Raw genomic sequence first — 57,475 nt, 5'->3', positions numbered from 1 at the left:
CCGGGAGAACTTCTACCCGCTGCGCGCCGAGTACAACGACTACTGCCGCTGGGCCGCCGACCGGGTCACCTCGATCCGCTTCTCCACCACCGTCTCCTCCGTCTCCTACGACGAGGCCGGCGAGGTGTACGTCGTCGCCACCGAGGCCGGAGAAACGTTCCTGGCCCGCCGGATCGTCCTCGGCACCGGCACCCCGCCGTACCTCCCCGACTCCTGCCGCGAGCTCGGCGGCGACCTGATCCACAACTCGCGCTACGTGCCGAACAAGGAGGCGCTCCAGCGCAAGAAGTCGATCACGATCGTCGGCAGCGGCCAGTCCGCCGCCGAGATCTACCACGACCTCCTGTCGGAGATCGACGTCCACGGCTACAAGCTCAACTGGGTCACCCGCTCCCCGCGCTTCTTCCCGCTGGAGTACACCAAGCTCACCCTGGAGATGACCTCCCCCGAGTACGTGGACTACTTCCACGCGCTCCCCGAGGAGACCCGCTACCGCCTGGAGACCCAGCAGAAGGGCCTCTTCAAGGGCATCAACGGCGACCTCATCGACGCCATCTTCGACCTGCTCTACCAGAAGAACTTCGCCGGCCCGGTCCCCACCCGCCTGCTCACCAACTCCGCGCTGCACACCGCCGCGTACGACGAGGCCTCGGGCACGTACACCCTCGGCTTCCGCCAGGAGGAGCAGGAGAAGGAGTACGAGATCGAGACCGAGGGCCTGATCCTCGCGACCGGCTACAAGTACGCCGTCCCCGCCTTCCTGGAGCCGCTGAAGGACCGGCTGCGCTTCGACGGCCAGGGCCGCTTCGACGTCGCCCGCAACTACGCGGTCGACACCACCGGGCGCGAGGTCTTCCTCCAGAACGCCGGCGTCCACACCCACTCGATCACCTCGCCCGACCTGGGCATGGGGGCGTACCGCAACGCGTACATCATCGGCGAGATGCTGGGGTCCGAGTACTACCCCGTCGAGAAGTCCATCGCTTTCCAGGAGTTCGCCGTATGACCGTCCGCTTCCGCCCGCTCGACCCCGTCCAGGACGCGGAGCTGATCCACGCCTGGGTCACCCACCCCAAGGCCGCGTTCTGGATGATGCAGGACGCCACCGTCGAGGACGTCGAGCGCGAGTACGCCGCCTTCGCCGCCGACCCGCACCACCAGGCCTTCATCGGGCTCGTGGACGGCACCCCGGCGATCCTCATGGAGCGGTACGACCCGTCGCGGCTGGAGCTCGTCGGCCTGTACGACCCGCTCCCCGGCGACGTCGGCATGCACTTCCTCGTCGCCCCCACCGACACCCCGGTGCACGGCTTCACCCGCATGGTGATCACCGAGGTCATGCGCGAGCTGTTCGCCGACCCGGCGACCGCCCGCGTGGTCGTCGAGCCCGACGTCGCCAACAAGGCCGTCCACGCCCTCAACGAGGCCGTCGGCTTCGTCCCCGAGCGCGAGATCCAGAAGCCCGAGAAGAAGGCGCTCCTGAGCTTCTGCACCCGGGCCCAGTTCGAGTCCGCCACCGCCGTCGGAGCGCGCATTTGACTCCTCCCCCTCGTAAACGAGGGGGATTCCTAGCTCACGTTGCCTGCCCCCCGGCGGGGCGCAGGTCTTACACGATCAGCACTAGCCGGGTTGAAGACCAGCCCGGACCAGCATCACGTGGGCGCTGTTCTTGTCCCTCGGGGACACGGCGCCGCACGCGGTGCAGGCATACGTCCGTTCGGATAGGGGAAGTACGTGCTTGGTTCTCGCTCCGCACTGCGCGCAGTCCATGGTGGTGTGCGCGGGGTGAACCAGGTGCACGATGCGCCCGTGCTTGCGGGCCATCTCCACCAGGGCTTTCTTCGTGGCGCTGATCGCAGCGTCTGCCGCCTTGCGGGCCATGGTGGTCTTCGCGAGGAACTCGGGGCGGAAGTCCTCCACGGCGATGGCGTCGTGATCGCGGACCACGGACTTGGCCCACTTACGGCCGGTGTCCTGGCGCTGGGCGGCGACCTTGCGGTGCAGCTTCGCAGCCTGCCGCTTCGCCTCGCGATAGCCCTTCGATCCGGCCTGTCCCTTCGCCGGGCGGCGACGGGCCGTCATCCGCTGGTAGCGGGCGAGTTTCTGCGCAGCCGTCTTCCCGTGCTGGGCATGGGGAAGGTCGTGTGCGTCGGACGTGGTGGTGGCGGTCTCCTTGACGCCCCAGTCGATCCCGATCACATGCCCGGTCCCGGGCAGGGCCTCGGTCACGGCGGGGACGACGAACGACGCCCACCAGTGCCCGACCGCATCCCGGTACACGCGCACCGAGGACGGCGGCTCGGGCAGCCGGCGCGACCACACTGGCCGCACGACGATCCCACCCGCCAGATGCAGCCGGCCCTCTTTGAGGCGGAACCCGCGGCGGGTGTATTCGAGGGTGGGCAGCGCCTCGCGCTTCTTCTTGTACTTCGGCATCCCGGCCCGCTGCCGCATCGGCAGTCTGGCCTTGATGTCCTTCAGGGCCTTGGCCCGGGACTTGCCGAAGTCGCGTATCGATTGCTGCTGCGGGACGCACGCGCCCTCGGCCAGCCAGGGCGTACGGGCACGGGCCTCGGTCAGCATCGCCGCGAGCTGCACCGGACCGCAGGTCTCCTTCTCGCCGGTCGCCCGGTTGCGCGCGTGCACGGCCTTGGACTTGGCGACGCACTCGTTCCACACCCAACGCGCCCGGTCCCACTCCGCCGCAAGTGCGGTCCGGGCCGACGACGACAGGCGCAGACGGTAGGTGTACCGACAATGGCCAGTCGCCCCCGTGATCGCTTCTGTCGTCATGCATCCAAACCTAGCCGGGATGACTGACAGCTGAGCCCCACCATCCTGTTTGGCGCCCCTCACCAGTGGTTTTGGTGCACGCCGATCCGCCCTGGCGGCGAATCGGCTTCCCTGCCCGCTCACGCGGGAGCACGTTTCCTCCCCCGGCTGAAGCCGGGGGTATCCGCGAAGGAAGACTCGATGAACCCCGTCTCCCACCTCACCCCCGAGCGCTGGGCCGCCGCCAACCGCGCGCTCGTCCGCAAGGGCCTCGCCGAGTTCGCCCACGAGCGGCTGCTGAACCCGCAGGAGCTGGGCGAGTCCCGCTACCGGGTGCTCAGCGACGACGGCGCCACCGAGTACCGCTTCACCGCGGACCGTTTCGCCCTCGACCACTGGCAGGTCTACCCCGAGTCGATCAGCTGTCACCGGGGCGACGAACAGCTCCCCCTCGACGCGCTCCGGTTCGTCACCGAGCTGCGCGGCTCGCTCGGCCTCAGCGACGAGATCCTCCCGGTCTACCTGGAGGAGATCTCCTCCACCCTCGCCGGCACCGCCTACAAGGCGACCAAGCCGCAGGTGCCCGCCGCCGAGCTGGCCCGCGCGGACTTCCAGGCCATCGAGACCGGCATGACCGAGGGCCACCCCTGCTTCGTCGCCAACAACGGCCGCCTCGGCTTCGGCGTCGACGAGTACCGCGCCTACGCCCCCGAGGCCGCCAGCCCGATCCACCTGGTGTGGCTGGCCGCCCGCCGCGACCGGGCCGCCTTCACCGCCGGCGCCGGCATCGAGTACGACGCCTTCATCCGCGCCGAGCTCGGCGACGCCGCCGTCGACCGCTTCGCCGGCATCCTCGCCGGCCTCGGCCTGGACCTCGCCGACTACCTCCTCATGCCGGCCCACCCCTGGCAGTGGTGGAACAAGCTGTCGGTGACCTTCGCCGCCGAGGTGGCGCAGCAGCGCCTGGTGTACCTCGGCGAGGGCGAGGACGCCTACCTGGCGCAGCAGTCGATCCGCACCTTCTTCAACACCTCCGACCCGGCCAAGCACTACGTGAAGACCGCCCTGTCGGTCCTCAACATGGGCTTCATGCGCGGGCTCTCGGCCGCCTACATGGAGGCGACGCCGGCCATCAACGACTGGCTGGCGCAGCTGATCGAGTCGGACTCCGTCCTCAAGGCGGCCCGCTTCTCGATCATCCGCGAGCGGGCGGCGGTCGGCTACCGGCACCTGGAGTACGAGGCCGCCACGGACCGCTACTCGCCCTACCGCAAGATGCTCGCCGCCCTCTGGCGCGAGTCGCCGGTGGAGCGGCTCGCGGAGGGCGAGCGGCTGGCGACGATGGCGTCGCTGCTGCACGTCGACCACGCGGGCGCGTCCTTCGCGGGCGCCCTGATCAAGGAGTCCGGCCTGGCGCCGGAGGCCTGGCTGCGCGGCTACCTCGACGCGTACCTCATGCCGGTCCTGCACTGCTTCTACGCCTACGACCTGGTCTACATGCCGCACGGCGAGAACGTGATCCTGGTCCTGGACGAGCGCGGCGCGGTCGACCGGGCGATCTTCAAGGACATCGCCGAGGAGATCTGCGTGATGGACCCGCAGGCGGTCCTCCCGCCGGCGGTGGAGCGGATCCGCGCCGACGTCCCCGAGTCCATGAAGCTCCTGTCCGTCTTCACGGACGTCTTCGACTGCTTCTTCCGCTTCCTGGGGGCGACCCTGGCGGCCGAGGGCACGGTCGCCGAGGACGTCTTCTGGCGCGCGGTCGCCGACTGCGTGAGGCGCTACCAGGACTCCAAGCCGGAGCTGGCGGACCGCTTCGCGCAGTACGACATGTTCGCGGAGACCTTCGCCCTGTCCGCCCTGAACCGCCTCCAGCTGCGCAACAACAAGCAGATGGTCGACCTGGCGGACCCGTCCGGCGCGCTCCAGCTCGTCGGCGACCTGGTGAACCCGATCGCCCGCTTCGCGTAGGCGGTACGGCCCCGAGGCCGGCGCGGGCCCCGGCGGAGTACGGTCCTCCGCCGGGGCCCGCGTCGTCCTTCCCGGCCGGGGCCGCCCCCACTGCTCCTGTCGGGGTGCCGGGGGCCCGTCGTGCGGCGCGCCGCCGCGCCCGGGGTGCCGGGCGCGCCGAGGGTGGACGGGATGACGACCCCCGAAGCACGTGCCCGTCCGCGGTCCCCGCGCGATCCGCAGCCCACGGGAGGCCGCCGGCCGCCGGGCCGGGCGTGGCCCCTGGTCGCCGTCGCCGTGGCCTTCGTCCTCGCCCAACTGGCGCTGGCCGTGCCGGGAACCGGGCTCGGCTGGGACGAGGCGGTGTACGTCAGCCAGGTCGGCGGCAACGCCCCGCCCGCCTACTTCAGCGCGCCGCGCGCCCGGGGCATCAGCTATCTCGTCGCCCCCGTGGCGGCGTTCACCGCCTCCACCGGAGTCATCCGGCTCTACCTCGCGCTGCTCTCCGGCGCCGCGCTGCTCGGAGTGCTGTGGCTGTGGCGGCCGGTGCTGCCGGTGCGGGTGCTCGCCGTCGCGGGCGCGCTCTTCGCCGGGCTGTGGGTCACGCTCTTCTACGGGCCGCGCGTGATGCCCAACCTGTGGTGCGCCTTCGGGGCGCTCGCCGCCGTCGGCTGCCTCCTGCGCGCCGTCGCCCCGCCGGGGCGGGACCGCCGGTCGGTGGCCGGGCTCGGCGCCGCCGTCGCCGGCGTCACGCTGCTGCGGCCGGCCGACGGGCTCTGGCTCGCGCTGCCGCTGACCGCCGTCGCGCTCCTGGTCCCGGCCTGGCGCCGCCCCGTGCTGCCGGCCGTGACGGTCGCCGGACTGGTGCTCGGCGCCGTGCCGTGGGTGGTGGAGGCGTACACCTCGTACGGCGGTCTCGCCGCCCGGCTGCACCGCGCCGGGGAGATCCAGGGAACCCTGGGCCGGCACTTCGCCGTCGACGACCACGTGCGGGCGCTCGCCGGCCGCACCCTGTGCCGGCCGTGCGACGTGCCGTGGGACCACCCGTGGACGGCGGTGTGGTGGTTCCCGCTGCCGCTCCTGGTCGCCGGCGGTCTCGTCGCCGCCGTCCGGGCCGGCCGGGGGACCGCCGTCGTCCTCGCGACCGTCACCGCCGCCTCGCTGGCGTTCCCGTACCTCTTCACGATCGGGTACGCGGCCCCCCGCTTCCTGCTGCCCGCCTACGCCCTGCTGGCCCTCCCCGTCGCGGAGTGCCTCCTGGGGGCGGTCGGCGCGGTGCGCCCGGCCCGCCGGCCGTTCGTCGCGGGGCTGCTCGCCGCCGGCTTCCTCGCCCACCTCGCCGTGCAGTACGCCGTCCTGGACCGGGCCGTCGGCTACAGCCGATCGGTGCGCGCCCAGTTCACCGGCGTCGCCGCCGCCCTGGGAGCCCTCGGCGTCCGCCCGCCGTGCACGGTGACCGGCCGCGAGTACGTGCCGATCGGCTACTACACCGGCTGCTCCTCCCGCCAGCCGCGCGGCCACGACGGCAGCATCACCGAGGCGGGCCTGGCCGAGCTGGCCCGGCACCGGCCGCTCGTCGTCGTCGTCCACGCCGGCAGGACCCCGCCCGCCTACGCCGCGGACTGGCCCGTCACCCGCCTCCCCTCGGCCCCCGGCTGGCGCGCGTTCGACGCCTACGTCTCGCCGAGCGCCCGCCCGGGCACCGGCTGACCCCCCAGGGGCCCGGAACGGGGCGCGCCCGCCGCACACGGTCCGGTGCGGCGGGCGCGGGGCGCCGGGGGCTCAGCCGGCGAAGCCCAGTTCGCGGGCGATCAGCATGCGCTGGACCTCGCTGGTGCCCTCGCCGATCTCCAGGATCTTGGAGTCGCGCCACATGCGGGCCACCGGGTACTCGTTCATGAAGCCGTAGCCGCCGTGGATCTGGGTCGCCTCGCGGGCGTTGTCGACGGCGACGGTGGAGGAGTACAGCTTGGCGATCGCCGCCTCCTTCTTGAAGGGCTCCCCCATGACCAGGCGGGAGGCGGCGTCGCGCCAGCCGATGCGGGCCATGTGGGCGCGCGTCTCCATGTCGGCGAGCTTGAACTGGATGGCCTGGTTGTCGCCGATCGGACGGCCGAAGGCGTGACGTTCCTTCGCGTACTTCACGGACTCGTCGACGCAGCCCTGCGCGAGGCCGGTGGCGAGGGCGGCGATGGCGACCCGGCCCTCGTCGAGGATGCGGAGGAACTGGGCGTAGCCGCGGCCCTCCTCGCCGAGGAGGTTCTCCACCGGGACGCGGACGTCGTCGAAGGAGAGCTCGCGGGTGTCCGAGGCGTTCCAGCCGACCTTCGAGTAGGGGGCGGCGACGGTGAAGCCGGGGGTGCCGGACGGGACGATGATCGAGGAGATCAGCGGGCGGCCGTCGGGCTTGCGGCCGGTGACGGCCGTGACCGTCACCAGACCGGTGATGTCCGTGCCGGAGTTGGTGATGAAGCACTTCGAGCCGTTGATGACCCAGTGGTCGCCGTCCCGGACGGCGGTGGTGCGGGTGCCGCCCGCGTCCGAGCCCGCGCCGGGCTCGGTCAGGCCGAAGGCGCCGAGCACCTCGCCGGCGCACAGCTTCGGCAGCCACTGCCGCTTCTGCTCCTCGGTGCCGAAGAGGTGCAGCGGCATCGCGCCGAGCGAGACGCCCGCCTCCAGGGTGATGGCGACGGAGGAGTCGACGCGGGCCAGCTCCTCCAGGGCGATGCCGAGGGCGAGGTAGTCGCCGCCCATGCCGCCGTACTCCTCCGGGAACGGCAGGCCGAAGAGGCCCATGCGGCCCATCTCGGCGACGATCTCGTACGGGAACTCGTGGCGCTCGTAGTAGTCGCCGATCTTCGGCGCCACGACGTCGTGGGCGAAGGCCTCGACGGTGCGGCGGAGTTCCTCGTGCTCTGCGGAGAGCCGGTGGTCGAGGGACATGCTCAGGACTCCTTGTGGGAGAGGGCGCGGACGGTACGGGACGGGCTCGGGCGGCCCAGCTGTTCGGCCATCCACACGCTCGTGGCGGTGAGGGCGGCCAGGTCGACCCCGGTCTCGATGCCGAGGCCGTCGAGCATCCACACCAGGTCCTCGGTGGCGAGGTTGCCGGTGGCGGACTTGGCGTACGGGCAGCCGCCGAGGCCGCCCGCGGAGGCGTCCACCGTCGTGACGCCGTGCCGCAGCGCGGCCAGCGTGTTCGACAGCGCCTGCCCGTAGGTGTCGTGGAAGTGCACGGCGAGGCGGGAGGTGGGGACCCCGGCCTCGTTCAGCTCCCGCAGGAGCCGCTGGACGTGGCCGGGGGTGGCGACGCCGATGGTGTCGCCGAGGCTCAGCTCGTCGCAGCCCATGTCGGCGAGCGCCTTGGAGACGCGGACGGTCTGCTCGACGGGGACGGCGCCCTCCCAGGGGTCGCCGAAGCACATCGACAGATAGCCGCGGACCTTCAGGCCGGCCTCTATGGCCCGGATGACGACCGGCTCGAACATGGCGAGCGCCTCGTCGACGGTCCGGTTGAGGTTGGCCTTGGCGAAGGACTCGGTGGCGGAGGCGAAGACGGCGACCTCGCGGGCGCCGAGCGCGAGCGCCCGGTCGAGGCCGCGCTCGTTCGGCACGAGGACCGGCAGGCGGACGGGCAGTCCGTGGACGAGCGGGAACAGGGCCTCCGCGTCGGCCAGCTGGGGCACCCACTTCGGGTGCACGAAGCTGGTCGCCTCGACGGTGGGGAGACCGGCGGCGGCGAGCCGCCGGATGAACTCCGCCTTCACCCCGGTCGGGACGGCCGTCTTCTCGTTCTGCAGCCCGTCCCGGGGGCCGACCTCGTGGATCCTGACCCGGGCGGGCAGCGCCGGGTCGGGGACGGTCATGGGCAGGGCGGTCATTCCGCGGCCTCCTCGCGGGGGGTGACGACGGCCAGGACCTGGTCCATGGCGACGGTCGTCCCGGGCGTGACGTCCAGTTCGGTGACGGTGCCGGCGTGCGGGGCGGAGATGACGTGCTCCATCTTCATCGCCTCGACGACGAGCAGGCTCTGCCCGGCCTCCACCTCGTCCCCGACCGCCACCTTGACCACGGTGACGGTGCCGGGCATCGGCGCGGCCAGCGTGTCCGCCCCGCCGTGCCGCGCCCCGGAGAGCGCCGCGGCCACCGGGTCGTGGTCCATGACGTGCCAGGAGTCGCCGTCCCGGCCGAGCCAGGCGCCGGCCCGGCGGAAGGTGTGGGTGACGCCGTCGAGGACGACGGTGACACCGGTGCCGGTGACGCGGGCGCCCGCCGGCGCCTCCACCACGACGGGTTCGAGTCCCGGTACGCGCAGCGGGAAGGCGAGCGGCTTCGGCGTGCCGCCGAGGCGCCAGCCGTCCGGCGCGTCGAACGGGTCCGTCCAGCCCTCGCGCGGCCGCGGCGCGAGCCCGGTCCGGCGTACGGCGGCGGCCGCCGCGTACACCTCGTCCGGCACGCCCGCCGGGACCAGCGACTCCGCGTCCCGCTCCACCAGACCGGTGTCCATCGCGCCCGAGACCACGTCCGGGTGGGCCAGGAGACGGCGGAGGAAGCCCGCGTTCGTGGGGACGCCGAGGGTGGTGAGGTCGGCCAGGGCCGCGCGGAGCTTGCGGAGGGCCGTGGGGCGGTCCTTCGCGTGGACGATGACCTTCGACAGCATCGGGTCGTAGAGGGACGAGACCTCGGTGCCCTCCAGGAGGCCGGAGTCCGTCCGGACGCCGTCGCCCGACGGCTCGTGGAGGGCGAGGACCGTGCCGCCCGACGGGAGGAAGCCGCGGGACGGGTCCTCGGCGCAGATGCGGGCCTCGACCGCCCAGCCGTCGAGGCGGACGTCGTCCTGGGAGAAGCCGAGCGGTTCGCCCGCCGCGACGCGGAGCTGCCACTCCACCAGGTCCAGGCCGGTGACCAGCTCGGTCACCGGGTGCTCGACCTGGAGGCGGGTGTTCATCTCCATGAAGTAGTACTGGGACGGGTCGCCGCCCGGGACGATGAACTCGACCGTGCCCGCGCCGACGTAGCCGCAGGACCGGGCCGCCTCCACCGCCGCCGCGCCCATCGCCGCGCGGGTCGCCTCGTCCAGGAGGACGCTCGGAGCCTCCTCGATGATCTTCTGATGGCGGCGCTGGAGCGAGCACTCGCGCTCGCCGAGGTGCACCACGTTCCCGTGCGCGTCCGCGAGGACCTGGATCTCGATGTGCCGGGGGCGGTCGATCCACCGCTCCACGAGGAGCGTGTCGTCACCGAAGGAGGCGCGGGCCTCGCGGCGGGCCGCCGCGATCTCCTCGTCCAGGACCGTCAGGTCCCGCACCAGGCGCATGCCCTTGCCGCCGCCGCCCGCGCTGGGCTTCAGCAGGACGGGCGGGCCCATCTCCCGCGCGGCCTCGGCCACCCGGGGGTCGGCGTCGCCCGGGACGACGGGCACGCCCGCCGCCTTCACGGTCTCCTTGGCCCGGATCTTGTCGCCCATGAGGGCGATCGCCTCGGCGGACGGGCCGATGAAGACGAGGCCCGCGTCCGCGCAGGCGCGCGCGAAGGCCGCGTTCTCGGCGAGGAAGCCGTAGCCGGGGTGGACGGCCTGCGCCCCGGTGCGGCGGGCCGCGTCCAGGAGGGCGGGGACGGAGAGGTACGACTCCGAGGCCGCGGCGGGCCCGATGCGTACCGCCGTGTCGGCCTCCCGCACGTGCCGGGCGTCGGCGTCGGCGTCGCTGTACACCGCGACCGAGCGGACGCCGAGCGCCCGCAGGGTGCGGATGACGCGGACCGCGATCTCGCCCCGGTTGGCGACGAGGACGGTGTCGAACATGTGCTGCATCGTCAGGGTCCTCACATCCGGAAGACGCCGAACTGGGGGTCACCCAGGGGCGCGTTGGCACAGGCGGTCAGCGCGAGACCGAGCACCTGCCGGGTCTCCAGCGGGTCGATCACGCCGTCGTCCCAGAGGCGGGCGGTCGCGTAGTAGGCGCTGCCCTGCGTCTCGTACTGCTCGCGGATCGGCGCCTTGAACGCCTCCTCCTCGTCGGCGCTCCACGCGTCCCCGAGCTGGTCGCGCTTGACCGTGGCGAGGACCGAGGCGGCCTGCTCGCCGCCCATGACGGAGATCTTGGCGTTGGGCCACATCCACAGGAAGCGGGGGGAGTAGGCCCGGCCGCACATCGAGTAGTTGCCCGCGCCGAAGGAGCCGCCGACGACGACCGTCAGCTTCGGGACGCGCGTGGTGGCGACCGCGGTGACCATCTTGGCGCCGTGCTTGGCGATGCCGCCGTGCTCGTACGCCTTGCCGACCATGAAGCCGGTGATGTTCTGGAGGAAGACCAGCGGGATGCCGCGCTGGTCGCACAGCTCGATGAAGTGCGCGCCCTTCTGGGCGGACTCGGCGAAGAGGATGCCGTTGTTGGCGACGATCCCGACCGGGTGGCCGTGGATGCGGGCGAAGCCGGTGACGAGGGTCTGGCCGTACTCGGACTTGAACTCCTGGAAGCGGGAGCCGTCCACCACGCGGGCGATGACCTCGCGCACGTCGTACGGGGTGCGGGAGTCGACCGGGACGGCGCCGTACAGCCCGTACGGGTCGACCTTCGGCTCCTCGACCGGCTCGACGGACCACGGCAGCGGGCCCCGCTCGGGGAGGGTCGCCACGATGTTCCGGACGATCCGCAGCGCGTGCGCGTCGTCCTCCGCGAGGTGGTCGGTGACGCCGGAGATCCGCGAGTGGACCTCGCCGCCGCCCAGCTCCTCCGCCGTGACGACCTCGCCGGTGGCGGCCTTCACCAGCGGCGGGCCGCCGAGGAAGATCGTGCCCTGGTTCCGGACGATCACGGCCTCGTCGCTCATCGCGGGGACGTACGCGCCGCCGGCCGTGCAGGAGCCCATGACGGCGGCGATCTGCGGGATGCCGGCGCCGGACATGCGGGCCTGGTTGTAGAAGATCCGGCCGAAGTGCTCGCGGTCCGGGAAGACCTCGTCCTGCATCGGCAGGAAGGCGCCGCCGGAGTCGACGAGGTAGAGGCAGGGGAGGCGGTTGTCGAGTGCCACCTCCTGCGCCCGCAGGTGCTTCTTCACCGTCATCGGGTAGTAGGTGCCGCCCTTGACCGTGGCGTCGTTGGCGACGATCACGCACTCGCGGCCGGAGACCCGGCCGATGCCGGCGATGACGCCGGCGGCCGGGGCCTGGTCGCCGTACATGCCGTTCGCCGCGAGCGGGGCCAGCTCCAGGAAGGGCGAACCCGGGTCCAGGAGGGTGTCCACCCGGTCGCGCGGCAGCAGCTTCCCTCGCGCGGTGTGCCGGGCCCGGGACTTCTCACCGCCTCCGAGCGCGGCCTCGGCCAGCTTGGCCCGCAGCGTCTCCGAGAGCTCCTGGTGCGCCGCCTCGTTGGCCCGCCAGGCCGCCGAGGCGGGATCTGCCGCGCTCGACAGCACAGGTGCCTGCCGCATCGACCGATCTCCCTTGTTCGGTTAATGAGCGTTAACGTACGCGGCCCAGGTTAACGACCGCTAACCAGGTTGTCTAGGATGGAGGGCATGAGTACGAGCCCGACCCCGACGCACGCCCGGATGGACGCGCCGACCCGCCGCGAGCAGATCCTCAAGGAGGCCGCCCGTCTCTTCGCCGCGCGCGGGTTCCACGGGGTGGGGGTCGACGAGATAGGGGCCGCGGTCGGCATCAGCGGCCCCGGGCTCTACCGGCACTTCCCCGGCAAGGACGCGATGCTCGCCGAGCTGCTCGTCGGCATCAGCGAGCGGCTCCTCGCCGGCGGCCGGCTGCGGGTCGCGGAGTCGCCCGGCGACCCGGCGGCCCTGCTGGCCGCGCTCATCGACGGGCACATCGACTTCGCCCTCGACGACCGGCCGCTCATCACCCTGCACGACCGCGAGCTCGACCGGCTCAAGGACGAGGACCGCAAGCGCGTCCGGCAGCTCCAGCGCCAGTACGTCGAACTGTGGGTCGACGTGGTGCGCGCCCTGTACCCGGCGGCGTCCGAGCCGGAGGTGCGGGCGGCGGTGCACGCGGTCTTCGGCCTCCTCAACTCCACCCCGCACCTCGGCGCCCCCCTGGAGCGCGCCGAGATGGAACGCCTCCTGCGCAACCTCACCCACGGCGCGCTGGGCGCCCTGGCGGTCTGAACCCCGCCGGCGCCCGCGCCGCCGTTCCGTGACTACGCCGCCGCCGGCCGCTTCCCGCGGGTGAGCCGGCGCAGGACGAGCGCGATGACGAGGGCGACGGCGGAGCAGACCGCGAGGGCCAGGAAGCCGTTGGCGACGCCGGAGGCGGTGGCGTCCCGGGCGGAGGCGCCCTCGCCGAGGCGGCCGTCGACGGTGGTGGCCAGGAGGGTGCCGATCACGGCGATGCCCAGGGCGGCGCCGCTCTCGTTGAAGGTGTTCAGCAGGCCGGAGCCGACGCCCGACTCCGCCACCTCGACGTGTGAGGTGCCGATGCCGAAGAGGGGGACGAAGCAGGCCGGGAGGCCCGCACCGACGACGGCGAGCGCCACGATCGTCAGCCGGACCGAGTCGGGGCCGGTGGCGAGGACACCCGCGCCGACGAGGTGGAGCGCGGCGCCGAGCGCGTACGTCCCGCCCGGCCCGAGCGCGCCGACGAGGGCGGGCGCGACCGTGGCGACGACGAGCGCGGCCAGGCCCATGGGCAGCAGGGAGAGGCCGGTGACGAAGGCGCTCATCCCGTGGACCTGCTGGAAGTACTGGCTGGCCAGGAAGGAGCTGCCGATCATCACGCAGGCGACCAGGAGCAGGCCGATGCTGGACAGCCAGTAGGTCGGCTTGCGCAGCAGGTGCAGCGGGAGCAGCGGGTCGTCCTTGCCCAGCTCCATGAAGGTCACCAGGGCGAGGAGGACCACCGCGGCGGCGAGGCTCATCCAGGCGGTGCGGTCGCCGAAGCCCTCGTGGAGGCGGATCAGGCCGAAGGAGAGGGCGGCGAGTGCGGCCGTGGACACGACGGCCGAGGGGAGCCGGAGCCTGCGGTCGGAGGCGGTGTGCGGCGACGGCAGGGAGCGCAGGGCGCCGACGAGGGCCGCGACGCTGACGGGGAGGTTGATGAGGAAGGCCCAGCGCCAGTCGACGGCGGTGACGATCAGTCCGCCGAGGACGACGCCGATGGTGGCGCCGATCACGCCGAGGCCGCTCCAGACGGTCAGCGCGGTCCTGCGCTGCTCCTCGTCCTGGTAGACCTCCAGGACGATCGAGAGGGCGGCCGCGGAGAGCAGCGCGGCGCCGACGCCCTGCGCGGCGCGTCCGCCGACCAGCAGTTCCTGGTCGGCGGCGACGCCGCAGAGCGCGGAGGCCGCGGCGAACAGGGCGAGCCCGGTGAGGAAGGTGCGGCGCCGGCCGAAGACGTCGGAGACCCGGCCGCCGAAGAGGAGGAGGCTGCCGAACAGCAGGACGTAGGCGCTGACCGTCCACTGGAGGGCCGTCCGGTCCGCGGGCAGGTCCGCTCCGATGGAGGGGAGGGCCACGTTCACGACGGTCGAGTCGAGCATCACCATCAGCTGGGCGACGCCGACCACGACCAGCGCGGTCCAGGGGGCCCTGGCGGGAGCGGCGGGGGCAGTGGGGGCGGCGGGGGAGGGGGCCGGGGCCGGGGGTGCCGGCGTCCGCTGGTTCATGGGGGTCCCTTCTCGCACGGAATCAGATCCATGCGCATGCATTGAATTCGGCCGAACGCTACATCCATGCACATGCATAGACAAGGGGCGGGGGCACGCCTAGGATCGGGGCGTGACCGAAGCACCCCTGACCGACCGCTGGATGGCCACGGTCCGCGCCGGCGCGCAGATCGTCCAGGCCGCGGAGCGCCTGCTCTCCGACACGTACGGCCTGTGCGTCAGCGCCTTCGAGATCATGGACGTCATGGACCGGGAGGACGACTGGCTCCGCGCCGGCGAGCTGAGCGCCCGCGTCTCCCGGAGTCAGCCCCAGGTCTCCCGGCTGCTCGCGCAGATGGTGGACGCCGGATACGCCGAGCGCCGGCCCTGCGCCACCGACCGGCGGGGCTTCGACGTGCGGCTCACCCCGGCCGGCCGGGGGATCTTCGCGGAATCCACCGCCACCGTGGAGGAGTTGCTGGGCGAGCTGTCCGGCACCGCGCCGGAGGTGCGCGGACTGCTCGCCGCCCCGGCCGCCCTGGACGCTCCGGCCGCTCTGGACGCTCTGGACGCTCCGGCCGCCCCGGGGGCCGGGGGCCGGAGTCCGGACGATCCGCACGGTGAAGGCCCCGGCGCGGCAAAATGAGCGGCATGCCGATACTCAGCCGTGACGCCCTCGTCGAGCACCTCGTCCGCAGCCGCATCGCGGGCGACGTCGCCACCCCCCGCGAGAACAACCTCGACCACTACCGCAAGCTCGCCAACGGCGACCGGCACTACTGGCTCGGCCTGGAGCTCGGGGACCGGTGGACGGACGAGCAGGACGTGCTCGCCGTGATGGCCGAGCGCTGCGGCGTCGTCGACGACCCGGCCCACCGCGCCGGGCAGGACACCATCGACCCCGAGCTGACCGTCGACGCCCTCGACCGGATGGCCGCCCGGCTGAAGGAGGCCGCCGCCGCCCGGCAGCGCGTGCTCTTCGCGACCGGCCACCCCGGCGCGCTGATCGACGCGCACGGCAGGGTCGCCGCCGCGCTCCGCGCGCAGGGCTGCGACATCGTGCGGATCCCCGGCGGGCTCGTCGCCGACGAGGGGTACGTCGTGCAGTTCGCGGACGTCGCCGTCTTCGAGCGCGGCGCCAGCCTCTGGCACACCCACTCGCCGGAGCCGATGAACGCGATCCTCGACGGCCTCGCCCTGCTCGGCGAGGCCGCGCCGGACCTCGTCGTCGCCGACCACGGCTGGGCCGGCCGCGCCGCGCAGCGCGGCATCGACTCCGTCGGCTACGCGGACTGCAACGACCCGGCGCTCTTCCTCGCCGAGGCCGAGGGCACCATGAAGGTGACCGTCCCGCTCGACGACCACGTCGTGGACCCGCGCTTCTACGAGCCGCTGACGGCGTACCTGCTGAACGCGGCGGGCCTACTGGTCTGACGGCCCCGGCGTCGGGTCCAGGTAGACCCGCCGCACCGAGGGGAAGCGGGCCCGGAGGCGCGCCTCCGCCTGTTCGCAGGCCCGCTCCACCTCCGCCGCCGTCACCACGTCCCGGAAGTCGACCTTCGCGGCGACCATCACCTCGCCGGGGCCCTGGATCAGGGTGATCAGGTCGAGGACGTCCACCACGTGCGCGACGCCGAGCAGCTCCTCCCGCACCTCCGCCCGCATGGGGCGGGGCAGCGGGCGGCCGATGAGGAGCCGGGCGTTGGCGCGGCCCAGGACCCAGGCCACGTACACGAGCAGGCAGCCGATGAGGATCGAGGCGACGCCGTCCCAGACGCCGGAACCGGTGATCTGGCCGCCGAGGAGGCCGCCGGCCGCGAGCATCAGGCCGGCGAGGGCCGCCGAGTCCTCCAGGACCACCGCCTTCACGGTGGTGTCGGGGGTGAGCCGCAGGTAGTCGGCGAACGGCGCCCGCATCCGTTCCGCCTCCGCCTTGACCTGCTTGACGCCGGTCCGCAGGGAGAAGGCCTCCAGGACGAAGGCGACGCCGAGGACGACGTAGGAGACGAGCGGGTCGCCGAGCTCCTCGCCGTGGGTGAGGGTGTGGATGCCGTCGTAGAGGGAGAAGACGGCGCCGCCGACGAAGGTGGCGACGGCGGCGAGCATCGCCCACACGTACCGCTCGCCCGCGTGCCCGACGGGGTGGTCCTCGTCGGCGGGCTTCTCGCTCCGCTTGAGCGCGGTGAGCAGCATGACCTCGGTGACGGTGTCGGCGACCGAGTGGGCGGCCTCCGAAAGCATCGCGCTCGAACCGCTGATGACGCCCGCCACGGCCTTGGCGACCGCGATCCCGAGGTTCGCGCCCGCCGCCACGATCACCGTGAAGGTGCTCTCGCCGTTGTCCGTCCGTGCCTCTGTCATGACATCGGACGGTATGTCCGGTCGTCAGCGCGGGACGCGAACGACACCCTCCTGGATGACGGAGATCGCGAGCCGCCCGTCCCGCGTCCAGATCCTGGCCTGGCCGAGGCCGCGTCCGCCGGAGGAGGACGGCGACTCCTGGTCGTAGAGGAGCCACTCGTCGGCCCGGAACGGCCGGTGGAACCACATCGCGTGGTCGAGGGAGGCGCCGACCACGTCCCCGACGGCCCAGCCGCCGCGCCCGTGGGCGAGCAGCACCGAGTCGAGCAGGGTCATGTCGGAGACGTAGGTGGCGAGCACCACGTGCAGCAAGGGGTCGTCGGAGAGCTTGCCGGCGGTGCGGAACCAGACCTGCGAGCGCGGTGCGCGCGGCTCGCCGACGGAGCCCCACGGCGGAGTGTCGGCGTACCGCAGGTCGACGGCGCCGCGGGCCTCGACGAGGCGCCGGGCGATGTCCTCCGGCAGGTGCCGGGGGAGCGTCTCCTCGGCGGTCGGCAGCGCGTCCGGGTCGGGCGCGGCCGGCATCTCCGCCTGGTGGTCGAGCCCCTCCTCGTGCGTCTGGAAGGACGCGGAGAGGTGGAAGATCGGCTGCCCGTGCTGGACGGCCACCACCCGCCGGGTGGTGAAGGACCGCCCGTCCCGGATCCGGTCGACCTCGTAGACGATCGGCGCGCCCGGGTCGCCCGGCACGAGGAAGTACGCGTGCAGGGAGTGCGCGAGACGGTCCGCGGGGACGGTCCGGCCCGCGGCCACCAGCGCCTGGGCGGCCACCTGGCCGCCGAAGACGCGGGGGACGATCGCGGACCGGGACTGTCCCCGGAAGATGTCCTGCTCGATCCGCTCCAGGTCGAGGAGGGCGAGCAGGTCATCCAGTGCGGAGGGCGCTTCGGGCACTTACAGGCCCATGCTCTTCGCGATGATCGACTTCATGATCTCGCTGGTGCCGCCGTAGATGCGGTTGACGCGGTTGTCGGCGTACAGGCGGGCGATCGGGTACTCGTTCATGTAGCCGTAGCCGCCGTGCAGCTGGAGGCAGCGGTCGATGACGCGGTGCGCGACCTCGGTGCAGAAGAGCTTGGCGGAGGCGGCCTCGGCCGGGGTCAGCTCGCCCGCGTCCAGGGCCTCCAGGGCGCGGTCGGCGACGGCCTCGGCGGCGTCCACCTCGGCCTGGCAGGCGGCCAGCTCGAACTTGGTGTTCTGGAAGTGGGCGACCGGCTTGCCGAAGACGGTGCGCTCCTGCACGTACTGCTGGGCGAAGCGGACGGCGGCCTTGGCCTGGGCGTAGGCGCCGAAGGCGATGCCCCAGCGCTCGGAGGCCAGGTTGTGGCCGAGGTAATAGAAGCCCTTGCCCTCCTCGCCGAGCAGGTCCTCGACGGGGACCTTGACGTCGACGAAGGCGAGCTCGGCGGTGTCGGAGGTCTTCAGGCCGAGCTTGTCGAGCTTGCGGCCGATCGAGTAGCCCTCGGACTTGGTGTCGACGGCGAAGAGCGAGATGCCGAAGCGGCGGTCGTCCTCGGACGGGGCCGAGGTGCGGGCGCAGACGATGACGCGGTCGGCGTGGACGCCGCCGGTGATGAAGGTCTTGGCGCCGTTGAGGACGTAGTGGGTGCCGTCCTCGGAGAGCTTGGCGGTGGTCTTCATGCCCGCGACGTCGGAACCGGTGCCCGGCTCGGTCATCGCGAGGGCCCACATCTCCTCGCCGGAGACGAACTTCGGCAGGTAGCGCTTCTTCTGGTCCTCGGTGGCGAGCATCTTGATGTACGGCAGGGCGAGCAGCACGTGCACGCCGGAGCCGCCGAACTGCACGCCGGCGCGGGAGGTCTCCTCGTAGAGGACGGCCTCGAACTTGTGGGTGTCGAGGCCGGCGCCGCCGAACTCCTCCGGCACGTTGATGCCGAAGATGCCCAGCTCGCCGAGCTTGTAGTAGAAGTCGCGCGGCGCCTGGCCGGCCGCGAACCACTCGTCGTAGACGGGGACGACCTCGGCCTCGATGAAGGCCCGGATGGTCTCCCGGAACGCCTCGTGGTCCTCGTTGAATACGGTACGGCGCACGGTGCGACTCCTCCGGTGTGCGGGCCCAGTTGTCTAAGCGCTTGCTCAGTCTGTCAGGTCCGAAGTTACCCAGCGGTCACCCGCCCTGTCCAGACTCCCGGCCTGTGATCCAGGCCCGTCCCCCGGAGTCGTACCCGTACACCGGCCTTCCCCCCACCCCGCTCGTCCGGAAGGGTTCCCCCTCCTCGTCCCCGATCCGCACCGTGCCGCTCCGCCCCTCGGCGCTCCACTCCAGCTCCAGGTACCAGCGGCAGTCGCACCCCGCCGTCCGCGCCGTGACGAGCAGCTCCTCGGGGCCGGTGGCGGTGACCGCGTACGGGAAGGTGACGGCGGGCAGGGTCCGGCCCTCCGCCCCGGAGGCGTCGTACCCGTCCAGCGCCCGCGCCACCGGCCGCGGCCGGTCCAGGTCCACCTCGAAACGGCGCGGCGTCACCGCACCGCCGCACCCGTCGTCCATCCGGTACGCCGCCCACGGCAGCGGCGCCGCCCGCTCCACCACCCGCACGTGCAGCGCCTGGAGCACCACGGCCGACGCGCCCTTCCCCTGCACCGACACCCGCACCAGCGTCTCCCCGCCGTGCACCGCCCCCGCCGCCTCCGCCCACCGCCGCGCGTCGGCCGGCACGGGCGGGGGGCCGGGCGTGCGCCCCGCGAGATAGGTGTGCCCGCATCCGTTCGCCCAGACGTGCGAGGCGACCGTCCAGGTCAACGGCGGGGGCGCCGGGACCTCCGCCCTCTCCGGCAGGAGTACGACTCCGAGCGTCACCGCCGCGAGCACCGCCACCGCCCCGCCGACCAGGCCCGCCCACGCCCACCGGCGGCGCCGCCGCCCGGACGGGAGGCCCGGCACGCGCGCGTGCGCGGGCTCCGGCACAGGCGTCGGCTCGGGGCCGGGCTCCGGCGCGGACGCCGGAGTCGCCTCCGGCGCGGGCGCGGGCATGGGCTCCCGCTCCGTGCCGGGGTCCGGCGCCGACGGGCGGCGGGCGGCGTCCGCGCGGGTCCAGGCCCCCTCCAGGGTCCGCCGTTCCTCCTCGCCCGCCCCGCACAGCAGGGCGAGGCGGTCGACCACGGCGAAGTCCTCCGGGACGGTCGCGCCGGAGCAGTACCGGTGGAGGGTGGACGCGCTGACGCTCAGACGCCGGCCCAGCGCCTCGTAACTCCTCCCGTCGCGCGCCTTCAGCGCGCGCACGAGCCGCGCGAACTCCTCGACCGCGGCGTCCTTCGGCATTCCATCCCCCTCGCCCCTGCGTCCCACCCTTCACGTCCTTGCACGTCAGCGGGGGTGGAATGGTTCCGGGACGGGCGACGGGCGCGTCACCGTTGCCGGACGGCGGGCGGTGGCCCGAGTCTGGTGGAGCACCGACCGAACCACCCGACGGGGGAACCACCACCATGACCAAGCTCCGCACCGCGCTCGCCGCCACCGCCGCCGCCCTGGGCCTCGCCGCCCTCGCGGCCGCCCCGGCGCAGGCCGCCGCCCAGCCCGCCTTCCTCGCCGCCTCCCAGATGCCGAAGTCGTCGACGCCGTGGACCGCCACCCAGATCTTCAACGGCGTCCCGGAGAACGGCGGCGCCCTCTGCGCCGAGTACAAGATCCCGGCGCAGAACACCCGCTACCGCGAGTTCACCACCGAGCTCGACACCAACGGCGTCCAGATCACCACCGTCGCCCGCACCGAGGCCGACGCGGTGAAGCTGGTCGACACCCTCCGCACGTCGATCGCCGGCTGCGGCACCCGCCTGGAGCAGCAGAACCCGGGCCTGGAGGCCGTCAGCGCCTCCCACGGCAAGCTCGCCGTCGAGGAGGGCGCCTGGGTCTACAGCCTGGACACCGCCGAGCCGCAGATCGGCACCACCGACATCCACCTCTTCTCCGTCGGCCGCGACGGCCGCACCGTCACCTTCGTCCGCTGGGGCCAGATGGGCGACCTCGCCGACGCCCCGCTGACCGGCTTCCGCACCACGACGAAGACGGCCGTGAACAAGCTCTACTGATCACTCCGTCCCAGGGCGAACCACAGCTCCATCCGCACGTCCGGATCGTCCAGGTCCCGGTCGAGGAGGACCGCGCAGCGGGCGATCCGCTGGCGGACCGTGTTGCGGTGGACGCCCAGCGCGGCGGCCGTCCGGTCCCAGCTGCCGTGCAGGGAGAGCCAGACGCGCAGGGTCTCGGCCCGCGCCTCGCCGAGGGGAGCGAGGAGCACGCGCGCGTGGGCGGCGGCCTCCGCCGGGTCGACCAGACCGGCGAGGCCGTCCGCCCGGTGGCGGACCAGGGCCGACCGGGTCGCCTCCGCCCGCCGCAGCGCCCGGGCCGCCTGGGCGTCGGCGGCCGGGAGCCCGTCGGGGGCGGTGGGGGCGGAGACGCCGAGGGTCCAGCCGGGCCGGGCCGCCACGGGCGCGTCCGGCGGCAGCAGGAGCCGTACCGTCGGACCCGGGTCGACCAGCTCCGTGCCGAGCGCCGCCGCCAGGGCGGCCGCCGCGAACGGGGTGCCGTCGCCGCCCCGGGCGTGCACCACCGTCCACGGGCCGGGGGAGAGGGCGCCGGTCGCCTCCGCCACCGGTGCGCCCAGCAGCAGCCGGGTCAGCACCCCGTCCCGCAGCGCCCCGTCGGTCGCCCCGTGCGGGGCGGTCAGCAGCGACAGCAGCACCACCGCGACCCCGGCGACCGTGTGGTCGCCGGGGTCGCGGCGCTCCGTCGCCACGCCGAGCGCGAGCGCGTCACCGCCGCCGAGGGCGTACGCGGCGAGCCGCAGCCCCGCTTCCTCGCCGCTCGCCGACGCGGGACCGGGCCCGGGCGCCACCAGGCCCGCGAGCTCGGCGAGCGCCCCGGTGGCCGCCGCTGGAATCTCCCGGCCCGCCGCGGCCGACTCCGTGCCGTCCCTGTCGAAGAGCACCGCCCGGCCGCCCAGCCGGGACGCCAGCGCGTGGAGGACGGCGGGGACCGGCGCGGGGCGCGCGGCGGCCGTCGCCAGAGACTGCTGGGCCTCCGTCACCCGGCGCAGCTCGCGCAGCCTGGCCTCCGCCATCAGCCGCCACAGCGCCCGCGCCACCGCCGCGAACGGCGTCCTCGGCGGCACCTCGACCAGCGGAAGCCCGTGCCGGACGCACGCCTCGACCAGCTCCGCCGGCACGGTGTCGTACACCGGCGTCACCCCGAAACCGAGCGCCGCCGCCCCCGCCTCCACCAACCGCTCCACGAACCGCGCCGGGTCCGCCAGCTGCACGCCCGCCGTCAGCAGCAGCTCGCCGCCGAGCAGGTACGGGTACGGGTCCGCCATCTCCGAGGTGTGCACCCAGTGCAGCGCCGCGTCCTCGGACCCGGCGAGCAGCCGGAGCCCCAGCTCCCGGCGGGCGAGCAGCGCGGCGAGCGGCACCGGCGGGGCCGGAGGAGTGGAGAGCGGCTCCGAGAACGTCACGACTGTGGCCCCTTCGTACATCTCCTGCCCTGCGAGTGGAGGAAACGTACACTTCAATGTGGCTTTCGGGCGACTTACGGTCGAGCCGCACCCCGACGACAGCCCAGGAGGCACCGACCATGAGCAGCGACCAGAGCACCCCGCGCGGCCCGATCGACTCGTCCCGCGTCCCGCGGTACGCCGGTCCCGCCACGTTCGCCCGGCTGCCGCGGCTCGACGAGGTCGGCACCGCCGACATCGCCGTGGTCGGCGTCCCCTTCGACAGCGGCGTCTCCTACCGCCCCGGCGCCCGCTTCGGCGGCAACGCCATCCGCGAGGCCTCCCGCCTCCTGCGCCCCTACAACCCGGCGCAGGACGCCTCCCCGTTCGCCCTCGCGCAGGTCGCCGACGGCGGCGACATCGCCGTCAACCCGTTCAACATCAACGAGGCCGTCGAGACCGTCGAGGCCGCCGCCGACGAACTCCTCGGCACCGGCGCCCGCATGATGACCCTCGGCGGCGACCACACCATCGCCCTCCCGCTGCTCCGCTCGGTCGCCAAGAAGCACGGCCCCGTCGCCCTGCTCCACTTCGACGCCCACCTGGACACCTGGGACACCTACTTCGGCGCCGAGTACACCCACGGCACGCCGTTCCGCCGCGCCGTCGAGGAGGGCATCCTCGACACCGAGGCCCTCTCCCACGTCGGCACCCGCGGCCCGCTGTACGGCAAGCAGGACCTGACGGACGACGAGAAGATGGGCTTCGGCATCGTCACCTCCGCGGACATCTACCGCCGCGGCGCCGACGAGGTCGCCGACCAGCTCCGCCAGCGCATCGGCGACCGCCCGCTGTACATCTCCATCGACATCGACTGCCTCGACCCGGCCCACGCCCCCGGCACCGGCACCCCCGAGGCGGGCGGCATGACCTCCCGCGAGCTCCTGGAGATCCTCCGCGGCCTCTCCTCCTGCAACCTGGTCTCCGCGGACGTGGTGGAGGTCGCCCCCGCCTACGACCACGCCGAGATCACGGCCGTCGCCGCCTCCCACACGGCGTACGAACTGACCACGATCATGAGCCGCCAGATCGCGGCGAGCCGTACGGCACAGTAGAGGCCGACGGCGGTCCGGGGTGTGGGCAGGCGTTTCGCCGGGGGTCCCCCGGACGAAGTCCTCGGGCGAGGGACGCGTGGGCACATCCCGGACCACCGGCCCGCACCCGACCACGACGTCCAGGGACCTCCGACATGACCCACGACCACGACCTGGTCCTGCGCCCCACCGCCGCACAGACGGAAGCCGCCCTGAACCCACCCGCGGGGCGGCGTGGCGGCGACCTCGTCATCGAGACCCTCACCGGCCTCGGCGCCACGACGGTCTTCGGTCTCCCCGGCCGGCACGCCCTCGGCGTGTTCGACGCCCTGCGCCGCTCGGACCTCCGCTACATCGGCCTGCGCGCCGAGAACAACGCGGGCTTCGCCGCCGACGCGTACGGCCGCATCACCGGCGAGGCCGCGCCGCTCCTCCTCTCCACCGGCCCCGGCGCCCTCCTGTCGCTCGCCGCGCTCCAGGAGGCCGCCGCCGCCTCCGCGCCGGTCATCGCCATCGCCGGCCAGGTCCCCGCGGCCGGGCTCGGCGGCGGCCGGCACGGCTACCTCCACGAGCTCCGCGACCAGCGGGCCGCCTTCCGGGACGTCGTGAAGTCCGTCCACACCGCCCGTACGCACTCCCAGATCCCGTCCGCGATCGCCGCCGCCTGGGAGTCGGCGCTCACCGCCCCGCACGGCCCGGTCTGGGTGGAGATCCCGCAGGACGTCCTCACGGCGGAGACGATCCTCCCCGTCGTCACGGCCATGGACGCCACGCCCGAGGAGCTCGCGCCGCGCCCGGAACTGACCGCGCTGGCGGCGCACCTCCTCTCGACGGCCGAGCGGCCCGCGATCATCGCCGGCGGCGGGGTGATCCGCTCCGACGCCTCCGGCAAGCTCCGCGCACTCGCCGAGCGGCTCGACGCGCCGGTCGTCACCACCTTCGGCGGCAAGGGCGCCTTCCCCTGGAAGCACCCGCTGTCCCTCCAGTCCTGGCTGGAGGACCGGCACACCACTGACTTCCTCGAGGACGCCGACGTCCTCCTCGTGGTCGGCTCCGGGCTCGGCGAGCTGTCCTCGAACCACCACACCTTCGCCCCGCGCGGCCGGGTGATCCAGATCGAGGCGGACGCGGGCAAGCTGGAGTCCAACCACCCGGGCCTCGGCATCCACGCCGACGCCCGCCTCGCCCTCCAGGCCCTCCTGGAGACGACGGAGCCCCGCACCGACGCCACCGCCCCCGAGCGGGTCCGCGCGGTCCTCGACAAGGTCGCGGCCCGCCTCGACGCCCAGTACCTGACCCTGGAGCGCCGCCTCGTGGCCTCCGTCCGGGAGGCGCTGCCGCCCCGCGCGCCGAGCTTCTGGGACATGACGATCCTCGGCCACTGGGCGTGGTCCGCCTTCGACCCCCGGCACCCCAACACCATGCACTCCGCGCAGGGCGCCGGCGGCCTCGGCTACGCCCTCCCGTCCGCCCTCGGCGCGGCGGCCGCCGACCCGACGGTCCCGGTCCTCGCGGTCTCCGGCGACGGCGGGGCGATGTATTCGCTCGCGGAACTGGCCACGGCGAAGCAGTACGGCTTCGACGTCACCTGGCTGATCGTCGACGACGGCGGCTACGGCATCCTCCGCGCGCACATGACCGACGCCTACGGCGAGGCCACCGGCACGGAGCTCACCCGCCCCGACTTCGTCGCCCTCGCCGGGTCCTTCGGCGTCCCCGCCGTCCTCACCACCCCCGACACCCTCGCCGCGGACCTGTCGAAGTCCCTGGCCACCCCCGGCCCCTCGGTCGTCGTCCTCCCGGCCCTCCTGAAGATCTTCGAACCGACCCACCTCTGACCATCCACGCGCGCGGGGTGACCGCCGCCGTCACCCCGCCAGGGACTCCCACGCCTTGCGGTACGCGGCGAAGCGGGCCTCGTAGCCCTGGACGAAGGCCTTCGCCTCCTCCGGGGCCAGGCCGTCCCGGGAGGCGCGGCCCGCGGGCGTCAGGCGCGCTATGTCGTCCATGATCACGAGGGCCGCGTCGGCGGCGCTCCCGCCGCGCTCCCGGGCGAGGAAGAACGGTTCCCCGATCTCCCGCAGCAGCCGCCGGCACTCGTTGTAGGGGTTCGACGTGGCGGCGGCCACCTCCCGTGCCGCCGCCTCCTCGATCCGGCCGCCCTTCGCGAGCGCCCGCATGGCCCCCAGCGCGGCGAACAGACCTCCCCAGCGGTACGGCTTCCCGTCCTCGACCGATCCCACGGACCCTTCCTTCCTGTCGGCACGACCCTTCTCCGTCTTCCTTCCTACCCACGGGAGGCCGTCACCCCTCCGTACGAAGCCCTTGTTGCGGCGGGATGAAAACGCACGTCGGGGGCGTTGTGGCCTTCCGGTAGACCGGGACGGACGGGAGGCGCCACGTGGTGGTGGAGCGGCAAGAGGGGTGGGCGCGGCGGCTGTGGGGCTACGCCTGGAGGTACAAGGCGGACGTCGTGCTCGCGCTCGGGTCGTCGCTGGCCGGCATGGCGCTGCTCGCGCTCGTGCCGCTCATCACCAAGGTGATCATCGATGACGTGATCGGGGCGGGGACGCGCTCCCTGGCCGTGTGGACCGGGCTGCTGCTCGGCGCCGCCGTGCTCGTCTACGGGCTGACGTACATCAGGCGCTACTACGGCGGGCGGCTCGCGCTCGACGTGCAGCGGGACCTCCGGGACGACATGTACGGGACGATCCTGCGGCTCGACGGGCGGCGGCAGGACGAGCTGTCGACCGGGCAGGTCGTGGGGCGGGCGACCAGCGACCTCCAGCTCATCCAGGGCCTGCTGTTCATGCTCCCGATGACCATCGGGAACGTCCTGCTGTTCGTGATCTCGCTGGCCGTCATGGCCTGGCTGTCGATCCCGCTGACCCTCGTCGCGCTCGCCGTCGCCCCCGCCCTCTGGTGGATCGCCAAGCGGAGCCGCACCCGTCTCCACCCGGCCACCTGGGCCGCCCAGCAGGAGGCCGCCGGCGTCGCCGGGGTCGTCGACGGGGCCGTCACCGGCGTCCGCGTCGTGAAGGGCTTCGGGCAGGAGGAGCAGGAGACCGGGAAGCTCCGGGAGGCGGGCCGGAAGCTGTTCGCGGCGCGACTGCGGACGATCCGGCTGAACTCGCTCTACACGCCCGCCCTGCAGGCCGTCCCCGCCCTCGGGCAGGTCGCCGTCCTCGCGCTCGGCGGCTGGCTCGCCTACAAGGGGGAGATCACCCTCGGCACCTTCGTCGCCTTCTCCTCCTACCTCGCCTCCCTCGTCGGCCCGGTCCGGATGCTCGCCATGGTCCTCACCGTCGGCCAGCAGGCACGCGCGGGCGTCGAGCGGGTCGTCGAGCTCATCGACACCGAACCGGCCATCGCCGACGGCACCAAGGAGCTGCCGGCCGACGCGCCCGCGACCGTCGAGTTCGACGGCGTGAGCTTCGGCTACGGCGACGCGGAGGGCGGGGGCAAGCCCGTCCTCGACGGGTTCTCGCTGGAGCTGCGGGAGGGCGAGACCGTCGCCCTCGTCGGCTCCTCCGGCTCCGGCAAGTCGACCGTCTCCCTCCTCCTGCCCCGCTTCTACGACGTCGACCGCGGCGCCGTCCTCGTCGGCGGCCACGACGCCCGCGAGCTGACCCTGGAGTCGCTGCGGGCCGCGATCGGCCTCGTCCCCGAGGACTCCTTCCTCTTCTCCGACACCGTCCGCGCCAACATCGCGTACGGCGTCCCCGACGCCACCGACGAGCAGGTCGAGGCCGCCGCCCGGGCCGCCCGCGCGGACCGCTTCATCGCCGAGCTGCCCGACGGCTACGCCACCAAGGTCGGCGAGCACGGCCTCACCCTCTCCGGCGGCCAGCGCCAGCGCGTCGCCCTGGCCCGCGCGATCCTCACCGACCCCCGCCTCCTCGTCCTCGACGACGCCACCTCCGCGGTCGACGCCAAGGTCGAGCACGAGATCCACGAGGCCCTGAAGTCCGTCATGGCGGGGCGCACGACCCTGCTCATCGCGCACCGCCGCTCCACCCTCGGCCTCGCCGACCGGATCGCCGTCCTCGACGGCGGCCGGCTCGCCGACCTCGGCACCCACGAGGAGCTCCAGGAGCGCTCCGCCCTCTACCGCCGCCTCCTCACCGACCCCGACGAGCTGGGCGGCGTCTCGCCCGGCCACGTCCTGAGGGCCACCGAGGAGCCGGCGGAGGACACCGGACTGCGGGCCGAGCTGGACGCCGAGTTCGACGCCGAGCGCGGCATCACCCCCGCCCTCTGGGAGCGGGACGAGGCGCCCGACCGGCCGGCGAAGGCCGCCGGGGCCACCCCCGAGCTGCTCGCCGCCGTCGCCGCCCTGCCGCCCGCCGTCGACGTCCCGGACGTGGACGAGGCCAGGGCCGTCGAGCCGGAGACCGAGTACGGGCTCCGCCGGCTGCTGCGCGGCTTCGGCGCGCCCCTCCTCATCAGCCTCGGCCTGGTCGCTCTCGACGCCGGCGCCGGCCTGCTGCTGCCGGTCCTCATCCGGCACGGCATCGACGAGGGCGTGAACCAGCTCGCCGTCGGCGCCGTCTGGGCCGCCTCCGTGCTCGCGCTCGTCACCGTCCTCGTGCAGTGGGTGGCGCAGACCGCCGAGATCCGCATGACCGGCCGCACCGGCGAGCGGGTCCTCTACGCGCTCCGCCTGAAGATCTTCGCCCAGCTCCAGCGGCTCGGCCTCGACTACTACGAGCGCGAGCTGACCGGCCGGATCATGACCCGGATGACGACGGACGTCGACGCCATGTCGACCTTCCTCCAGACGGGTCTGGTCACCGCCTTCGTCTCGGTCGTCACCTTCTTCGGGATCATGGTGGCGCTGCTGGTCCTCGACCTCCAGCTGGCCCTGGTCGTCTTCGCCTCGCTGCCGCTCCTCGCCGTCGCCACGTACTACTTCCGCCGCTCCAGCGTGAAGGCGTACGAGCTGGCCCGCGAGCGGATCAGCGTGGTCAACGCCGACCTCCAGGAGTCCGTGGCCGGACTGCGGATCGTGCAGGCCTTCGGCCGGGAGAAGGCGGGCGCCGCCCGGTTCGCCGAGCGCGGCGCCGCCTACCGGGACGCGCGCGTGCGCGGCCAGTGGCTGATCTCGGTCTACTTCCCGTTCGTCACCCTGCTCTCCTCGGCCGCCGCCGCGGCCGTGATGATCGTCGGCGCGAACCGGATCGAGGCCGGCACCCTCACCACCGGCGCCCTCGTCGCCTACCTCCTCTACATCGACCTGTTCTTCGCCCCCGTCCAGCAGCTCTCCCAGGTCTTCGACGGCTACCAGCAGGCCGCCGTCTCGCTGGGCCGCATGCAGGAACTGCTCCGCGAGCCGACGTCGACGGTCCCCGCCGAGAAGCCCCGCCCGGTGCCCTCGCTCCGCGGCGACCTCGCCTTCGAGTCCGTGTCCTTCGCGTACGGGACGGACGGCGGCACCGAGGAGACCGCCCTCACCGGCATCGACCTGCGGATCCCCGCCGGGCAGACCGTCGCCTTCGTCGGCGAGACCGGCGCCGGAAAGTCCACCCTGGTCAAGCTGGTCGCCCGCTTCTACGACCCGACCTCGGGCCGGGTCACCGCGGACGGCACCGACCTCAGGGAGCTCGACCTCACCGCGTACCGGCACCGGCTCGGCGTCGTCCCCCAGGAGGCGTACCTCTTCGCCGGGACGGTCCGCGACGCCATCGCCTACGGGCGGCCCGGCGCCACCGACGCCGAGGTGGAGGCCGCGGCCCGCGCGGCCGGCGCGCACGACATGATCGCCACCCTCGACGGCGGCTACCTCCACGAGGTCGCCGAGCGCGGCCGGAACCTCTCGGCGGGGCAGCGGCAGCTGATCGCCCTGGCCCGCGCCGAGCTGGTCGACCCGGACGTCCTCCTCCTCGACGAGGCCACGGCCGCCCTGGACCTGGCCACCGAGGCGCAGGTGAACGCCGCCACCGAGCGGCTCTCCGGCCGCCGTACGACCCTGATCGTCGCCCACCGCCTGACCACGGCGGCCCGCGCGGACCGGGTCGTCGTCATGGACCACGGCCGGGTCGCCGAGGACGGCAGCCACGACGAACTCCTCGCCCGCGACGGCCGCTACGCGGCCCTGTGGCGCACCTTCATCGGCGAGGCGGACCCGGAGGCGGAGCCGGAGGAGGAACCCGCCGCGATCTGAGTACGGGGGCTCATGCCCGGGCCCGGCGCCGGGGGTTGGATCGGGGTCGTGAACGACCGCGCCCCCGCCGCCGGAACCTCCCGGCCCCCCGCGCCGCCCGCCGCGCCCGTGGCGGGCGCCCGCACGCTGCGCCGGAGCGCGCTGGGGGCCGGGCTGCTGTTCTTCCCGGCGACGGCGTTCGTCCGGATCGCCGCGGTCGCCACGGAGCGCGGCGGCCGCTGCCTGACGTACGGCGGGTGCGGCGACGTCCCCGGCCCGCTCTTCCAGGCCACCCTGGTCGTCGCCGGCGCCGCCTGGCTCGCGGCGCTCACGACGCCCGGCGGCGCGCCGCCCTCCCGGGCCCGGTGGGCCGCCCTGTGGACGCTGATCGCCGCCGAGCTGTTCTTCCTCTGCCTCGTCATGGGCCACTACACCGGATGACCGGCCGCGCGGGGGCAACCGTACGGTCCTCTCGAACGTCGTATGCGTGTACGGCAAGAAGTGGGACGGGGGAGGAGACGGGCATGCCCGGAAGCACTGCGGTCCGGCGGGCTCTCGCACGCGCGCGCCCGCGCCCCGTCGCGTACGCCCTCGTCCTCGCCGTCGCCGCCGGGTTGCTGACCCTGGCCGGGCCCGGCGCGGGCACCGCCGAAGCGGTCTCGGTCTGCCAGGGCAGGCCCGCCCGCACGGTCTCCTTCGCCACCGGCGAGCTGCGCCTCTACCGCACCCGCCACTACGCCTGCGCCCTGGTCCTCGCCAAGCGGCCGGGTGCCCCGCGCCCCATGAAGGTCACCCTCCAGCCGCGCGGCGGCCGGGCCGCCGCCGTCAGCGGACGCTGGGGCCGGCAGGCCGGACCGGTGACCGTGCACGCCCTCAACCGCTGCGTGCGGGCCACCGCCACGGTCTCCGGACGCTCCGCCGCCACCGGCTGGATCCTGTGCTGAGGCACAGGTAAGGCCCAACCGGGTCTGGCGGCCCGGACGTTCACCCCGCTAGGTTCACGGCACCGTTGTGAATCATGGGAGGGTGAATGCGTAAGTCGCTGAGACTGATGCTGTCGCTTTCGGTGCTCATAGGCACCGTGGGCTCCACCGGCGTGGCCACCGCCACCGCCGCGGAGACGGAGTCCCGCAGCACCGTCGCGGACGCGCAGAGCTCGGACATCAAGGACCGCCTCCTGGCGATCCCGGGGATGAGCCTGATCGAGGAGAAGCCGTACGCCGGCTACCGCTTCTTCCTCCTGGACTTCGAGCAGCCGATCGACCACAAGCGGCCCTGGGCCGGCACGTTCAAGCAGCGGATCTCGGTCCTCCACAAGGGCACCGACCGCCCCACCGTCTTCCGCACCAGCGGCTACGGCCTGAGCACCACCCCGGGCCGTGCCGAGCCGACCCGGATCGTCGACGGCAACCAGGTCTCCATGGAGTACCGCTTCTTCACGCCGTCCCGCCCGCAGCCCGCCGACTGGTCCAAGCTCGACATCTGGCAGGCCGCCTCCGACCAGCACCGCGTCTTCACCGCCCTGAAGAAGGTCTACGGCGAGAACTGGCTCTCCACCGGTGCCTCGAAGGGCGGCATGACCGCCACCTACTACGAGCGCTTCTACCCGCGCGACATGGACGGCGTCGTCGCCTACGTGGCCCCCAACGACGTGGTGAACAAGGAGGACTCGGCCTACGACCGGTTCTTCGCGAACGTCGGCACCGCGGAGTGCCGCGACCGGCTGAACTCGATGCAGCGCGAGGCCCTGCTCCGGCGCGGCCCGCTCCAGGAGAAGTTCAAGACCTGGGCCGCCGCCGAGGGCGTCACCTTCCACACGCTCGGCTCGGTCGACAAGGCGTGGGAGGCGACCGTCCTCGACTTCGTCTGGGGCTTCTGGCAGTACTACGGCGAGGACGCCTGCGCCACGATCCCGGACGCGGGCACCGCGAGCGACGACACCGTCTACGAGACGATCGACACGTACGCCGGCTGGTCCGCCTACACCGACCAGGGCCTGGAGTACTACACGCCGTACTACTACCAGGCGGCCACCGAGCTCGGCTCGCCCTCCATCGAGCAGCCGCACCTCGCCGGGCTCAGCCGCTACGGCTACCAGCCGGCCTCGAACTTCGTGCCCCGCGAGATCCCCATGAGGTTCAAGCCGTGGGTGATGCGCGACGTCGACGACTGGGTCCGCAAGAACGCGAACCGGATGCTCTTCGTCTACGGCGAGAACGACCCGTGGGGCGCCGAGCCCTTCCGCCTCGGCAAGGGCGCCCGCGACAGCTACGTCTACTACGCGCCCGGCGCCAACCACGGCGCCAACGTCGCCGGACTCGCCGACGCCGAGCGGGAGAAGGCCACCGCCCGCATCCTGGCCTGGGCCGGCGTCGACGCCCCGGCCGTCGAGGCGGCCCGCCCGCTCGCGGCCTTCGACGCCCGCCTGGACCGCCCGGTGGACGAGGACGCGACGCCGGGCCACGGCCTGCGGCCGTAGCCCGCGACGAGGGGTGCGTCCACCGGGCGCACCCCTCGCCCCGTCAGGCGGGGGAGAGCCCTCAGGCGTAGGAGAGCCCGAACCCCACCGGGTAGAGCGTCACCGCCGGGTCCTCGGCGCTCCGCACCGGCACCGGCAGCCGCCCGCGCGGCTCCGCCCGGCCGGCGAGGACCCGGACGGCGGCGCGGAGTTCGACGTCGGTCCAGGAGTACGCGGCGAGCGTGGCCCGCTGCCCGGAGAGCCGGGCGACGTCGTACGGGTTGCGGATCGCGACCGTCACCACCGGCACCCCGGTCGCCACGAGCCGCTCCACCAGGGTGCGCTGCGGGCTGGCCGCGGTGACGTTGTACGTGCCCACCACGACCACGTCCTGCCCGGCCGCGGCGGTCACCGCCTCCTCGATCCGGGCGGCCGTCGGGGTGATCCCGGTGGAGAGCGCGGTCGCGGTGAAGCCCAGCTCGCGCAGGGCCCCGGCGAGCGTGGCCGTCGGCGGTCCCGTCGTGCCGGAGGGCGAGGCGGGGTCGGCACCGACGACGAGGACCCTGCCGTGCGTGGCGGGGGAGAGCGGCAGGAAGCCGTCCTCGTTGACGAGGAGGGTGGTGGTCCGTTCGGCGATCCGGTCGGCCTCGGCGAGGTGCCGGGCGGTGCCGACGGTCGCGTCGACCTCCGCCGGTGTCGTGGCCGGCTCGGTGAACAGGCCCCGGCGGGCCTTCAGGCGCAGGATCCGCAGAACCGATTCGTCCAGCCGTTCCTCCGTCAGCTCCCCGTTCCGCACGGCCCCGAGGACCGCGTTCCACGCGAGGTCGAGCTTCGGCGGGTTGAGCAGCTGGTCCACCCCGGCCTTGAGGGCGAGCACCGGCACCCGGTCGTCGCCGTACTTGGTCCGCACGCCCTGCATGTCCAGGGCGTCGGTGACCACCACCCCGTCGTAGCCGAGCTGTTCGCGGAGCACCCCGGTGAGGATCGGGTACGAGAGCGTCGCCGGGTCCTCGGACGGGTCGAGGGCCGGGACGACGAGGTGCGCGGTCATGATCGCGTCGATGCCGGCGGCGATCGCGGCCCGGAACGGCGGGGCGTCCAGCTCGGCCCACTGCGCACGGGTGTGGGTGATGACCGGCAGGCCGTAGTGGCTGTCGACGGCGGTGTCGCCGTGGCCGGGGAAGTGCTTGGCGGTGGCCGCGACCCCGGCGCCCTGGTAGCCGCGGATCTGCGCGGTGACGAGGGCGGAGACCGCGCGCGGGTCGGAACCGAGCGAGCGGACGCCGATGACCGGGTTGGCCGGGTTGACGTTGACGTCGGCGACCGGGGCGTAGTTCTGCCGGATGCCGAGGGCGGCCAGCTCGGCCCCGGCGATCCGGGCGGCCTTGCGGGTGTCCGCGGGGGAGCCGCCCGCGCCGAGCGCCATCGCGCCGGGCAGCAGGGTGGCGGGCTCGCCGACCCGGCAGACGATGCCGTGCTCCTGGTCGGTGGAGATCAGTACGGGGATCCGGGAGGCGGCCTGGATGCCGTTGGACAGCTCGGCGATCTGGTGCGGGGAGCGGGTGTTGTGCGCCCAGGCGAAGTAGATGACGCCGCCGAGGTGGTAGCGCCGGACCAGTTCGGCGGCGGTGCGGACGCCGAGTTCACGGAGGTTGGCGTCGACGTCGGCCTGGTCGGGGGCGGTGGCCGAGTGGCCGTACACCCGCGAGACGAAGAGCTGGCCGACCTTCTCCTCCAGCGACATCCGGCCGACGATCCGGCGCAGCCGCTCCTCGGTGCGGGCGTCGGTGGCGTGCGCGGGGGCGGTGGCGGCGGCCCCCGCGGCGGTGGCGGCCGCGACCGCCGTGACGGCGAGCAGGGTGCGTCGGGTGGGGTGGGGCACTGGTGCTCCTTCCGGCCGTGCAAGGGTGAAAGAAACTTCCAAGGTGAACGGATAGTCTGAAAGTAACTGCCCGGTCAAGGAATCCCGCACGAATCGCCGAGAAGAGAACTCCGTCCCGGTTCGGGCCACGGTGATCGGGTTCAGGCCGCCGTGTTCCGCTCCTGGCCGCCGTGACCCGCTTCAGACCGTCGCGGACTGCTCCTGGCCGCCGCGTTCGGCCGTCCTGGCCGCCGTGCGCCGCTTCGGATCGTCGTGTCCGCTTCGGATCGTCGTGTCTCCGCTTCAGGTCGCCGACGCGATCGACGGCCACAGCTCCTGGAGCGTGCGGACCGTCTCCCGGATCGCCGGCCGTCGTGCCGCCCCCGCCCGCCACAGCGCGTGCAGCCGCCGCGTCGGAGCCGGGTCGAGCCGCAGCGGCGCCACCTCCGGCGGCAGCCCGCCGCGCCCGAGGCGGGGCACGAGCGCGACGCCCAGACCGGCCGCCACCAGTGCGACCTGCGTGTGGTTCTCCTCCGCCTGATGGACGATCAGCGGCTCGGCCCCGGCCGCCCGCAGCGTCCGCGTCAGCCAGTCGTGGCAGACCGTCCCCGGCGGCTGCGAGATCCACCGCTCCTCCGCCAGTTCCTCCCGCCGCACCGAGGTCCGCGCCGCCAGCGGATGGCCCCGGTGGACCAGGACGTCGCAGCCGTCGTCGCCGATCACCGCCTGCTCCACCCCCGGCGGCGCCGGCAGCGGCGCGATGTCCCAGTCGTGCGCCACCGCCAGATCCAGCACCCCGCGCGCCACCAGGTCCACCGACAGGTGCGGGTCGACCTCCGTCAGCCGGGCGTCCAGACCGGGGTGGCGCAGCGCCAGCTCCGCGAGCACCCGCGGCATCAGCCCGCGCGCCGCGCTCGCGAAGCAGCCGACCGACAGCCGCCCGGCGGGCAGCCCGCGCCGCTCCTCCAGGCGCACCTCCGCCTCCTCCACCAGCGACAGCAACTGCCGGGCGGTGTCGCACAGCTGCCGGGCCTCGTCGGTGAGCCGGACGCCCCGCCCGCTCCGTTCGAGCAGGGTCGTGCGGGTCTCCCGCTCCAGCTTCGCGATCTGCTGGGAGACCGCCGAGGGGGTGTAGCCGAGCGCGGTGGCCGCGGCGCCCACGCTGCCGTGGACGGAGACGGCGTACAGGGCGCGCAGCCGGCCGAGATCGAGCACGGGGACCTCCCCTGGTTTCAGCGACGCTTCATCCAACCATGAAGAAACCCGTGCTGGTGCTACACGGTCGGCGCCCGCCATGCTCGACCGCATGCGCCCCGCACACATCGCCCTCGCCGCGCTCGTCGCCGCGGTCTGGGGGGTCAACTTCGTCGTCATCGAGATCGGCCTCGACCACTTCCCCCCGCTGCTCTTCTCCGCCCTCCGCTTCCTCGTCGCCGCCCTCCCCGCCGTCTTCCTCGTCGGCCGGCCCAAGGTCGCCTGGAAGTGGATCGTCGCCGTCGGACTCGCCCTGGGCGTCGCAAAGTTCGGCCTCCTCTTCACCGGCATGGACCTCGGAGCACCCGCCGGGCTCTCCTCCCTCGTCCTCCAGGTGCAGGCCGTCTTCACCGCCCTGTTCGCCTTCGCCGCCCTCGGCGAGCGCCCCGGGCGGACCGCCGTCCTCGGCATGGGCGTGGCCCTCGCCGGCATCGGCGTCGCCGCCGTCGACGAAGGCGCCTCCGGGCCCGTCACCGGCTTCGTCCTGGTCATCGCGGCCGCCGCCTGCTGGGGCGCCTCCAACGTCCTCACCCGCAAGGCCGCCCCGCCCGACCCGCTCAACTGGATGGTCTGGGTCAGCACCGTGCCCGTCCTGCCGCTGCTCGCCCTCTCCCTCCTCCTGGAGGGCCCCGAGCGGGACCTGGCCGCGCTGCGCGCCCTGGACTGGACCGGCGTCGGCGTCATCCTCTACGTCGCCTGGGTCACCACCGTCTTCGGCTTCGGCGCCTGGGGCTGGCTGCTCCGCCGCCACCCCGCCTCCTCCGTGGCCCCCTTCTCCCTCCTCGTCCCCGTCTTCGGCATGTCCTCGGCCGCGCTCCTCCTGGGCGAGTCGGTCACCCCCCTGCGCTGGCTCGCCGCGGCCCTGCTGGTCGGCGGCGTGGCCCTGACGACCCTGGCCCCGCGCCGCACGCCCCCGGCCGCGACCGCGCCCCCGCGTCCGGGCGCCTCCCCGGCCCCCTCCGGGAAACAGCCCGAGCCCGCCGCCGCGGCCCCGGCGCCCGGGAACGGGTCCCCACGCACGGGCGGCCGGCGGTCCGGCCGGACGGACGAACGGATGACCTAGGGTGCGGGGATGGATCTCGTACCCGTCGACCGCGACCCGTCCGCCCCCGGCACCGTCCTGCTCAGCGGCATCCCCGGCAGCGGCAAGTCCACCGTCGCCGCGGCCCTCGCCGCCCGCTTCGCGATGTCCGCGCACATCGAGGTCGACGAGCTCCAGAACCTGATCGTGCGGGGCTGCCACTGGCCCACCCCGGACGGCGACCCGGAGGCCGACCGGCAGATCTTCCTCCGGGCCCGCAACGCCGCCCTGCTCGCCGGCAGCTTCGCCGCGGCCGGCTTCCTGCCGGTCGTCGACGACGTCGTCGTCCGCCGCTCCCACCTGGGCTTCTACCGCGACCGGATGACGGCGGGCCCGCTGCACGTGGTCTTCCTCGCCCCCGGCCCCGACAAGGCCTGGGAGCGGAACAACGCCCGCCACAAGCGCCTCACCACCAACTGGGCCTTCCTCGACGAGGCCATGCGCGAGGAACTGTCCGGCGAGGGCGTCTGGATCGACAACGCGGACCGGACGGTGGACGAGACCGTCGACGCGGTCCTCGCCGCCACCGGCCTGACGGCCCACGCGGACGCGAAGGGGAACGGCTCCGCCGGCGCGTAGCGGCCCGTCACGTCCCCGACGAGCCCCCCGCGTCACGCCGGGCGCGCCGCACCGGCGGCCCGGCGGCCCGGCGGTACGACACGCGCGTACGCAGGCGGCCGGTCCGCCGTGCCTACGCCCGCGGCGCCCCCGTCGAGTCCCGTACCACCAGCGCGCCCGGGATCGTCTCCGTGCCGGTCGGCGGGGCGTCCTCCGTGCCCATCGCCAGGCGGCCGGCCCGTACCCCCGACTCGTGGAGGGGGAGGTGGACGGTGGTCAGGGCGGGGACCGCGTCCACCGAGAAGGGGAGGTCGTCGAAGCCGGCGACGGAGACGTCGCCGGGGATCGACAGGCCCCGTTCCCGCAGGGCCGCGCAGACGCCGAGGGCCACCGTGTCGTTGGCGGCGACGATGGCCGTGAGCTCCGGCTCGCGGGCGAGCAGTTCCGCGACGGCCGCGTGGCCGGCGGCACGGTCGTACGAGCCGTGCACGGTCGGCCCCTCGGCGACGCCCGCCGCCGCGAGGGCCTCCCGGTGGCCCTCCAGGCGGTGCCGGGTGGTGGTGCGGTCGGCGGGGCCCGCGACGTAGCCGATCCGCGCGTGGCCGAGGCCGAGCAGGTGCTCGGTGAGCCGGCGGCCCCCGGCGCGGTTGTCGAAGACGAGGGCGGCGAGGTGCGCGTCCCCGGGCACGGGCGGCCGTCCGCAGAGCACGACCCGGGTTCCGGCCTCGGCCATCCGGGCCAGCTTGGCCGCCGTCGCGGCCAGGTGCTCCGGGTCCTCCAGCGAGCCGCCCATGAGGATCACGGCGGCGGCCCGCTGCCGCTGGAGCAGCGTGAGGTAGGTCAGCTCGCGCTCCGGGGAACCGCCGGTGTTGCAGACGACGGCCAGCTTCTCGCCGCCCGCCCGACCCGAGCCGCCCTCGCCGATCGCGCTCTGCGCGGCGCTCGCCATGATCCCGAAGAAGGGGTCGGCGATGTCGTTGACCAGCACTCCGACCAGGTCGGAGGTGGCGGCGGCGAGGGAGCTCGCGGGCCCGTTGAGGACGTAGTCCAGCTCCTCGACGGCCCTGAGGACCCGCTCCCGCGTCGAGGCGGCGACCGGGTAGTTGCCGTTGAGGACGCGGGAGACGGTCGCGGGGGAGACCCGGGCGCGGGCGGCCACGTCCGCCAGGGTGACGGTCATCGCGTGCGTACCTCCGACATCGCGTGCGTACCTCCAAGGCAGAAGGCGCGGGGCCCTTGTCCGGCGTGATGTCGGCAGGCTAGCGTCATCTGCGACAGAAAGCGCTTTCTATCGTCGCGCCGGAAGCGCTTTCCGTCCTGCCTCCGCGCATGTCCCCATGCGCGGAGGCGCCCACCGAACGCAGTCGGACGAGGGCACACGCCCGCCGGGGAGAGGAACATTCCGTGACACGCAGGACCATCCGCATCGCCATGAACGGCGTCACCGGGCGCATGGGCTACCGCCAGCACCTCGTCCGCTCGATCCTCGCGCTGCGCGAGCAGGGCGGCCTCGACCTCGGCAACGGCGAGGTCCTCTGGCCCGAACCGGTCCTCGTCGGCCGCCGCGAGCACGCCCTGCGCGCCCTCGCCGAGAAGCACGGCCTGACCGAGTGGTCCACCGACCTCGACGCCGTCCTCGCCGACGACTCGGTCGACGTCTACTTCGACGCCCAGGTCACCTCGGCCCGCGCCGACGCCCTCACCAAGGCCATCGAGGCCGGCAAGCACCTCTACACCGAGAAGCCCACCGCCGCCGACTTCGCCGGCGCCCTCGACCTCGCCCGGCTCGCCGCCGCGAAGGGCGTCAAGCACGGCGTCGTCCAGGACAAGCTCTTCCTCCCCGGCCTGCTCAAGCTCAAGCGGCTCATCGACGGCGGGTTCTTCGGCGAGATCCTGTCGATCCGCGGCGAGTTCGGCTACTGGGTCTTCGAGGGCGACTGGCAGGAGGCCCAGCGCCCCAGCTGGAACTACCGCTCCCAGGACGGCGGCGGCATCGTCGTCGACATGTTCCCGCACTGGGAGTACGTCCTCCACGAGCTCTTCGGCCGCGTCACCTCCGTCTCCGCCGAGATCGCCACCCACGTCCCGCGCCGCTGGGACGAGCAGGGCAAGCCGTACGAGGCGACCGCCGACGACGCCGCCTACGGCACCTTCCACCTGGAGGGCGGCGCCATCGCCCAGATCAACTCCTCCTGGGCCGTCCGCGTCAACCGCGACGAGCTCGTCGAGTTCCAGGTCGACGGCACCGAGGGCTCCGCCGTCGCCGGCCTGCGCAACTGCCGCGTCCAGCACCGCAGCCTCACCCCGAAGCCGGTCTGGAACCCCGACATCCCCGCCACTTACTCCTTCCGCGACCAGTGGCAGGAGGTCCCCGACAACGCCGACTTCGACAACGGCTTCAAGGCCCAGTGGGAGCTCTTCCTCCGCCACGTCGTCCTCGACGAGCCCTACCACTGGGACCTCCTCGCCGGCGCCCGCGGCGTCCAGCTCGCCGAACTCGGCCTGAGGTCCGCCGCCGAGGGCCGCCGCCTCGACGTCCCCGAGGTGACCCTGTGACCCTCCACCTCCCGGTCCCCGGCGGCGGCACGCGCGCGTACGAGCCCCGCACCGAACCGCTCGCGCCCGCCGCACCCGGCCCGCTCACCTCCCGTACGGTCTTCTCCGCCGCGCACGTCGTCGCCGACCCGTACGCCGACACCACCCCCGACGGCCCCGCCGCCGTCGACTGGGACGCCACCCTCGCCTTCCGCCGCCACCTGTGGTCCCACGGCCTCGGCGTCGCGGAGGCCATGGACACCGCCCAGCGCGGCATGGGCCTCGACTGGGCGGGCGCCGCCGAACTCATCCGCCGCTCCGCCGCCGAGGCGAAGGCGGAGGGCGGCCGGATCGCCTGCGGCGTCGGCACCGACCAGCTCACCGGCCCGGCCACGCCGCGCGAGATCCGGGCGGCGTACGAGGAACAGCTCGCCGTCGTCGAGGAGTCCGGCGCCCAGGCCATCCTCATGGCCTCCCGCGCGCTCGCCGCCGCGGCCGCCGGCCCCGAGGACTACCTCGACCTCTACGGCCACCTGCTCCGGCAGGCGTCCGAGCCGGTGGTCCTGCACTGGCTCGGCCCCATGTTCGACCCGGCCCTGGAGGGGTACTGGGGCTCGGTCGACCTCGACACGGCCACCGAGACCTTCCTCGACGTGATCGCCGCCCACCCCGACAAGGTCGACGGCGTCAAGATCTCCCTCCTCGACGCGGGCCGCGAGATCGCGCTCCGCCGCCGGCTCCCCGAGGGCGTCCGCTGCTACACCGGCGACGACTTCCACTACCCGGAGCTGATCGCGGGCGACGAACAGGGCTTCAGCCACGCCCTCCTCGGCATCTTCGACCCGCTCGGCCCGCTGGCGGCGGAGGCCGTCCGGGTCCTCGACACCGGCGACACGGCCGGTTTCCGCAAGCTGCTCGACCCGACGGTCGCGCTCTCCCGGCACCTCTTCGAACCCCCGACCCGCTACTACAAGACGGGCGTGGTCCTCCTCGCCTGGCTCGCGGGCCACCAGGACCACTTCACCATGGTCGGCGGCCTCCACTCGGCCCGCTCCCTGCCGCACCTGGCCCGCGCCTACGAACTCGCCGACGGGCTCGGCCTCTTCCCCGACCCGTCCCGCGCGGAGTCCCGCATGCGGTCCCTGCTCACGGTGTACGGAGTGCCCCAGTGAACCTCGACCGCTTCAGCATCAACCAGATGACGGTGAAGCAGCTCCCCCTCCCCGAGCTGGTCGCGGAATGCGTCCGTCTCGGCGTCCCGGGGATCGGCCTGTGGCGCGACCCGGTGAAGGAGTACGGCGTCGACGAGACCGCGGCCCTGATCCAGGAGGCGGGCCTGAAGGTCACCACCCTGTGCCGGGGCGGCTTCTTCACCACCGACGGCTGGGAGGCCGACAACCGGGCGGCGATCGACGAGGCCGCGGCGCTCGGCACCGACACCCTCGTCCTGGTCTCCGGCGGCCTTCCCGCCGGCAGCCGCGACCTGCCCGGCGCCCGCGCCCGCATCGCCGACGCCATCGGCGCCCTCGCCCCCTACGCCGGCGAACACGGGGTCCGGCTCGCCATCGAACCCCTCCACCCCATGTACGCCTCCGACCGCTGCGCGATCTCCACCCTGGACCAGGCCCTGGACATCGCGGAGCGCCACCCGGCCGACCAGGTCGGCGTCACCGTCGACACGTACCACCTGTGGTGGGACGAGAACGCCCCGGCGGCCGTCGAGCGCGCCGCCGCCGGCGGCCGCGTCCACTCCTTCCAGCTCGCCGACTGGACGACCCCCCTCCCGGAAGGCGTCCTCAACGGCCGGGGCCAGCTCGGCACCGGCGCGATCGACCTCACCTGGTGGTCGGCCCTCCTCGAACGGGTCGGCTACACGGGCCCGGTGGAGGTCGAACTCTTCAACGACGCGCTGTGGGCGAGGGACGGCGTCGAGGTCCTGGAGGAGACCCTGGAGGCCTTCCTGAAGGTCTGAGTCCCGGATCCAAGATCCCGGATCCAAGATCCCGGATCCGAAATTCTGGATCCAGAATCCGGGAGGTTGGATTCAGGCCTACGGCCAAGCCCCCGCGTGCGCGGCGGGGGCCTTCCGGCCCGGCCCCGTGTGCGGCGGGGCCGGGCCCCCTTCCACCCCTCCCGCCGCCCGGCGGATCGGCGAGGCCGGCGGATTCGTCGGGTTCGTCGGGTTCGGCTTCGGCACTCGGCGTCCCGGCGCCCGGGCCGGCGGTTGTCCACAGCCCCGCCCCGCTGTCGGCGGGCTTCGCTACGGTCGGAGCATGTCCAATGAGGGTCAGCCGTTCCGCCCCGCCGTCCTGGAGGGCGTGCTGGAGAGGATCACGTACGCCAACGAGGAGAGCGGCTACACGGTCGCCCGGGTCGACACCGGGCGGGGCGCGGGGGAGCTGCTCACCGTCGTGGGCGCGCTGCTCGGCGCGCAGCCGGGGGAGTCGCTGCGGATGGAGGGCCGCTGGGGGTCGCACCCCCAGTACGGCCGACAGTTCCAGGTGGACAATTACACGACCGTGCTGCCCGCCACCATCCAGGGCATCCGGCGCTACCTGGGCTCCGGCCTGGTCAAGGGCATCGGCCCGGTCTTCGCCGACCGCATCACCACCCACTTCGGCCTGGCGACCCTCGACATCCTGGAGGAGGAGCCGGGCCGGCTGATCGAGGTCCCCGGCCTGGGGCCGAAGCGGACGAAGAACATCACCGCGGCCTGGGAGGAGCAGAAGGCCATCAAGGAGGTGATGGTCTTCCTGCAGACCGTCGGCGTCTCCACCTCCATCGCCGTCCGCATCTACAAGCAGTACGGCGACGCCTCGATCTCCGTCGTCCGCGAGCAGCCCTACCGGCTGGCCGCCGACGTCTGGGGCATCGGCTTCCTCACCGCCGACCGGATCGCCCAGTCCGTCGGCATCCCGCACGACAGCCCCGAGCGGGTGAAGGCCGGCCTCCAGTACGCCCTGTCCCAGTCCTCCGACCAGGGGCACTGCTTCCTCCCCGAGGAGCGGCTGATCGCCGACGCGGTGAAACTGCTCCAGGTGGACACCGGGCTCGTCATCGAATGCCTGGCCGAGCTCGCCGACGACCCCGAAGGGGTCGTCCGGGAGCCGGTCCCCGGCCCGGAGGGGGAGCCGGTCACGGCCGTCTACCTGATCCCCTTCCACCGGGCGGAGCTCTCCCTCGCCGGGCAGCTGCGGCGGCTGCTGCGCACCCCCGAGGACCGCATGCCGGCCTTCCGGGACGTGGCCTGGGACAAGGCGCTGGCCTGGCTCGCGGACCGCACGGGGGCCACCCTGGCGCCCGAGCAGGAGCAGGCCGTCCGGCTCGCGCTGACCGAGAAGGTCGCGGTCCTCACCGGCGGCCCCGGCTGCGGGAAGTCCTTCACGGTCCGTTCCGTGGTGGAGCTGGCCCGGGCCAAGAAGGCGAAGGTGGTCCTCGCGGCGCCGACCGGCCGTGCCGCCAAGCGGCTCGCCGAGCTGACCGGAGCCGAGGCCTCCACCGTTCACCGGCTGCTCGAACTGAAGCCGGGCGGGGACGCCGCGTACGACCGGGACCGGCCGCTGGACGCGGACCTCGTGGTGGTCGACGAGGCGTCCATGCTCGATCTGCTGCTGGCGAACAAGCTGGTCAAGGCGGTGGCGCCGGGCGCCCATCTGCTGCTCGTGGGGGACGTGGACCAGCTGCCGTCGGTCGGCGCGGGCGAGGTGCTCGCCGATCTGCTGGCCCCGGGCAGTCCGGTTCCGGCCGTCCGGCTGACCAGGATCTTCCGCCAGGCCCAGCAGTCCGGCGTGGTCACCAACGCGCACCGGATCAACGAGGGGCTCCCGCCGGCAACAACCGGACTGCCGGACTTCTTCCTCTTCGCGGAGGAGGAGACGGAGGACGCGGCCCGGGTCGCCGTCGAGGTCGCCGCCCGGCGTATTCCGGCCAGATTCGGATTGGACCCGCGCCGGGATGTGCAGGTTTTGGCACCGATGCACCGGGGACCCGCCGGCGCGGGCGCGCTGAACGGACTGCTCCAGCAGATGATCACCCCGGCCCGCCCGGACGTCCCGGAGAAGCGGTTCGGCGGCCGGGTCTTCCGGGTCGGGGACAAGGTGACCCAGATCAGGAACAACTACGAGAAGGGGGCGAACGGCGTCTTCAACGGTACGGTCGGAGTGGTGACGGCGCTGGACCCCGTGGAACAGCGGCTCACCGTCCGGACGGACGAGGACGAGGAGGTGCCGTACGGCTTCGACGAGCTGGACGAGCTGTCCCACGCGTACGCGGTCACCATCCACCGTTCGCAGGGCAGTGAGTATCCGGCCGTGGTGATCCCGGTCACCATGAGTGCGTGGATGATGCTCCAGCGAAACCTGCTCTACACGGCGGTCACCCGTGCCCGGAAGCTCGTCGTCCTGGTCGGTTCGCGCCGCGCGATCGCCCAGGCGGTGCGTACGGTCTCGGCCGGCCGGCGCTTTACCGCACTGGCCCACCGGCTCACAGGGGGCTCCCCCGTGTGAAAGATCACGGAGGGCTTCCGGAACCGGGGCGAAGGGGGCAGGATGAGCAGGTTGGCGGCACTGAGTGCCGCCGATTGGCCCAATGGCGACCCCGAGTGCACTCTCCTGAGCCAAGTGGGGGATGGTAGAGACAGTCAGGGCACCTCGAAGAAGAGGCACTACGTCGGTGAGGGATGACGTGAGCGACAACTCTGTAGTACTGCGGTACGCGGACGGTGAATACACCTACCCGGTGGTCGAGAGCACCGTCGGTGACCAGGGCTTCGACATCGGCAAGCTGCGAGCCCAGACCGGGCTGGTCACCCTGGACAGTGGATACGGCAACACCGCCGCCTACAAATCCGCCATCACCTACCTCGATGGCGAGCAGGGCATCCTGCGGTACCGCGGCTACCCCATCGAGCAGCTGGCCGAGCAGTCCACCTTCCTGGAGGTGGCCTACCTGCTGATCAACGGCGAGCTGCCGAAGGGCGAGGAGCTCGCCACCTTCCAGAACGAGATCACCCAGCACACGCTGGTCCACGAGGACGTCAAGAACTTCTTCCGCGGCTTCCCGCGGGACGCCCACCCGATGGCGATGCTGTCGTCCGTGGTCTCCGCGCTGTCCACCTTCTACCAGGACAGCCACAACCCGTTCGACGAGACGCAGCGCCACCTGTCGACGATCCGGCTGCTCGCCAAGCTGCCGACGATCGCGGCGTACGCGTACAAGAAGTCGATCGGCCACCCGTTCGTCTACCCGCGCAACGACCTCGGCTACGTCGAGAACTTCCTGCGCATGACGTTCTCGGTGCCGGCGCAGGAGTACGACCTCGACCCGGTCGTCGTCTCCGCGCTCGACAAGCTGCTCATCCTGCACGCGGACCACGAGCAGAACTGTTCGACGTCCACCGTGCGTCTGGTCGGCTCCTCGCAGGCGAACATGTTCGCCTCGATCTCGGCCGGCATCTCCGCCCTCTGGGGTCCGCTGCACGGCGGTGCCAACCAGTCGGTCCTGGAGATGCTGGAGGGCATCCAGGCCAACGGCGGCGACGTCGACTCCTTCATCCGCAAGGTGAAGAACAAGGAGGACGGCGTCCGCCTGATGGGCTTCGGCCACCGGGTGTACAAGTCCTTCGACCCGCGCGCCAAGATCATCAAGGCGGCGGCGCACGACGTCCTCTCGGCGCTCGGCAAGTCCGACGAGCTCCTGGACATCGCGCTGAAGCTGGAGGAGCACGCGCTCTCCGACGACTACTTCGTCTCGCGCAACCTCTACCCGAACGTGGACTTCTACACGGGCCTCATCTACCGCGCGATGGGCTTCCCGACCGAGATGTTCACCGTGCTCTTCGCGCTCGGCCGCCTTCCCGGCTGGATCGCCCAGTGGCACGAGATGATCAAGGAGCCGGGTTCCCGCATCGGCCGCCCGCGCCAGATCTACACCGGCGAGGTCCTCCGCGACTTCGTCCCGGTCGACGAGCGCTGAGCCGACCCCGCACAGGTCGTCTGAGGAGCCTCCGGGGCCGCCGGCAGGACGTACAGAAGCGCCCCGCTCTCCGATCCCCCCACGGGTCGGCGAGCGGGGCGCTTCTCATATTCCCGGAGCGGATTCCCCCCACGGGATCCGGGCCGGGCGTCGTGCGCGCGGTCTGCCGGGGTACGTACGGGAGGGCCGCTCAAAGCTCCCCGGTGCACGTGCCCCGGCCGCGCTTGCCTGCCGGGACGTCCCCCAAGACCTCCCGGCGAACGTCCCCCAAGACGTTCTGGCATCGCCCACTTAGACTCGCGAACAGCCCAGATGGTTACCCCCCAATATCTGTGATCTAGGTCTCTTTGTGAAGGACTTGTGCGTCACGTGTAGGTGAAATCAACGGAACCGCCGCAGGCGCAGGCTGTTGGTCACGACGAAGACGGACGAAAAGGCCATGGTCAGGCCCGCGATCATCGGGTTGAGCAGTCCGGCCGCGGCGAGCGGCAGCGCGGCCACGTTGTAGCCGAAGGCCCACGCCAGATTTCCCTTGATCGTCGCCAGGGTCCGCCGGGAGAGCCGGATCGCGTCGGCGGCGACCCGCAGGTCGCCCCGGACGAGGGTCAGGTCGCTCGCCTCGATGGCCGCGTCCGTGCCGGTGCCCATCGCGAGCCCCAGGTCGGCCGTGGCGAGCGCCGCCGCGTCGTTCACGCCGTCGCCGACCATCGCGACCGTACGGCCCTCCTCCTGGAGCCGGCGGACCACGCCCGCCTTCTCCTCCGGCAGCACCTCGGCGATCACCTCGCCGATGCCGACCTCGGCGGCCACGGCCTCCGCGACGGTCCGGTGGTCGCCGGTGAGCAGCACCGGCCGCAGTCCGAGGCCGCGGAGCCGGGCGACGGCCTCGGCGCTGGTGTCCTTGACGGCGTCGGCGACGGTCAGGGCGCCGCAGAAGACCCCGTCCCTGGCGACGAGCACGGCCCCGGCGGCCGCGCCGTCCGGCACGGCCACGTCCTCGGCGGCGAGCAGCGCGGCCCGCCCGGCGAGGACGAGCCGGCCGTCGACGGAGCCGCGGACGCCGAGTCCCGGTACGTTCTCGAAGCCCTTGGGGACCGGCAGCTCGCCGACGGGGATCCCGAGGCGCTCGGCGGCGCCGGCGGCGACGGCCCGGGCCACGGGGTGCTCGGAGGAGTGCTCCAGGGCCCCGGCGAGCCGCAGCAGCTCCCGCTCGTCGGTCCCGGCGGCGGGGTGGACGCCGGTGAGGGTCATCCGGCCGGTGGTGACGGTTCCGGTCTTGTCCAGGACGACGGTGTCGACCCGGCGGGTGGACTCCAGGACCTCGGGCCCCTTGATCAGGATGCCGAGCTGGGCGCCGCGCCCGGTGCCGACGAGCAGCGCGGTCGGCGTGGCGAGGCCGAGGGCACAGGGGCAGGCGATGATCAGGACGGCGACGGCGGCGGTGAACGCGGCGGTCGCGCCGGCCCCCGAGCCGAGCCAGAAGCCGAGGGTGGCCAGGGCGATCAGCAGGACGGCGGGGACGAAGACGGCGGAGATCCGGTCGGCGAGCCGCTGCGCCTCGGCCTTGCCGCTCTGCGCCTCCTCGACGAGCTTCGCCATCCGGGCGAGCCGCGTCTCGGCGCCGACCCGGCCGGCCCGGACGACGAGCCGCCCGGAGACGTTGACGCAGCCGCCGGTGACGGCGGAGCCGGCCGTGACGTCGACGGGCAGGGACTCGCCCGTGAGCAGGGAGGTGTCGACGGCGGAGGAGCCCTCGGCGACGGTGCCGTCGGTGGCGATCCTCTCCCCGGGGCGCACGACGAAGAGCTCGCCGGTCCGCAGGTCGGCGACCGGCACCCGTACCTCTCCGCCCTCCCTGAGAACGGCGACGTCCTTGGCGCCGAGCTTCATCAGGGCCCGCAGGGCGGCGCCGGCCCTGCGCTTGGCGCGGGCCTCCAGGTAGCGGCCGAGCAGGATGAAGGTGACGACCCCCGCGGCCACCTCCAGGTAGATCGCGGAGGAGCCGTCGGAGCGGTCGGCGGTGAGGTCGAAGCCGTGGCGCATCCCGGGCAGGCCGGCGTCGCCGAGGAAGAGCGCCCACAGGGACCAGCCGTAGGCGGCGAGGGTGCCGACCGAGACGAGGGTGTCCATGGTGGCGGCGCCGTGCCGGAGGTTGGTCCAGGCGGCCCGGTGGAAGGGGAGGCCGCCCCAGACGACGACCGGGGAGGCGAGGGCGAGGGAGAGCCACTGCCAGTCGTCGAACTGGAGGGCGGGGGCCATGGCGAGCAGGACGACGGGGGCGGCGAGGACGGCGGAGACGACGAGGCGGCGGCGGAGCGCGGCGAGCTCGGGGTCGGCGGCGCCGTCCTCCCCGGGCGTCTCGGGCTCGGGCGGCGCGGGTTCCTCGGCGGTGTAGCCGGTCCTCACCACGGTGGCGATGAGCGCGTCGACGCCGACCTCGGGCACGTGCTCGACGCGGGCCTTCTCGGTGGCGTAGTTGACGGTCGCGGTGACGCCGTCCATGCGGTTGAGCTTCTTCTCGACGCGGGCCGCGCAGGAGGCGCAGGTCATCCCGCCGATGGTCAGCTCGGTGACGGTGACGTCGGGGGCGGTGCTGGTCATGTGCGGTTCCAGAAAAGGGGGCAGGGCCGTACCCGTAACGGTACGGCCCTGCCGGACGGCGGTGCGGCGCGTGGTCAGACCAGCTCGTAGCCGGCCTCGTCGACGGCGGCGGCGACGGCCTCGCGGTCGAGCGGGGCGGCGGAGACCACGGTGACCTCGCCGGTCTTGGCGACGGCCGTGACGGAGGAGACCCCGGGGATCGCGGAGATCTCGCCGGAGACGGCGCCCTCGCAGTGGCCGCAGGTCATGCCCTTGACCTGGTAGACGGTGGTCAGCTCGGTCTGCGTCTCGGCGGCCATGACGTTCTCCTCTTCGGTTCGGGGCCTTACGTGCGTGATCCTATACCCCTAGGGGGTATGAAATCCAGTCGTGTCGCCGCCGGACCCGCGGCCGGCCGGGGAATCGGGCCGCGCCAGTGAGCGCAGCCACGCCAGTCCCACCAGTGTCACCAGTACCAGGCCGCCCACCGAGAAGAGGGTGAAGAGGTGCTCCTGCCGGGCCGTGGGCTCCGGGAGGTACCCCTGGGCGAAGAGCGAGCGGTCCAGGTCCGTGGCGGTCAGCCGGAGGACGAGCCAGAGCGCGATCCCGTGCATCGAGTCCCAGAGCGCGTGCAGCACCGCCACGCCCAGGTAGGTGCCGACGACCGGGCCGGCGAGGCGGAAGCGGCCGTCGGGGCGGCGGAAGGAGAAGAGCACCGCGCCGGCGATGGCCGTCCACAGGCCGTGCCCGAAGGGGGCGAGCAGTCCGCGGAGGATCTCCGTCTCCAGGAGGGAGCGCAGGTCGATGCCGTCGATGGTGACGGCGGCGTTGAAGGCGTACCCCGCGCTCTCGAAGGCGGCGAAGCCGAAGCCGACCGTCCCGCCGAGGACCAGGCCGGCCCGCCGGCCGCGCAGCCGCGGCCGGCGGCGGACCACGAACATCAGGGCGGCGAGCTTCACGGCCTCCTCGATCAGCCCCACCCCGAGGAACATCCACAGGGACGGGTGGAGCAGGTAGGACTCCATGACCGAGGCGCCGAGCACCCCGAGGACGCCGCCGGTGACGAAGCAGCCGAGGATCACCGGGAGCCCGAGGTCGCCGCCGTGCCGCTCGTACGCCCACAGCACGAAGACGCCCGGGACCAGGAAGCTGCCCAGCAGGATCAGGGTGGGCAGCAGGGTGGTGTTGGCGGTGGCGTACGTGACCACGGCCGTCAGCGCCCACAGGGTCAGGCCGCCCCACAGGCACCGCTTCCACAGACCGGGGCGCGGCCCGGCGGGCCCGGGCGGGGCGGGAGGCGGGGGAGGGGGCTGGGTCGTGGGCCGGTACTCGTCCATCCGTGGGCCTCCAAGTCCCTCCGCCGACAAGGCATCTGACCGGAGCTTATGGTAGATACCCGATATGTCGCATTCGGGGAGCACGCTCGTCCTGATCATGGTGATCGCCGTCCTGGCGCCCCTGCTGGCGTACTGGGTGGGACGCCGCGCCCCCGTGCCGCTCGCCGTCTTCGAGATCCTCCTCGGCATCGTCATCGGCCCCGGCGTCCTCGACTGGGCCCACTCCGACGAGCTGATCGACGGCCTCTCGGAGCTCGGCCTCACCATGCTGATCTTCCTCGCCGGGTACGAGATCGAGTTCGGCAAGGTCCGCGGCGACACCCTCAGGCGCTCGGTGTGGGCGTGGCTCGTCGCGCTCGCCCTCGGCCTCGCCGCCGGCGTCCTGCTCGGCGGTGGCTACTCCACCGGCGTCTTCATCGGCGTCGCCCTCACCAGCACCGCGCTCGGCACCGTCCTGCCCGTCCTGCGGGACTCCGGCGGGCTGCGCGGCCGCTTCGGCTCGGTCGTCATGGCCTTCGGCGCGGTCGGCGAGTTCGGGCCGATCATCGCCATGGCGCTGCTGCTCAGCGGGCGGACCGCGGCCCGCTCCGCCGTGCTCCTCGCGGTCTTCGCCGCGCTCACCGCGGCCGCCGTCCACTGGGCGCTGCGGCCCCGCCCGCCGTGGTTCGCCGCCGTCATCGCCAAGACCCTGCACACCAGCGGCCAGTTCGCGGTCCGCTTCGTCTTCCTGCTCCTCGCGCTGATGCTCGGGGCGTCGACGGCGCTCGGCCTCGACGTCCTGCTCGGCGCGTTCGCCGCCGGGCTCATCACCCGGCTCGTCCTCACCGGGGCCGCGCCCGAGGCCGGGCCGGAGATCCTGGAGAAGGTCGAGGGCGTCGGCTTCGGCTTCCTCGTGCCGGTCTTCTTCGTCGTCACCGGTCTCGAGTTCGACCTGGACTCGCTGCTCTCCGGCGGCCGGGCGCTCCTCCTCCTGCCGGTCTTCCTGCTGCTCTTCCTGGTGGTGCGCGGCGGCCCGATGTGGTTCCTCGCCCCGCGCGACCTCGACCGGAAGGACCGGGGCGCGCTGGTCCTGTACGGCTCCACCGCGCTGCCGCTGGTCGTCGCCATCACCACCATCGGCCTGGACGACGAGGCGCTGTCGGCGGGCGAGGCGGCGGCCCTCGTGGGCGCCGCGATGGTCTCCGTCCTGGTCTTCCCGCTGCTCGCGCTGAAGGTGCGGAGGGGCCGGGACCGGACGCCGGAGGAGGGGGAGGGGGGAGAGGGGGAGAGGGCCGGCGGGGCGTCGGAGACGTGGTGACCGCCGCGCCGGCCGGGACCCCGCCGAAGACGCCCGTCGGCGCCGGGTGCCCGAGGCGGGGACGGGCCGGGACGCGGCGCGGCGCCGGCCCCGGCTTCCACCGGGGCCGGCGCCGCGCACGGGCCGGGCGGACGCGATCAGTCGCGGCGGGCCCGGTTGCCGGGGCGACTGGCGACCCAGGCCCGGACGGTGTCCGCGTACCAGAAGGGCTTGCCGGACTCCACGCGGTCGGGCGGCGGCAGCAGCCCGTGCTTCCGATAGGAACGGACCGTGTCGGGCTGGACCCGGATGTGCGCGGCGATGTCCTTGTACGACCAGAGGCTTCTGTCCGTCATGCCTGTACCTCCCTCACGCCCCGTACCGCGCAGCGGTGGCGGGGGGTGCCGTTCGGGGGCGCTGCGGGCGGTGGCGTCGGTGATCACCGATCCTGTGCCCGGTGTACGCCCCTTCCGGACGGGACCGCCGCGGCTGTCGAGCGCCTGTGACACGGAACCCGCGAAACCGGGACATCCGTGACGGAGGAGCGACGGCCGTGACGGAAGCGACGCACGGTCACGGCGGCGCGTCCGCGTGCGGTCGCCCCCGGTCACACCCGCGGGAGCGCCCCGGTCACACCCCGCAGGAGCGGAGGTAGCCGCGGGTGCGCAGGGCGATCGGGAAGGGGGCGTCCGGCTCGCACGGGTACATGTCCTGTTCCACGATGGCGAAGAGCTCCGTGCCCAGCGCCGCCGCGGCCGCCAGGACCGGCTCCAGGGCCGGCACCCCGGCCGGCGGCTCGCACATCACGCCCCGCGCCACCGCCGGGCCGAACGGCAGCTCCTCGGCCCGCACCTCCGCGAGCACCGCCGGATCCACCTGCTTCAGGTGGAGGTAGCCGATGCGCTCCCCGTAGGTCTCGATCAGCTTGACGCTGTCCCCGCCCGCGTACGCGTAGTGCCCGGTGTCCAGACAGAGCGCCACCGCCTCCGGGTCGGTGGCGTCGAGGAAGCGGGTCACGCTCTCCTCGTCGTCGAGATGGGTGTCGGCGTGCGGATGGACCACGATCCGCAGCCCGTACCGCTCCCGCACCTCCCGGCCCAGCCGCTCGGTCAGCGTGGTCAGCTGCCGCCACTGCTCCGGCGTCAGCACCCGGTCCTCCAGGACCTCGCCGCTCTTGTCGTCCCGCCAGAAGGAGGGGATCACCACCAGGTGCCCGGCGCCCACGGCCTGCGCCAGGGCCGCGTTCTCCGCGACGTGCGCCCAGGTCCGCTCCCACACCGCGGGCCCGTGGTGCAGCCCGGTGAAGACCGTGCCCGCCGACACCCTCAGTCCGCGCCGGGAGGTCTCCTCGGCGAGCAGCGCCGGATCGGTGGGCAGATAGCCGTACGGCCCCAGCTCGATCCACTCGTAACCGGCCCCCGCCACCTCGTCGAGGAACCGCTGCCACGGGACCTGACGGGGATCGTCGGGGAACCACACCCCCCAGGAGTCCGGGGCGGATCCGATCCGGATGCGGGAGGGCGACGGCGACGGCGACGGCTTCGTCATGCCAGCCACCTTGACCGCGCCCCGGACCAGCGTCAAGACAGCCGCCCGACCTGCCGAAGGACGTCCGAATGTCCGGACATGTCGTTGACACGCCCCGGGGCGGCGGTTAGACCTGGGAGGGGCGCGGGAGTCGAGAGGTGGCACGGGTGGAGTCGGAGCCGTACGACCTGATCACCATGGGGCGGCTCGGCGTCGACCTGTATCCGCTCCAGAGCGGCGTCGGACTCGACCGGGTCGAGACCTTCCGCCGCTTCCTCGGCGGCTCCCCGGCCAACGTGGCCGTCGCCGCCGCCCGCCTCGGCCGCCGCACCGCCCTCGTCAGCCGCACCGGCGCCGACGCCTTCGGCAGCTACCTCCGGCGCGAGCTGAAGGAGTTCGGGGTGGACGGCCGCTGGGTCACCGAGGTGCCCGAGCACCCCACCCCCGTCACCTTCTGCGCCCTCTTCCCGCCCGACGACTTCCCGCTCACCTTCTACCGCCGCCCCAAGGCCCCCGACCTGGAGATCCACCCCCACGAGCTGGACCTCGACGCGATCCGCGCCGCGCGCGTCCTGTGGGCCACCGGCACCGGCCTCGGCGAGGAACCCAGCCGCTCCGCCACCCTCGCCGCCCTGCGGGCCCGCTCCGGCCGCGCCCCCACCGTCCTGGACCTCGACTGGCGCCCCGCCTTCTGGCCCGACCCGGCCACCGCCCGCCCCCACTACACCGAGGCGCTGCGGCACGCCACCGTCGCCGTCGGCAACGCCGAGGAGTGCGAGGTCGCCACCGGGGAGCGCGACCCGGAGGCCGCCGCCCGCGCCCTCCTCCGCCTCCTCGCCCCCGGCCGGGCCGACGGTCCCGCCGCCGTCCGGCTCGCCGTCGTCAAACGCGGCCCCGAGGGCGTCCTCGCCCTCGCCGCCGACGGTCGGCGCGCCGCCGTCCCGCCCCTGCCGGTCGAGGTCGTCAACGGCCTCGGCGCCGGCGACGCCTTCGGCGGCGCCCTCGTCGACGGCCTCCTCGCCGGCCTTCCCCTGGAGGAGACCCTGCGCCGGGCCGCCGCCGCGGGCTCCGTCGTCGCCGGCCGCCTCGGCTGCGCCCCCGCGATGCCGGACGCCGCCGAGATCGACCGCGCCCTCGCCGCGGGCTCGGGCACCCTCCCGCCGGAAGGCCCGCGCCGGTGACCGCCGCGCGCGACCCCCGCACCCGCCTCCTCCGCACCGAGGACCCCCGCACATGACCCCTCCCGAGAGCCCGCGCCCCGCGCCCCGACCGCACCGCCTCCACCTCCCCGCGGGGGCCGCCGCCCGGGGGCCGTACCGCCTCGACATCGACCCCGGGACCGCCGGATGGAGCCGTTCCGCGCTCCGGATCCTCGACCTGCCGCCCGGGGCGGAACACACCTTCGACAGCGCGGATGCCGAATGGGTGGTGCTTCCCCTCGCCGGGGCCTGTACCGTGCGCGTCGACGGGGAGATTTTCGAACTCGTGGGCCGGACAAGCGTGTTCGCCGCCGTGTCCGACTTCGTCTATGTACCGCGCGACGCCCACGCCCAGATCTCCTCCGGCGCGGGAGGCCGCTTCGCTTTGGCAGGAGCGAACTGCGAGCGACGACTCCCCGCCCGCTACGGCCCCGCGCCGGAGGTCCCCGTCGAGGACCGGGGAACCGGCGACCGCGCCCGCCGCGTGCGGAACTTCGCCACGGCCGACGCCTTCCCCTGCGACCGGCTGATCGCCGTCGAGGTGATCACCCCGGGCGGCCACTGGTCCTCCTACCCGCCGCACAAGCACGACGAGCACCGCCCCGGGACCGAATCCGTCCTGGAGGAGATCTACTACTACGAGATCGAGGACCCGCGCGGCTACGCCTACCAGCGGATCTCGCCCTCCCGTCCCGGCGGCGCCGACCTCCTCGCCGAGGTCCGGCACGGCGACGCCGTCCTCGTCCCCGACGGCTGGCACGGCCCCTCGATCGCCCAGCCCGGCCACGACCTCTACTACCTCAACGTCATGGCCGGACCCGGAACCGAACGGGAGTGGAAGATCAGCTTCCACCCGGACCACACGGAGGGATACACATGAGGCGCCTCACCGTGGCCCAGGCCCTCGTCCGCTTCCTCGCCGCCCAGTACACCGAACGCGACGGCGAACGGCACCGGCTGATCGCCGCCACCTGGGGCATCTTCGGACACGGCAACGTCGCCGGGGTCGGCCAGGCGCTGATCGAGGAAGACGGCATGCCCTTCCACCAGGGCCGCAACGAGCAGGCCATGGTGCACGCCGCCGTCGGCTACGCCCGCCAGCGGAACCGGCTCTCCGCGCACGCCGTCACCACCTCCATCGGCCCCGGCGCCACCAACCTCGTCACCGGCGCCGCCCTCGCCACCGTCAACCACCTCCCGGTCCTGCTCCTGCCGGGCGACACCTTCGCCACCCGCCCCGCCGACCCCGTCCTCCAGCAGCTCCAGGTGCCGGGCGCCGGCGACGTCTCCGTCAACGACTGCCTGCGGCCCGTCTCCCGCTCCTTCGACCGGATCGTCCGCCCCGAAGCCCTGGTCCCGGCCGCCCTCGAAGCCATGCGGGTCCTCAGCGACCCGGCCGCCACCGGCGCCGTCACCCTCGCCCTCCCGCAGGACGTGCAGGCGGAGGCGTACGACTGGCCCGAGGAGTTCTTCGCCGAGCGGACCTGGCGGATCCGCAGGACCCGCCCCGACCGGGCCGAACTCGACGCCGCCGCGCGGGCGGTGCGCGAGGCCGCCCGCCCGCTGGTCGTCGCCGGCGGCGGGGTCCGCCACAGTGCCGCCGAGGACGCGCTGCGGGCCTTCGCCGAACGGGCGGGGCTGCCCGTCGCCACCACCCAGGCCGGCAAGGGCGCGCTCCCGCACGACCACCCGTGCGAGGTCGGCGGCCTCGGCCACACCGGCACCGCCACCGCGAACGACCTGGCCCGCGCCGCCGACCTGGTCATCGGCGTCGGCACCCGCTACACCGACTTCACCACCGCCTCCGGCACCCTCTTCGCCCCCGACGCCCGCTTCCTCAACCTCAACGTCACCGGCTTCGACGCCCACAAGCAGGCCGCCCCGCTGCCGCTCGTCGCCGACGCCCGCGAAGGCCTCGCCGCCCTCACCGGGGCCCTCGGCGACGCTCCGGCCCGGCCGGTGACCTGGGCCGCCGCCAAGGCCGCCTGGGAAGCCCGCGTCACCGCCGCCCACGCCGTCCCCGACGAAGCCGCCCGCCCCACCCAGGCCCAGGTCCTCGGCGTCCTCGACACCCTGTGCGACACCACCGACATCCTGATCAACGCCGCCGGCTCCCTCCCCGGCGACCTCCACAAGCTCTGGCGCACCCGCTCCCGCGACCAGTACCACGTCGAGTACGGCTACTCCTGCATGGGCTACGAGATCCCCGCCGCGATCGGCGTCCTGCTCGCCGCCCCCGGCCGACCCGTCTGGGCGCTCGTCGGCGACGGCACGTACCTGATGAATCCCACCGAGATCGTCACCGCCGTGCAGGAACGGCTCCCGCTGAAGCTGGTCCTGCTCCAGAACCACGGCTACGCCTCCATCGGCGGCCTCTCCGAGGCGGTCGGCGCCGAGCGGTACGGCACCGACTACCGCCTCCGCGCCGAGGACGGAAGCTTCACCGGCCCCCCGCTCCCCGTCGACCTCGGGGCCAACGCCGCCTCCCTCGGGATGCGCGTCCTACGCCCCCGCACCATCGGTGACCTGCGAGAAGCCCTCGCCGACGCCCGGGCCGCCACGGATCCCACATGTGTCTACATCGAGACCGAAACGGCAGACAGTGTGTCGGGCCCGCCCCCGGCCCAGGCGTGGTGGGATGTGCCCGTGGCCGAGATCTCGACCCGCCCGTCGGCGGTCAAGGCCCGCGAGGAGTACGACCGGCACGTCACCGCCCGACGCCGCCGTCTCTGAAGGCACCGAAGGCACCGAAGGCTCTGAAGGAGTAACTCGTCATGACGAAGAGCGTCCACCACTGGATCGGTGGCAAGACCGTCGAGGGCACCTCGGGCAACTGGGGCCCGGTGACCGACCCGGCCACCGGTGCCGTCACCACCCGGGTCGCCCTCGCCTCGGTGGAGGAGGTCGACGCGGCCGTCGCCGCCGCGAAGGACGCCTTCGCCACCTGGGGCACCTCCTCGCTGGCCCAGCGCACCACGATCCTGTTCACGTTCCGCGCCCTGCTGGACGCCAACCGCGACGCCATCGCCGAGCTGATCGTCGCCGAGCACGGCAAGGTCCACTCCGACGCCCTCGGCGAGGTCGCCCGCGGCCTGGAGATCGTCGACCTGGCCTGCGGCATCACCACCCAGCTCAAGGGCGAGCTCTCCACCCAGGTGTCGAACCGGGTGGACGTGGCGTCGATCCGCCAGCCCGTCGGCGTCGTCGCCGGCATCACGCCCTTCAACTTCCCGGCCATGGTGCCGATGTGGATGTTCCCGATCGCCATCGCGACCGGCAACACCTTCGTCCTCAAGCCGAGCGAGAAGGACCCGTCCCCGTCCCTGAAGATCGCCGAGCTGCTCGCCGAGGCCGGTCTCCCCGACGGCGTCTTCAACGTCCTGCACGGCGACAAGGTGGCCGTCGACCGCCTCCTGGAGCACCCGGACGTGGCCGCGGTCTCCTTCGTCGGCTCCACCCCGATCGCCCGCCACATCCACACCACGGCCTCCGCCAACGGCAAGCGCGTCCAGGCGCTCGGCGGCGCCAAGAACCACATGCTGGTCCTCCCGGACGCCGACCTCGACGCCGCCGCCGACGCCGCCGTCTCCGCCGCGTACGGCTCCGCCGGCGAGCGCTGCATGGCGATCTCCGCGGTCGTCGCCGTCGGCGCCATCGGCGACGAGCTCGTCGAGAAGATCCGCGAGCGCGCCGAGAAGATCAAGATCGGTCCCGGCACCGACCCCTCCTCCGAGATGGGCCCGCTCATCACGGCCGTCCACCGCGACAAGGTCGCCTCCTACGTGCACGGCGCCGAGGCCGAGGGCTGCCGGGTCGTCCTCGACGGCACCGGATACACCGTCGAGGGGTACGAGGACGGCCACTGGATCGGCCTCTCCCTCCTCGACCACGTGCCCACCACCGCCAAGGCCTACCAGGACGAGATCTTCGGCCCGGTCCTCTGCGTGCTGCGCGCCGAGACCTACGAGGAGGGACTCGCCCTCATCAACGCCTCGCCGTTCGGCAACGGCACCGCGATCTTCACCCGCGACGGCGGCGCCGCCCGCCGCTTCCAGCTGGAGGTCGAGGCCGGCATGGTCGGCGTCAACGTGCCGATCCCGGTGCCGGTCGGCTACCACTCCTTCGGCGGCTGGAAGGACTCGCTCTTCGGCGACCACCACATCTACGGCAACGACGGCGTGCACTTCTACACCCGCGGCAAGGTCGTCACCACCCGCTGGCCCGACCCGGCCGACGCCCCCGCCGGCGTCGACCTGGGCTTCCCGCGCAACCACTGACCTCCCGGGCCGTCCCGCACGCCGCCGGGCGGGCACCCCCGAAGGGGTGCCCGCCCGGAGCGGTCGACCGGACCGCAGGTCAGCCCACGTCCCAGCAGGCGGCGTCGAAGTCCACCACGTGGACACTGCCCGCCGAGGCCGCGACCCCGCTGACCCAGCAGCCCTCCACGTCACCGGCGTGAGCGGCGGCGGGGGAG

Annotated in this window: 46 protein-coding genes and 1 pseudogene (2 of these 47 cut by a window edge); 26 read left to right on the top strand and 21 right to left on the bottom strand. The window is 73.5% G+C overall.

Annotated elements, in window-relative coordinates; translation table 11 throughout:
* A protein-coding gene (locus tag IE245_RS06205; RefSeq protein ID WP_189945710.1) for a lysine N(6)-hydroxylase/L-ornithine N(5)-oxygenase family protein crosses the window boundary here: on the top strand, positions 1-1,006 show its 3' portion. The gene continues 278 nt to the left of window position 1, outside the view; 1,006 of the gene's 1,284 nt are visible here — the last part of the coding sequence; its start codon lies off the left edge, out of view; it ends in the stop codon at positions 1,004-1,006.
* Positions 1,003-1,539, top strand: a complete 537-nt coding sequence (locus IE245_RS06200) for a GNAT family N-acetyltransferase (RefSeq protein ID WP_189945709.1) — start codon at positions 1,003-1,005, stop codon at positions 1,537-1,539. Before IE245_RS06205 ends, IE245_RS06200 begins: the two co-directional genes overlap by 4 nt.
* Before the next feature lie 62 nt (positions 1,540-1,601).
* Here IE245_RS06200 and IE245_RS06195 read toward each other — a convergent pair.
* Positions 1,602-2,793 (bottom strand): annotated as a pseudogene (locus IE245_RS06195) (RNA-guided endonuclease InsQ/TnpB family protein); the annotation flags it as partial.
* 180 nt (positions 2,794-2,973) lie between these two features.
* Here IE245_RS06195 and IE245_RS06190 point away from each other — a divergent pair.
* Both IE245_RS06190 and IE245_RS06185 read left to right on the top strand, forming a co-directional pair.
* On the top strand, positions 2,974-4,743 hold the full coding sequence (locus IE245_RS06190) for an IucA/IucC family protein (RefSeq protein ID WP_189945707.1): 1,770 nt from the start codon (positions 2,974-2,976) through the stop codon (positions 4,741-4,743).
* Between the two features lie 171 nt (positions 4,744-4,914).
* A complete protein-coding gene (locus IE245_RS06185) occupies positions 4,915-6,432 on the top strand; it encodes a hypothetical protein (protein ID WP_229851102.1) in 1,518 nt (505 codons plus the stop codon).
* A 72-nt stretch (positions 6,433-6,504) separates the two neighbouring features.
* Here IE245_RS06185 and IE245_RS06180 read toward each other — a convergent pair whose 3' ends face one another.
* The 4 genes from IE245_RS06180 to IE245_RS06165 are packed head-to-tail and all read right to left on the bottom strand — an operon-like array spanning position 6,505 to position 12,153.
* Entirely contained in the window at positions 6,505-7,665 is a 1,161-nt protein-coding gene (locus tag IE245_RS06180) for an acyl-CoA dehydrogenase family protein (protein WP_189945706.1), read from the bottom strand.
* Between the two features lie 2 nt (positions 7,666-7,667).
* Positions 7,668-8,603 carry a hydroxymethylglutaryl-CoA lyase gene (locus tag IE245_RS06175; protein ID WP_189945705.1) on the bottom strand — a complete coding sequence of 312 codons (936 nt, stop codon included), beginning with the start codon at positions 8,601-8,603 and terminating at the stop codon, positions 7,668-7,670.
* Positions 8,600-10,525: an ATP-binding protein gene (locus tag IE245_RS06170; RefSeq protein ID WP_189945857.1), complete on the bottom strand. Its 1,926-nt coding sequence runs from the start codon at positions 10,523-10,525 to the stop codon at positions 8,600-8,602. The genes IE245_RS06175 and IE245_RS06170 overlap by 4 nt, the downstream gene beginning before the upstream one ends.
* 20 nt (positions 10,526-10,545) lie before the next feature.
* Entirely contained in the window at positions 10,546-12,153 is a 1,608-nt protein-coding gene (locus tag IE245_RS06165) for a carboxyl transferase domain-containing protein (RefSeq protein ID WP_189945704.1), read from the bottom strand.
* 87 nt (positions 12,154-12,240) lie between these two features.
* Here IE245_RS06165 and IE245_RS06160 point away from each other — a divergent pair, with 87 nt between their 5' ends.
* Entirely contained in the window at positions 12,241-12,843 is a 603-nt protein-coding gene (locus tag IE245_RS06160; protein WP_189945703.1) for an SACE_7040 family transcriptional regulator, read from the top strand.
* 32 nt (positions 12,844-12,875) lie between these two features.
* On the opposite strand, the gene IE245_RS06155 is transcribed toward IE245_RS06160, so the two are convergent.
* Positions 12,876-14,339: an MFS transporter gene (locus tag IE245_RS06155; RefSeq protein ID WP_189945702.1), complete on the bottom strand. Its 1,464-nt coding sequence runs from the start codon at positions 14,337-14,339 to the stop codon at positions 12,876-12,878.
* Between the two features lie 112 nt (positions 14,340-14,451).
* Between IE245_RS06155 and IE245_RS06150 the strand changes: the two genes are divergently transcribed.
* Together IE245_RS06150 and IE245_RS06145 are read left to right on the top strand one after the other, a co-directional pair.
* A complete protein-coding gene (locus IE245_RS06150) occupies positions 14,452-14,964 on the top strand; it encodes a MarR family winged helix-turn-helix transcriptional regulator (protein WP_189945701.1) in 513 nt (170 codons plus the stop codon).
* Positions 14,965-14,969: 5 nt separating this feature from the next.
* Positions 14,970-15,752 (top strand): phosphatase, encoded by a 783-nt coding sequence (locus IE245_RS06145; RefSeq protein ID WP_189945700.1) that lies wholly within the window; start codon positions 14,970-14,972, stop codon positions 15,750-15,752.
* On the opposite strand, the gene IE245_RS06140 is transcribed toward IE245_RS06145, so the two are convergent.
* The 4 genes from IE245_RS06140 to IE245_RS06125 all read right to left on the bottom strand — a co-directional run bounded on the left by IE245_RS06140 (position 15,741) and on the right by IE245_RS06125 (position 19,959).
* Positions 15,741-16,679 (bottom strand): cation diffusion facilitator family transporter, encoded by a 939-nt coding sequence (locus IE245_RS06140; RefSeq protein ID WP_189945699.1) that lies wholly within the window; start codon positions 16,677-16,679, stop codon positions 15,741-15,743. The genes IE245_RS06145 and IE245_RS06140 overlap by 12 nt on opposite strands.
* A gap of 24 nt (positions 16,680-16,703) precedes the next feature.
* On the bottom strand, positions 16,704-17,573 hold the full coding sequence (locus IE245_RS06135) for an acyl-CoA thioesterase (RefSeq protein WP_189945698.1): 870 nt from the start codon (positions 17,571-17,573) through the stop codon (positions 16,704-16,706).
* Positions 17,574-18,731, bottom strand: a complete 1,158-nt coding sequence (locus tag IE245_RS06130; RefSeq protein WP_189945697.1) for an acyl-CoA dehydrogenase family protein — start codon at positions 18,729-18,731, stop codon at positions 17,574-17,576.
* 76 nt (positions 18,732-18,807) lie between these two features.
* On the bottom strand, positions 18,808-19,959 hold the full coding sequence (locus IE245_RS06125) for a helix-turn-helix domain-containing protein (RefSeq protein ID WP_189945696.1): 1,152 nt from the start codon (positions 19,957-19,959) through the stop codon (positions 18,808-18,810).
* A gap of 164 nt (positions 19,960-20,123) precedes the next feature.
* On the opposite strand from IE245_RS06125, the gene IE245_RS06120 reads away from it, so the two are divergent.
* The gene (locus IE245_RS06120; RefSeq protein ID WP_189945695.1) at positions 20,124-20,726 is read left to right on the top strand and encodes a hypothetical protein; all 603 of its coding nucleotides are present in this window, start codon (positions 20,124-20,126) and stop codon (positions 20,724-20,726) included.
* On the opposite strand, the gene IE245_RS06115 is transcribed toward IE245_RS06120, so the two are convergent.
* Positions 20,720-22,168, bottom strand: coding sequence for a PucR family transcriptional regulator ligand-binding domain-containing protein (locus IE245_RS06115; protein ID WP_189945694.1), 1,449 nt, complete (start codon positions 22,166-22,168; stop codon positions 20,720-20,722). The two genes, IE245_RS06120 and IE245_RS06115, sit on opposite strands and share 7 nt — an antisense overlap.
* Before the next feature lie 98 nt (positions 22,169-22,266).
* Between IE245_RS06115 and speB the strand changes: the two genes are divergently transcribed.
* Both speB and IE245_RS06105 read left to right on the top strand, forming a co-directional pair.
* A complete protein-coding gene (speB, locus tag IE245_RS06110) occupies positions 22,267-23,241 on the top strand; it encodes an agmatinase (protein ID WP_189945693.1) in 975 nt (324 codons plus the stop codon).
* A gap of 134 nt (positions 23,242-23,375) precedes the next feature.
* Positions 23,376-25,058: a thiamine pyrophosphate-binding protein gene (locus tag IE245_RS06105; protein ID WP_189945692.1), complete on the top strand. Its 1,683-nt coding sequence runs from the start codon at positions 23,376-23,378 to the stop codon at positions 25,056-25,058.
* A gap of 30 nt (positions 25,059-25,088) precedes the next feature.
* On the opposite strand, the gene IE245_RS06100 is transcribed toward IE245_RS06105, so the two are convergent.
* The gene (locus tag IE245_RS06100; RefSeq protein WP_189945691.1) at positions 25,089-25,463 is read right to left on the bottom strand and encodes a hypothetical protein; all 375 of its coding nucleotides are present in this window, start codon (positions 25,461-25,463) and stop codon (positions 25,089-25,091) included.
* 164 nt (positions 25,464-25,627) lie between these two features.
* Between IE245_RS06100 and IE245_RS06095 the strand changes: the two genes are divergently transcribed.
* The 4 genes from IE245_RS06095 to IE245_RS06080 all read left to right on the top strand — a co-directional run bounded on the left by IE245_RS06095 (position 25,628) and on the right by IE245_RS06080 (position 31,841).
* On the top strand, positions 25,628-29,383 hold the full coding sequence (locus IE245_RS06095) for an ABC transporter ATP-binding protein (RefSeq protein ID WP_189945856.1): 3,756 nt from the start codon (positions 25,628-25,630) through the stop codon (positions 29,381-29,383).
* A gap of 48 nt (positions 29,384-29,431) precedes the next feature.
* The gene (locus IE245_RS06090; RefSeq protein ID WP_189945690.1) at positions 29,432-29,803 is read left to right on the top strand and encodes a hypothetical protein; all 372 of its coding nucleotides are present in this window, start codon (positions 29,432-29,434) and stop codon (positions 29,801-29,803) included.
* A gap of 83 nt (positions 29,804-29,886) precedes the next feature.
* The gene (locus IE245_RS06085; protein WP_229851101.1) at positions 29,887-30,306 is read left to right on the top strand and encodes a hypothetical protein; all 420 of its coding nucleotides are present in this window, start codon (positions 29,887-29,889) and stop codon (positions 30,304-30,306) included.
* Positions 30,307-30,392: 86 nt separating this feature from the next.
* Positions 30,393-31,841, top strand: a complete 1,449-nt coding sequence (locus tag IE245_RS06080) for a serine protease (RefSeq protein ID WP_189945689.1) — start codon at positions 30,393-30,395, stop codon at positions 31,839-31,841.
* A 61-nt stretch (positions 31,842-31,902) separates the two neighbouring features.
* Here the strand turns inward: IE245_RS06080 and IE245_RS06075 are convergent, their stop codons facing one another.
* Both IE245_RS06075 and IE245_RS06070 read right to left on the bottom strand, forming a co-directional pair.
* Positions 31,903-33,702: a glycoside hydrolase family 3 protein gene (locus IE245_RS06075; RefSeq protein WP_189945688.1), complete on the bottom strand. Its 1,800-nt coding sequence runs from the start codon at positions 33,700-33,702 to the stop codon at positions 31,903-31,905.
* A 282-nt stretch (positions 33,703-33,984) separates the two neighbouring features.
* On the bottom strand, positions 33,985-34,896 hold the full coding sequence (locus IE245_RS06070; RefSeq protein ID WP_189945687.1) for a LysR family transcriptional regulator: 912 nt from the start codon (positions 34,894-34,896) through the stop codon (positions 33,985-33,987).
* A 91-nt stretch (positions 34,897-34,987) separates the two neighbouring features.
* On the opposite strand from IE245_RS06070, the gene IE245_RS06065 reads away from it, so the two are divergent.
* Positions 34,988-35,998: an EamA family transporter gene (locus IE245_RS06065; protein WP_189945686.1), complete on the top strand. Its 1,011-nt coding sequence runs from the start codon at positions 34,988-34,990 to the stop codon at positions 35,996-35,998.
* A gap of 9 nt (positions 35,999-36,007) precedes the next feature.
* On the top strand, positions 36,008-36,595 hold the full coding sequence (locus IE245_RS06060) for an AAA family ATPase (protein ID WP_189945685.1): 588 nt from the start codon (positions 36,008-36,010) through the stop codon (positions 36,593-36,595).
* Positions 36,596-36,707: 112 nt separating this feature from the next.
* Here IE245_RS06060 and IE245_RS06055 read toward each other — a convergent pair whose 3' ends face one another.
* Positions 36,708-37,754, bottom strand: a complete 1,047-nt coding sequence (locus tag IE245_RS06055) for a LacI family DNA-binding transcriptional regulator (RefSeq protein WP_189945684.1) — start codon at positions 37,752-37,754, stop codon at positions 36,708-36,710.
* A 224-nt stretch (positions 37,755-37,978) separates the two neighbouring features.
* Here IE245_RS06055 and IE245_RS06050 point away from each other — a divergent pair, with 224 nt between their 5' ends.
* The 5 genes from IE245_RS06050 to IE245_RS06030 all read left to right on the top strand — a co-directional run bounded on the left by IE245_RS06050 (position 37,979) and on the right by IE245_RS06030 (position 45,082).
* Positions 37,979-39,130 (top strand): Gfo/Idh/MocA family protein, encoded by a 1,152-nt coding sequence (locus IE245_RS06050; protein ID WP_189945683.1) that lies wholly within the window; start codon positions 37,979-37,981, stop codon positions 39,128-39,130.
* On the top strand, positions 39,127-40,281 hold the full coding sequence (locus tag IE245_RS06045) for a dihydrodipicolinate synthase family protein (RefSeq protein WP_189945682.1): 1,155 nt from the start codon (positions 39,127-39,129) through the stop codon (positions 40,279-40,281). The genes IE245_RS06050 and IE245_RS06045 overlap by 4 nt, the downstream gene beginning before the upstream one ends.
* A gap of 26 nt (positions 40,282-40,307) precedes the next feature.
* Positions 40,308-41,081, top strand: a complete 774-nt coding sequence (locus IE245_RS06040) for a sugar phosphate isomerase/epimerase family protein (RefSeq protein WP_189945854.1) — start codon at positions 40,308-40,310, stop codon at positions 41,079-41,081.
* A gap of 301 nt (positions 41,082-41,382) precedes the next feature.
* Complete coding sequence (gene recD2, locus IE245_RS06035; protein WP_189945681.1) at positions 41,383-43,614, top strand: SF1B family DNA helicase RecD2; 2,232 nt, start codon at positions 41,383-41,385, stop codon at positions 43,612-43,614.
* 178 nt (positions 43,615-43,792) lie between these two features.
* Complete coding sequence (locus IE245_RS06030) at positions 43,793-45,082, top strand: citrate synthase (protein WP_189945680.1); 1,290 nt, start codon at positions 43,793-43,795, stop codon at positions 45,080-45,082.
* A 381-nt stretch (positions 45,083-45,463) separates the two neighbouring features.
* Here the strand turns inward: IE245_RS06030 and IE245_RS06025 are convergent, their stop codons facing one another.
* The 3 genes from IE245_RS06025 to IE245_RS06015 form a co-directional block, all read right to left on the bottom strand.
* Positions 45,464-47,683 carry a heavy metal translocating P-type ATPase gene (locus IE245_RS06025; RefSeq protein ID WP_189945679.1) on the bottom strand — a complete coding sequence of 740 codons (2,220 nt, stop codon included), beginning with the start codon at positions 47,681-47,683 and terminating at the stop codon, positions 45,464-45,466.
* A 74-nt stretch (positions 47,684-47,757) separates the two neighbouring features.
* Positions 47,758-47,982, bottom strand: coding sequence for a heavy-metal-associated domain-containing protein (locus IE245_RS06020; protein WP_169084583.1), 225 nt, complete (start codon positions 47,980-47,982; stop codon positions 47,758-47,760).
* A 48-nt stretch (positions 47,983-48,030) separates the two neighbouring features.
* Positions 48,031-48,999, bottom strand: coding sequence for a PrsW family intramembrane metalloprotease (locus tag IE245_RS06015; protein WP_189945678.1), 969 nt, complete (start codon positions 48,997-48,999; stop codon positions 48,031-48,033).
* Between the two features lie 64 nt (positions 49,000-49,063).
* Here IE245_RS06015 and IE245_RS06010 point away from each other — a divergent pair, with 64 nt between their 5' ends.
* On the top strand, positions 49,064-50,296 hold the full coding sequence (locus IE245_RS06010; protein WP_189945677.1) for a cation:proton antiporter: 1,233 nt from the start codon (positions 49,064-49,066) through the stop codon (positions 50,294-50,296).
* 137 nt (positions 50,297-50,433) lie between these two features.
* Here IE245_RS06010 and IE245_RS06005 read toward each other — a convergent pair whose 3' ends face one another.
* Both IE245_RS06005 and IE245_RS06000 read right to left on the bottom strand, forming a co-directional pair.
* Entirely contained in the window at positions 50,434-50,631 is a 198-nt protein-coding gene (locus IE245_RS06005) for a helix-turn-helix transcriptional regulator (RefSeq protein WP_189945676.1), read from the bottom strand.
* 274 nt (positions 50,632-50,905) lie between these two features.
* A complete protein-coding gene (locus IE245_RS06000; RefSeq protein ID WP_189945675.1) occupies positions 50,906-51,823 on the bottom strand; it encodes a sugar phosphate isomerase/epimerase family protein in 918 nt (305 codons plus the stop codon).
* A 176-nt stretch (positions 51,824-51,999) separates the two neighbouring features.
* On the opposite strand from IE245_RS06000, the gene iolC reads away from it, so the two are divergent.
* From iolC to mmsA, 4 genes are read left to right on the top strand one after another with little or no spacing between them, the layout of a single operon-like run.
* Complete coding sequence (iolC, locus tag IE245_RS05995) at positions 52,000-52,983, top strand: 5-dehydro-2-deoxygluconokinase (protein ID WP_189945853.1); 984 nt, start codon at positions 52,000-52,002, stop codon at positions 52,981-52,983.
* A gap of 52 nt (positions 52,984-53,035) precedes the next feature.
* Entirely contained in the window at positions 53,036-53,881 is an 846-nt protein-coding gene (gene iolB, locus IE245_RS05990; protein ID WP_189945674.1) for a 5-deoxy-glucuronate isomerase, read from the top strand.
* A complete protein-coding gene (iolD, locus tag IE245_RS05985; protein WP_189945673.1) occupies positions 53,878-55,734 on the top strand; it encodes a 3D-(3,5/4)-trihydroxycyclohexane-1,2-dione acylhydrolase (decyclizing) in 1,857 nt (618 codons plus the stop codon). Before iolB ends, iolD begins: the two co-directional genes overlap by 4 nt.
* 41 nt (positions 55,735-55,775) lie before the next feature.
* Positions 55,776-57,278 (top strand): CoA-acylating methylmalonate-semialdehyde dehydrogenase, encoded by a 1,503-nt coding sequence (gene mmsA, locus IE245_RS05980; protein ID WP_189945672.1) that lies wholly within the window; start codon positions 55,776-55,778, stop codon positions 57,276-57,278.
* A gap of 79 nt (positions 57,279-57,357) precedes the next feature.
* Here the strand turns inward: mmsA and IE245_RS05975 are convergent, their stop codons facing one another.
* A protein-coding gene (locus tag IE245_RS05975) for a hypothetical protein (RefSeq protein WP_189945671.1) crosses the window boundary here: on the bottom strand, positions 57,358-57,475 show its 3' portion. The gene runs 59 nt beyond the window's last position; only the last 118 of its 177 coding nucleotides appear in the window; its start codon lies off the right edge, out of view; the stop codon is at positions 57,358-57,360.

It is taken from the genome of Streptomyces roseolus (assembly GCF_014649855.1).
In the GTDB taxonomy this organism is placed as follows: Bacteria; Actinomycetota; Actinomycetes; order Streptomycetales; family Streptomycetaceae; genus Streptomyces; species Streptomyces roseolus.
Note: the sequence above shows the minus strand (reverse complement) of the source record. Positions and strands in the feature narration are given on the sequence as shown.

Excerpts from the sequence above, each read along its gene's own strand:
- IE245_RS06200 (WP_189945709.1), top strand. The coding sequence starts at position 1,003 with ATGACCGTCCGCTTCCGCCCGCTCGACCCCGTCCAGGACGCGGAGCTG.
- IE245_RS06015 (WP_189945678.1), bottom strand. The coding sequence starts at position 48,999 with ATGGACGAGTACCGGCCCACGACCCAGCCCCCTCCCCCGCCTCCCGCC.
- iolC (WP_189945853.1), top strand. The coding sequence starts at position 52,000 with ATGGGGCGGCTCGGCGTCGACCTGTATCCGCTCCAGAGCGGCGTCGGA.
- mmsA (WP_189945672.1), top strand. The coding sequence starts at position 55,776 with ATGACGAAGAGCGTCCACCACTGGATCGGTGGCAAGACCGTCGAGGGC.
- IE245_RS06010 (WP_189945677.1), top strand. The coding sequence starts at position 49,064 with ATGTCGCATTCGGGGAGCACGCTCGTCCTGATCATGGTGATCGCCGTC.
- IE245_RS06000 (WP_189945675.1), bottom strand. The coding sequence starts at position 51,823 with ATGACGAAGCCGTCGCCGTCGCCGTCGCCCTCCCGCATCCGGATCGGA.
- IE245_RS06140 (WP_189945699.1), bottom strand. The coding sequence starts at position 16,679 with ATGACAGAGGCACGGACGGACAACGGCGAGAGCACCTTCACGGTGATC.
- IE245_RS06080 (WP_189945689.1), top strand. The coding sequence starts at position 30,393 with ATGCGTAAGTCGCTGAGACTGATGCTGTCGCTTTCGGTGCTCATAGGC.
- IE245_RS06125 (WP_189945696.1), bottom strand. The coding sequence starts at position 19,959 with ATGCCGAAGGACGCCGCGGTCGAGGAGTTCGCGCGGCTCGTGCGCGCG.
- IE245_RS06175 (WP_189945705.1), bottom strand. The coding sequence starts at position 8,603 with ATGACCGCCCTGCCCATGACCGTCCCCGACCCGGCGCTGCCCGCCCGG.
- IE245_RS06065 (WP_189945686.1), top strand. The coding sequence starts at position 34,988 with ATGCGCCCCGCACACATCGCCCTCGCCGCGCTCGTCGCCGCGGTCTGG.
- IE245_RS06005 (WP_189945676.1), bottom strand. The coding sequence starts at position 50,631 with ATGACGGACAGAAGCCTCTGGTCGTACAAGGACATCGCCGCGCACATC.
- IE245_RS06145 (WP_189945700.1), top strand. The coding sequence starts at position 14,970 with ATGCCGATACTCAGCCGTGACGCCCTCGTCGAGCACCTCGTCCGCAGC.
- IE245_RS06105 (WP_189945692.1), top strand. The coding sequence starts at position 23,376 with ATGACCCACGACCACGACCTGGTCCTGCGCCCCACCGCCGCACAGACG.
- IE245_RS06025 (WP_189945679.1), bottom strand. The coding sequence starts at position 47,683 with ATGACCAGCACCGCCCCCGACGTCACCGTCACCGAGCTGACCATCGGC.
- recD2 (WP_189945681.1), top strand. The coding sequence starts at position 41,383 with ATGTCCAATGAGGGTCAGCCGTTCCGCCCCGCCGTCCTGGAGGGCGTG.
- iolB (WP_189945674.1), top strand. The coding sequence starts at position 53,036 with ATGACCCCTCCCGAGAGCCCGCGCCCCGCGCCCCGACCGCACCGCCTC.
- IE245_RS06160 (WP_189945703.1), top strand. The coding sequence starts at position 12,241 with ATGAGTACGAGCCCGACCCCGACGCACGCCCGGATGGACGCGCCGACC.
- IE245_RS06020 (WP_169084583.1), bottom strand. The coding sequence starts at position 47,982 with ATGGCCGCCGAGACGCAGACCGAGCTGACCACCGTCTACCAGGTCAAG.
- iolD (WP_189945673.1), top strand. The coding sequence starts at position 53,878 with ATGAGGCGCCTCACCGTGGCCCAGGCCCTCGTCCGCTTCCTCGCCGCC.
- IE245_RS06190 (WP_189945707.1), top strand. The coding sequence starts at position 2,974 with ATGAACCCCGTCTCCCACCTCACCCCCGAGCGCTGGGCCGCCGCCAAC.
- IE245_RS06185 (WP_229851102.1), top strand. The coding sequence starts at position 4,915 with ATGACGACCCCCGAAGCACGTGCCCGTCCGCGGTCCCCGCGCGATCCG.
- IE245_RS06180 (WP_189945706.1), bottom strand. The coding sequence starts at position 7,665 with ATGTCCCTCGACCACCGGCTCTCCGCAGAGCACGAGGAACTCCGCCGC.
- speB (WP_189945693.1), top strand. The coding sequence starts at position 22,267 with ATGAGCAGCGACCAGAGCACCCCGCGCGGCCCGATCGACTCGTCCCGC.
- IE245_RS06040 (WP_189945854.1), top strand. The coding sequence starts at position 40,308 with ATGACGGTGAAGCAGCTCCCCCTCCCCGAGCTGGTCGCGGAATGCGTC.
- IE245_RS06085 (WP_229851101.1), top strand. The coding sequence starts at position 29,887 with ATGCCCGGAAGCACTGCGGTCCGGCGGGCTCTCGCACGCGCGCGCCCG.
- IE245_RS06060 (WP_189945685.1), top strand. The coding sequence starts at position 36,008 with ATGGATCTCGTACCCGTCGACCGCGACCCGTCCGCCCCCGGCACCGTC.
- IE245_RS06055 (WP_189945684.1), bottom strand. The coding sequence starts at position 37,754 with ATGACCGTCACCCTGGCGGACGTGGCCGCCCGCGCCCGGGTCTCCCCC.
- IE245_RS06165 (WP_189945704.1), bottom strand. The coding sequence starts at position 12,153 with ATGCGGCAGGCACCTGTGCTGTCGAGCGCGGCAGATCCCGCCTCGGCG.
- IE245_RS06170 (WP_189945857.1), bottom strand. The coding sequence starts at position 10,525 with ATGTTCGACACCGTCCTCGTCGCCAACCGGGGCGAGATCGCGGTCCGC.
- IE245_RS06115 (WP_189945694.1), bottom strand. The coding sequence starts at position 22,168 with ATGTACGAAGGGGCCACAGTCGTGACGTTCTCGGAGCCGCTCTCCACT.
- IE245_RS06155 (WP_189945702.1), bottom strand. The coding sequence starts at position 14,339 with ATGAACCAGCGGACGCCGGCACCCCCGGCCCCGGCCCCCTCCCCCGCC.
- IE245_RS06120 (WP_189945695.1), top strand. The coding sequence starts at position 20,124 with ATGACCAAGCTCCGCACCGCGCTCGCCGCCACCGCCGCCGCCCTGGGC.